Below are 54,423 nucleotides of genomic sequence, written 5' to 3'. Positions count from 1 at the left end.
GACCAATGTTGCGCCGAACCGGCCGTGACCCTCTACAGCCAGCTTCGCAAGGCCGGCGTGTCGGCCGAGCTGCACCTGTTCGCCGACATGGACCACGGCTTCAACATCGCCGCCCACTCCGAGAGCCTGTCGATCCTGCACTGGCCCGACCGCCTGGCCGACTGGCTGAGCGACGGCGGCTGGCTGCACGAACGGCCCTTGGTGGACGCCAAACCCCTCAAGCCCTGAAACCGCCGCCAATCACCGGAACCACGACCATGGACATCGGACGCCGCGACCTTCTCCTCGCCGCCGCCTCTCTCGCCGTCGCCTCGGTCGCGGGAGGGGCCCGCGCCGCCGGCGATCGCAAGATCGGCTACGCGATCGTCGGCCTGGGCTATTACGGCCTCAACGTCATCCTGCCCCAGTTCGTCAACTGCCAGCACAGCCGGGTCACGGCCCTGGTCAGCGGGGATCCGGCCAAGGCCCGCGCGACCGCGGCGCGTTATGGCGTGCCGGAGCGCTCGATCTATTCCTATGAGACCTTCGACCAGATCCGCGACAATCCCGACGTCGATGTCGTCTACGTCATCCTGCCCAACTCCATGCACGCCGAGTACACGATCCGCGCCGCCAAGGCGGGCAAGCATGTGATGTGCGAGAAACCGATGGCGACCTCGGTCGCCGAGTGCGAGGCGATGATCGCCGCGTGCAAGGCGGCGGGCCGCAAGCTGATGATCGGCTACCGCTGCCATTTCGAGGCCACCAATCTGGAAGCCATGCGCCTGGCCCGCTCGGGCGCGGCCGGCCGCGTCCGCTATGTCCGCTCCGAGCACGGCTTCGTGCAGCGCGACCCGTCGAAGTGGCGGCTGAAGAAGGCGATGGCGGGCGGCGGGTCGCTGATGGACATGGGCGTCTACAGCCTGCAAGCGGCGCGGTACATGACCGGCGAGGAGCCGGTCTCGGTCATGGCGCGCGAGTCCACGGACCGCGGCGATCCCCGGTTCGCCGAGGTGGAGGACATGATCGAGTGGCTGCTGAAGTTTCCGTCCGGCGCGATCGCCAGCTGCCTGTCGACCTACAGCGCCAACCAGAACCATGTCCTGCTGATGGGCGACAAGGGACGGATCGAGCTTGAGCCCGCCACCCGCTACGACGGCAACCGCCTGTGGACCGGCAAGGACGGCCGCGCGGAGGAAATCTCGCCGCCGCCCGGCCCGGCCAAGACCCAGTTCGCCGGCCAGCTGGATCACCTGGCCGATTGCATTCAAGCCGACCGCTCGCCGATCGTTTCGGGAGAAGAGGGCTTGCGCGACATGCGGATCATCGAGGCGATCTACCGGTCGGCGCGCGAGGGAAGAACGGTCAAGCTATAGCGGGCGGCCGGCACGGCCGACTCTGGGCCATCGTCATGCCCAAGGGCCGGCCGTACCACCGCGGATGCGGAATTGCGCCGGAAGCCGGCGTCTACTTCTTCCCGGGCGTGACGATGAACGGCGAGACCGAGGCCGGGGCCGTCTTCTTGTCCGCCTTGGGTTTGCGGACTTCCTTGTTGGACTTCTTCTGACCCTTGGCCATGGCGGCTCCTGCCTGGACGCTCGCGCGCCGGGGAGATCCAGCGGGCCGAGCCGCCCTTTCGGCGTGGGTCAAGTCTAGAGCTTCAGCGCGTCGAGACCTACGGATTTCGGGCGGCGCGGCCCACACCTCTCACACTCGTCTCCCCGGTCTGAACAACAGGGCCCGGGATGACGGGTGAAAATGGGATGGAGGAAGTCGCCCCCTAGGCCGCCTTCTTGGCCGCCTTTTCCTTCTTGGGCTTCTTGTCCTTCTTGCCGTGGGCCGGCTTCTCGGCCTTGGGGGCCTTGAGCTTCTTGGCCTTGGCCTCGGGCTCGGCGTGGACGTCGGTGACGGCCATGTCGGCCAACAGCTCCAGGAAGCCCTCGCGCTTGCTGGGCTTGAGCAGGGCCAGGATGCGGGCGTCGGCCATGGCCACCTTGGGCCGGCTCTCCGCCAGCACGGCGGCGCCGGCGGGGGTCAGGTTGACGGTGTTGGCGCGGGCGTCCTGGTCGGAGCGGTGGCGCTCCAGGTGGCCCTTGGTGATCATCCGGGCGACCATGTCGGCCAGGGTGGAGCGGTCGATGCCGGTGGCGCGGACCAGGCCCGTCTGGGTGACGCCCTCGTTCTCGGCCACCGCCGCCAGGACCGCGAACTGGCGCTGGGTGATCCCGCCCGATCCGCTTTCCTCGGCGTAGATGTCCAGGGCAAGCTGCAGGACCCGGTGCAGGAGATGACTGGGCGAACGGGCCAACGCCCCGCCGTGATCAGCCCCGTGGACGGCCTTGCCGTCCTTGTCCTTGGTCTTGGCCATGGTCCGTCGTCCCTCGTTTCCGCCGACGGACCTTTATGTACCACGGTTACGCGTCGTTTTGACGACAGATGGTCCGTGGGCTGTCGGTTGGCCTAGAATCCCGCGTCCGGCGGCTCGGGGGTCTTGGCCTCGTCGCCCTTGGCGATGTGCTTCATCATGAAGGGCACCTGGCTCAGCGAGAACAGCAGGGCCAGGGGCAGCAGGCCGATGCGGAACTTCACCCACATGTCGGTGGTCTGGGTCAGGCGGACCAGTTCGTTGGCGACGGCGGCGAAGGCGAAATAGCCGCCGTAGCGCAGGGTCAGGGTCCGCCAGGCCGCGTCGGGCAGATGCACGGCCTCGCCCATCAGGGCCTTGAGCGGCGCGCGGCCGGTGAGCACCCCGCCGATCATGAAGACCGCCAGGGCGGCGTTGACCACCGTGACCTTGACCTTCACGAACACGTCGCTGTGGAACACCAGGCCCAGGGTCCCGAAGATCAGGGCCATGACGCCGGAAAACAGCGGCAACAGCGCCACCCGGCGCTCGACCACATAGCCCAGCACCAGGGCCAGGGCCGAGGCGGCGACCAGCACCCAGGTGGCGGTCTGGAAATTCTTGGTGGCGAAGAACGCGACCCCGAAGGCGACCGGCGCGCCGTAGTCGATGGCGGTGCGCACCCAGGCGGCGTTCTTCTTGATCGCTTCGGAGGGGGCGGCTTCGGGAGGCGTGTCGGTCATGGTCAGTCTTCCAGGCCCACCAGAGAACGCGAGAAGGCCCGCGCGTCGAACGGCTGCAGATCATCGACGCCCTCGCCGACGCCGATCAGCTTGATCGGGCTGTCGGAGGCGCGGGCCACCGGCACCAGCACCCCGCCGCGCGCGGTGCCGTCCAGCTTGGTCATCACAATCCCGGACACCCCGACCTGGTTGCCGAAGATCTTTTCCTGGGCCAGGGCGTTGCGGCCGACCGTGGCGTCCAGCACCAGCAGGGTCTCGTGCGGGGCGTCGGGATCGACCTTCTTGAGCACGCGGATGATCTTCAGCAGCTCGTCCATCAGCCCCTGCTTGTTCTGCAGGCGGCCGGCGGTGTCGATCAGCACCACGTCGTGGCCTTCCAGCTTGGCGCGCTCGACGGCCTCGTAGGCCAGGGCGGCGGCGTCGGCGCCGGGCGGGCGGCTCATGAAGTCGGCCCCGGCCCGGTCGGCCCAGATCTTCAGCTGCTCGACGGCGGCGGCGCGGAAGGTGTCGCCGGCGGCGATCAGCACCTTGGCCTTGTGGTTGAGCGTCAGGTCCGAGGCGATCTTGCCCAGGGTGGTGGTCTTGCCCGAACCGTTGACGCCGATGAACAGCACCACATAGGGCTTGGGTCCCGACAGCGGGTCGAACACGCCCTCGCGGTCGGACAGCTCGGCGGCGACCAGCTCGGCCAGGGCCTCCTTGACCTCGGTCTCGGTCGACGACTTGCCGAACCGCGCCTTGCCGAAGGCGTCGGTGATGCGCGCGGCGATCTGGGGACCCAGATCCGCCTCGATCAGCATCTCCTCCAGCTGGTCCAGCTGCTCCTGGTCCAGCGGCTTCTTGGTGAAGGCGCCGGTGACCTGCTCGGTCATCGCCTGGGACGACCGGGCCAGGCCCGACGTCAGGCGCTGGAACCAGCCTTTTTTCTGCTCGGGCTTTTCGCTCATGGCGTTCCTTTAGAGCGTGGCAGCTGAAAGTGTGAGCGGTTTCAGCGCTCGCCACGCTCCAATTTTATAGAGATGGAGCCTGAGACAGGCTCTATCGGACGTGGCATGAAACGCCAATGGACGCGCTTTCGACCACCCTATTCTGGCTGGATTACGCCGCCGTCGCCGTGTTCGGCGCGACCGGCGCGCTGGCCGCCGCCCACCGCAAGCACGACATCATCACCTTCGGCTTCTTCGCGGCCATCACCGGGGTGGGCGGCGGGACGCTGCGCGACCTGCTGATCGACGCGCCGGTGTTCTGGATCCAGCGCCCCGGCTACGTCATGGTCTGTCTGCTGGCGGCCGTCGCCGTCTGGCTGCTGGGCAAGCGCGGCTGGCGGTTCCGGGCCCTGCTGTGGCTGGACGCCCTGGGCATGGCCGCCTACGCCGTGGTCGGCACGGCCAAGGCCCTGAACCTGGGCGTCCATCCGTTCACGGCGGTGATGATGGGCGTGCTGACCACCGCGTTCGGCGGGGTGATCCGCGACGTCCTGGCCGGTGAGCCGAACCTGCTGCTGCGCCGCGAGATCTACATCACCGCGGCCCTATTGGGCGCGGGGGTGTTCGCCGGACTGACCACTCTGTTCCATGTCGGCTTCTGGCCGGCCGGGATCGCCGGCTTCACGGCCGCCTTCGGCCTGCGGGCCTGCGCGCTGAAGTTCGGCTGGAGCCTGCCGGGATTCGCGGGCGGCGAGGAAGCGGATCAGGTGTCGTGATCGGGATGCTGGCGACTGACCACCGCGTCTGACGGCCCGATCGGCGGGCGCACGGGCATGTCGGCCAGGTGGTCCATCCAGGCGGGACGGCCCTCGACGGCCAGCTGCACCACCGGCTCGACCCGCGACGGGTCGTCGAAGGCGAACACCGCCAGGTCGATCTGGTCGGCGCTCCATTCGAAGGAGAGGGGCGTGCCGCAGGCGGCGCAGAAGCCCCGCCGGACGGCGTCCGAGCTCTGGAAACGCGACGGCGCGCCGCGCGTCCAGGTCAGGTCGGCGACGTTGACGGTGACCAGTGCTCCGAACGGCCCGGCGAAGGCCTTCTGGCACATGCGGCAATGGCAGATCGAGGCGCGGCCGACCTCGCCCTCGACCCGGAAACGCACCGCGCCGCATTGGCAGCCGCCGGTCAGGGCGCCAGTCGAATTGGGCGTCTCGGACATCGGAAACCTCAGTGCTTGGGGGGCGGAAACGACAGGATCGGAACCGGCGTCAGGCGGAAGGTCACTTCGTAGGCGTCGTGGTCGGACAGCACCGGACCGCCGGTGGCCGAGCCGTCGAACCGGGCCTCGACCTGGATCGGCCGGATCGCCACCTGGTCGCCCTGTTTGAAACCGATCAGGTCCTGGGTGTCCAGCCACGGCGCGTCGCCGTCGGCCGAGATCCTGGCGTCGCAGCTGTCGGGCGTCTGGAAGCAGACCTGGCTGACCACCTCGAACGGATAGCGCTGCATCACGTAGTCGTAGCGGTCGGGCGCGTGCATGACGTTGAAGTCGCCGCCGACGATCAGCGGCGCGCCGGGCGTGCGGTCGGTGCCCATGAACCGGCCCAGCTCGGCGGCCTGCAGGTGGTGGGCGATGCGGTTGCGATTGCGCGGCACGCCCGAGGCGCCCTTGGAATTGAGGTGGGTGTCGGCGATCTCGACCGGGACGGGCAGGCCGGGAACCTCCAGGCTGACCAGCATCACCCCCTTGTTGGCCAGGCAGTCCAGGCCCGCGCAATAGTGGTAGGCGTGCGACTTGACCCAGTTGATCGGGTGGTTGCTCAGCACCCACAGGCCGCTGGAGCCCCACTTGCCCCAGCCCTCGCCCTTGCGGCGGTATTTCACCCGCTTGTAGCGCGGCTTGTCCTCGCGGGTCAGCTGGCTGCCGTCGCGCTGCTTCTTGCGCGGCCCCTTGGCGACATAGGGATAGCCGCTGAGCTCGATCAGGTCGTCGACCTCGCCGCTGAAACCTTCCTGCAACAGGACGACATCGGGCTCGAGGCCCTTTTCGCGCAGGCCGGCCAGCTGGCGGCCGATGGCCCTGAGCTTGGAGCCGCGACCCGCCCGCACCGGCCAGGGCAGGCCCTCGACATTGTAGGTCATCACGCTGAGCTCGACCGACCGCATCGGGCCGATCGGATGGAAGGCGGCGGGCGGGGTGTCCTCGGTCTGGGGCTCCCGCGGGCGCGGCGCGTCTTGCGCGAGGGCCGCTTCCCCGGTCAGCAGGATGGCGGCGAGAACGGCCGTCAGGACGCGACGATCGATCATTCCTGGACGGCGAGCTCCGCGATCACCCGCGCGCCGTCGTGACCCACCACCCGGAAGGCGGCGATCTCGCCCTGCGGGGCGACGCCCCCCAAGGCGGGATCGAAGGCGATTTCGGTGAAGTCCTCGGCCCGGGCCACGCCCTCGCGTTCGATCAGGCCCGACAGGATGCGGCCGACCTGGCGCTGGAGGTGTCGCTCGAGCCCGGCCTGGCCCGCCTCGCGCAGGCGGCGGGCTCGGTCCTTGATCACAGGGCCTTTCACCGGCGGCATCCGCGCGGCCGGCGTGCCGGGGCGGGCGCTGTAGGGGAAGACGTGCAGGAACGCCAGACCCGCCTCCTCGACCAGCTTCAAGGTGTTGGCGAAGGCTTCCTCGGTCTCGGTGGGGAAGCCGGCGATCAGATCGGCGCCGAAGGCGGTGTCGGGACGCACGCGGCGGACCTCGGACACCAGCTTCAGGGCGTCGGCCCGGCTGTGGCGGCGCTTCATGCGCTTGAGGATCAGGTCGTCGCCGGCCTGCAGGCTCAGATGCAGGTAGGGCATCAGCCGCGGCTCGGTCTCGAGCAGCTTGAACAGGTCCGGATCGATCTCGGCGGCGTCGATCGACGACAGGCGCAGGCGCGGCAGGTCGGGGACCAGCTTCAGGATCCGGGCGACCAGCTGGCCCAGGGTCGGCTGGCCGGGCAGGTCCGTGCCCCACGACGTCACGTCGACGCCGGTCAGCACCACCTCGCGATAGCCCTCGGCCGACAGGCGGCGGACCTGTTCCACGACCTCGCCGGCCGGAGCCGAGCGCGAATTGCCCCGCCCATAGGGGATGATGCAGAAGGTGCAGCGGTGATCGCAGCCGTTCTGGACCTCGACATAGGCCCGGGCGCGGTCCTTGAGGCCGGCGATCAGGTGACCGGCGGTCTCCTTGATCGACATGATGTCGTTGACCCGCACGCGGGTGGAGGTGTCGAGCAGGGCGCCCGGGGCGGCCTTCTCGGCGTTGCCCAGCACCAGGTCGACTTCCGGCATGGCGGCGAAGGCGGCGGGGTCGATCTGGGCGGCGCAGCCGGTGACGATCAGCCGGGCGTCCGGCCGCTCGCGGCGGGCCTTGCGGATCGCCTGGCGGGCCTGGCGCACGGCCTCGTTGGTCACCGCGCAGGTGTTGAACACCACCGCGTCGGCCAGGCCGTCGGCCGACGCACGAGCCCGGATGGCCTCGGACTCATAGGCGTTCAGCCGGCAGCCGAAGGTGACGACGTCGACGCCGTCCGGACCGGACACGGTCGTCGCCGGTCCGCCCTCTTCGCCGACCGCGGGCGCGGGCTTCGGGGGCCTGGAGATGAGGGTGTAGGTCACGGGGCTTCGACCAACGCCGCGAAGGCGTCCTTCCAGTCGGGATGCCAGCGCGACAGGGCCGGACGGTTTTCGATGACGTCGCCCATGGCCCAGGCCATGCGCTTTTCGTCCAGCGAACGCGGCACGTCGTTGTCGGGGCACAGGATGTAGAAGTCGCCGCGCGCGATGCTGTCCAGCATGAACTGGACGGTCTGCTGCGGCGTCCAGGCGGCGGCCGGCTTGTCGCGGCCGCGCCGGGTCATGCCGGTATGGACGAAACCGGGGATCAGCAGGCGGGCGTCGACCTGGCAGTCGACCGTCTCGCGCAGGGTGTGGGCGAGCCCTTCCGTCAAGGCCTTCACCGCCGACTTCGACACGTTGTAGGCCGTATTGCCCGGCGGCTGGGTGATCCCTTGCTTGGAGCCGGTGTTGATGATCAGGCCAGGACGGCCGCTGGCCGCCATCTCCTCGCCCATCACCTGGACGCCGTTGATCACGCCCCACAGATTGACGTCGAGCACGCGCTTCCACGGGTCCTCGCCCGAAAAGACGTCGCCCCCGCCGCCGACCCCGGCGTTGTTCATCAGCACGTCGATCGCGCCGAACCTGTCGACGGCGACGTCGCGCAGGGCCTGGACGGCGGCGCGGTCGGCGACGTCGGTCTCCACGGCCAGGGCCTTGTCGCCGATGGCGTCGGCCGCCTTCTTCAGGGCCCGGCCCATGATGTCGGCCAGGACCACGTTCATGCCGAGGCCCGCGAAGGCTTGCGCGGCGGCCAGGCCGATGCCGTCGGCCGCGCCGGTGATCACGGCCGTCTTGCCGGGCCCGATCGCCGGATGAATGGGGGCGGGGTGGATCGTCATGCGACCGCGAGCTCCGGCAACTTGCCGACGAACTCCATGGTCACCGGGCCGGTCATGATCACGTGGCTGTCGCTGGCCCGCCATTCGATGGTCAGGACGCCGCTCTCGAACTCGACCTTGGCGACGCGGTTGGTCAGGCCGCGACGCACGGCGGCGACCTGGGCCGCGCAGGCGCCGGTGCCGCAGGCGGCGGTCAGGCCCGCGCCGCGTTCCCAGACCTTCAGCTTGATATGGTCGCGCGCCGCGATGTGGGCGAAGCCGACATTGACGCCTTCGGGGAACAGCGGGTGATGCTCGACCAGGCTGCCCGTGCCGCGCGCGAAGTCGTCGCTGACCGGGGCGTCGACAAAGAACACCACGTGCGGATTGCCCATCGAGACGCAGCCGGGGGTGTGGACCAGCGGCGCGTCGATCGGGCCGACCTGCAGCTCGATGCCGACGGTGTCCATCTCTTCCGCCAGCGGAATCTGGTCCCAGGCCAGACCGGGCCGGCCCATGTCGACGGTCACCAGCTTGTCGCCGGCCATCTGGCCCGTCAGGCGGCCGGCCACGGTGTCGAAGGCCACGGCGGTCTTGCCCGACGACTGCATCAGCAGCCAGGCCACGCAGCGCGTGCCGTTGCCGCAGGCCCCGGTCTCCTCGCCGTCCGAATTCCAGAACCGCACATAGGCGCTGGCGCCCTCGGCGCGCGGCGGGTCGATGGCGATCACCTGGTCACAGCCGATTCCGCCCTCGCCCCGTTTCGCGATCGCCCGGATCTCGTCCGGGGTCGGATTGAAGGGCTGGGTCAGGGTCTCGATCACGACGAAGTCGTTGCCGAGGCCGTTCATCTTGAGAAAGGTGCGGCTCATGGTGCGGGCTATATAGTGGAAAACCGCGCCGGAGTCAGAGGTCGGCCACAGCGGCGGCGTTTTGGTCGCGGCTTTTCGGGCGCCGCCCCTGGGGACATGCACTCACGGCGGAGCGCCGGCCAGGTTCGCGGGGCGTTTGAGATGAGTGCGTGTCCCCCAAGTCAGCCGTGGGCTTGCCGGAGGGGCTGGGGGCAACCGTGGGGACACGCACTCGCCCTGGCCGTCTGGACAAGATTTCACAGGCCTTGCCGTGAGAGCATGTCCCCGGCGGGGATCCAGCTGCCTCCATCCCCGCGAATTCGGCAAAGAAGTTCAACAACTTCAACGCTCTGAAAAAAAGCAGCGTCACCGACGCGCCAGTGTTCAAACCCCCCGCACAATAAACCCGTCTCCATCGCGGAGGAGGGCGCTTGGTACCGACCCGAAGCGGCGATGGAGGTGGAACCGAGCGGGGCCGGCTGGACCTGGCGATCGGATCGCGGCGGACGGCGGGGCTCAGAAGGCTCCAAGGTCCGGCGGGGACGATGGCCGGACGGGCGGGTCGACGGGGCCGGGAGGTTCAAACCGGCCTGTTCCAGGATCTGTCGGAGTCGCTGACGGCCCCTTCCGGGCGACTTTGATCCTGCCCGTCCGAGGGGGAACGTCGACCGGGATGAAACAGGCCCTCAGTCGCCGTCCCTTGAGAAGAACGGTTCCGCGGAGCGGTCTGTCCACGCCGAAACGCAAACACAACACTCACGGTCTCCGGGCCTGGCCCGGCCGCTCCGCGCCTCCTCACCCACTCGTCGCGAAAGCCCGAGGTCGGACAGTCGTGTCCGCCGCCAACCCTCCATGAGGAGACTGTCATGCCCAAGTCCAAGCCGCCCCGTCGTCGCAAGATCCGTCGAGGCAACGAGCTTCGCGTGTTGATGCTCGAGGGCGTCCGGGCCGCGTTGGCGCTGAACGACGCCACGTTGGCCAAGATCGACGAGGTTCTCAGCCGAACGCCGTCAGGTCCCCAGAGGACCCAGTTGCTGGCGCTTCGGGCGGAGATGAAGTCGCATCGGCCCGGCCTGCTGGAAAGCCGCGCCGACGCCATGACGCCGTGGTTCTTTGAATCGTAGGTCATCGACGCGCGCGGGCCCGGCTCGAATATCGAAAGGAGACAAAGATCAACCCGCATGGGTCTCGATCCTGTATCCTGTCGTTCTATGGGCGAACCCAATGCGTCGCCGTGGGATGGTCCGTTTGACAGCCGAAAACACCGACGGCCTGCGCCTCCGAGCCCGTCTCCGCGCCCTCTACCATGGCGCCTCGCCCACCGCGGTGCGGTTCCGCTATGGCGTCATCGTCATCGATCTGGCGATCATCGCCTTCTTCGTCGCCGCGCCGCTGATGCGCCGTCACGGCCTGACCTTCTACGCGATCGACTATCTCGTGGCGGCCTTCCTCGCGCTGGACCTGGCGGCCCGGGCCATCGCCCACGGCGAGATCAAGACCTGGCTCAAGAAGCCCATCACCTGGGTCGACCTGTTCGTGCTGGCCACCCTGCTGTTCCCGGCCTGGCTGTTCAATTTCGGCTTCCTGCGGGTGGTGCGGCTGTGGACCCTGATCCACAGCGAGTTCTTCTGGCGCACGATCGGCCGGCGCTACGACGACACCCGGGTCGAGCAGATCACCCGCGCGGCCTCCACCCTGGTGACCTTCGTCTTCGTGGTCACCGGCTTCGTCTATTCCAGCTTCGCCGGACGGCACGAAGGCATCGGCGGCTATGTCGACGCCCTCTATTTCACCGTCACCAGCCTGACCACCACCGGCTATGGCGACGTCACCCTGCCCGGCGCCTGGGGCAAGCTGCTGTCGATCGCGGTGATGCTGGGCGGAGTGTCGCTGTTCATCGGCCTGATCCAGTCGATCCTGCGGCCGCACAAGGTGACCTTCCCCTGTCCGTGCTGCGGCCTGCGCCGGCACGATCCCGACGCCGTGCACTGCAAGGCCTGCGGTCAGGTGCTGAACATCCCCAACGACGGCGACTGAGTCCTCTGGCGCGGGACATCTTTTGCGATACGGTCCGGGTCGAAGGCGCCGCTTTCCGAAGCCGCCGCCCTGTCACGACAGCCGCCGGATCCCCAGATGCGCAGACTGCTCCTCGCCCTCCTCGCCTCCACGAGCCTCATGACCACAGCCGCACAAGCCGCCGATCCCGTCCCCGCCGACACTGAAGCCCGCACGCCGCTGGCCGACCTGGGCAAGGACGATCCCTACAAGTGGATGGAGGAGATCGAGGGCGAGCGGCCGCTGGCCTGGGCCAAGGCGCAGAACACCCGCAGCCTGGCCGTGCTGCAGGGCGACAGCCGCTATGCCGGCCTGGAAAGCCAGGCCCTGGCCATCCTCAACGCCAAGGACCGCGTGCCGGGCGTGTCGTTCGCCGGCGACGGTTCGTTGCGCAACTTCTGGCAGGACGCCGAGCACGTGCGCGGCGTCTGGCGCCAGACGACGCTGGAGAGCTACCGCACCGCCGAACCCCAGTGGGAGACGATCCTCGACATCGACGCCCTGTCCAAGGCCGAGAACGCCAACTGGGTGTTCAAGGGCGCCGGCTGTCTGGCGCCTGACGACACCCGCTGCCTGGTCTCGCTGTCGAACGGCGGCAAGGACGCCATGGTCGTCCGCGAGTTCGACACCACCACCCGGACCTTCGTCGATCCCGCCAAAGGGGGCGGCTTCGTGCTGCCGGAGGGCAAGCAGAGCGTCGGCTGGCTCGACCGCGACACCCTGCTGGTCGCCCGCGAATGGGAGCCGGGCCAGGTGACCAAGTCGGGCTACGCCTATGTGGTCAAGGCCTGGAAGCGCGGAACGCCCCTGGCCTCGGCCAAGGAGGTGTTCCGGGGCACGCCGGACGACGTCTCGGCCTCGGCCTACACGCTGCTCGACGCCGACGGCAAGGTGGTGGCCACCCTGGTCAACCGCGCGGTCAGCTTCTTCGAGGCCGAGACCTATCTGCTGACCGACAAGGGCGCGGCGAAGCTGCCCCTGCCGCTGAAGAGCTCGGTGCAGGGCTATGTCGCCGGCCAGATGATCATGACCCTGGAGCAGGACTGGCCCGAACGCGGCTTCAAGACCGGCGACCTGATCAGCTTCGACCTGGCCGCCTTCAAGGCCGATCCGGCCAAGGCCGCCGCGACCCTGGTTCTGCGCCCGACCGCCAAGCAGTCGGTGGAAACGGTCACCACCACCCGCGACAGGCTGGTGGTCGGCCTGCTGGACAATGTCACCGGCGGGGCCCTGGTCTACAGGCACGGACCCGGGGGCTGGACCAGCCAGAAGCTGGCCCTGCCGACCAACTCGACGATCGGCCTGGGCTCGGCCTCGCAGAAGGACGACCGACTGTTCCTCAGCGTCACCGGCTATCTGACGCCCTCGACCTACTGGCTGGCCGACGCGGCCTCGCTGCAGCTGGAGCAGGTCAAGGCCTCGCCCGCCCGCTTCGACGCCTCCGCCCACGTGGTCGAGCAGTTCGAGGCGACCAGCACCGATGGGACCAGGATCCCCTATTTCGTGGTGCGGCCCAGGGGCGTGAAGTACGACGGGACGGCCCCGACCCTGCTCTACGCCTATGGCGGCTTCCAGGCCTCGATGACCCCGGCCTATTCGGGGGTGATGGGCAAGCTGTGGCTGGAGCGCGGCGGGACCTATGTGGTGGCCAACATCCGCGGCGGCGGCGAGTTCGGCCCGGCCTGGCACAACGCCGGCCTCAAGGAGAACCGCCAGAAGGTCTATGACGACTTCTTCGCCGTCTCCCAGGACCTGATCACCCGCAAGATCACCTCGCCGCGCCGCCTGGGGATCATGGGCGGCAGCAACGGCGGCCTGCTGATGGGCGTGGCCCTGACCCAAAGGCCAGAGCTCTACAACGCCGTCGTCGTGCAGGTGCCGCTGTTCGACATGATCCGCTACACCCAGATCGGGGCCGGCGCCTCGTGGGTGGGCGAATACGGCGACCCGGCCATCCCGTCCGAACGGGCGGTGATCGCCAAATACGACCCCTATTCCAACCTCAAGGCGGGCCAGAACTATCCCGAGGTGTTCATCGAGACCTCGACCAAGGACGACCGCGTCCATCCGGCCCACGCCCGCAAGGCGGCGGCGCGGCTGGAGGAACTGGGCTATCCGGTGCTGTATTACGAGAACATCGACGGCGGCCACGCGGCCAGCGCCAACCTGGCCGAGACCGCCCGCCGCCAGGCGCTGGAATACATCTATCTGTCGAAGAAGCTGATGGACTGACCGGGGGCCCGGAGAAGCCTGTTTTCCGGGCCGTAAACCCTAGTTCAATCTCTGCCCGTCATGATGGCGTCGATTGTCCGGCCGCTCTTCCGGCCGAGCCGGATCGAGGTTGCCTTGAAGATCGACGTCTTCCCCGCCCTGGAGCTGCCCGCGGAGGTCCACGCGGCCTGGTCGGCCGTCCAGGCCGGCGAGACGCGCCTCGACAGCCCGTTCCTGTCGCCGCTGTGGGCCCAGGCGGTCGCCCGCGCCCAGGGGCCGGCCGGCGGCGTGCGAATCGCGGTCCAGCGCGACCCGGCCGGCGACCCGGCGGCGTTCCTGGCCGTGCGCAAGCGCGGCTCCACCGCCATGCCGGTCGGCGCGCCGATGAGCGACTACCAGGCCCTGGTGGCCCGCGACGGCTTCAGGGCCGACCCGCGCGCCATGCTCCAGGCCCTGGGCGTTTCGCGCTACGATTTCTGCCACATGCTGGCCGAGGATCCGGCCTTCCAGGGTCACGCCCGCGGCCGGGACGTGTCCTGGGTGGTCGAGGTCGCCGACGGCTACGCCGCCTATGAGGCCGAGCGCAGGGCGGCCGGGATCGGCGCGCTGAAGGACATCGACAAGAAGCGCCGCAAGGTCGAGCGCGAGGTCGGGCCCGCCCGCTTCACGGCCCTGTCGGCGTCCCGCGCCGACTACGAACAGCTGATCGCCTGGAAACGCGCCCAGCTGGCCGCCACCGGCCAGACCGACCTGTTCAAGACCGCCTGGGTCATGCGGCTGATGGACGAGCTGCTGGAGACCCGTGACCCGGCGTTCGGCGGCGGGCTCTACACCCTGCACCTGGGCGACGACCTGGCGGCCGTGCATTTCCACCTGCGGGGCGGCGCCACGATCCACGGCTGGCTGATCGCCCACGATCCACGGTTCGAACGCTACTCGCCGGGCCTGCTGCTGTTCCAGGACATCCTCAGGAGCCTGGACGCCGGGCCCTACAGGCGCCTCGATCTTGGGGCCGGCGACTATCGCTTCAAGCGCGAGCTGTCGAACCGGCAACAGGGCGTGATGTTCGGGTTCCTGGGCGCGCCGTCGGTCTCGACCCTGGCCCGCACCGCGGTCTACGGCCTGCGCGAGGTCGCCGAGGCCCTGCCGCTGGGGCCGGTCTCGGCCCTGCCGGGCAAGGCGATGCGGCGGATCGACGTCCTGCGCGGGCTGCGCTGAGTCAGACGGTTCGACCTTAAGAGGCGCGCGCGATCAACGCGATCACGCAGCTCCAGAGCATGAGATTGACGGCGGAAATAAACAGAAGCCAGCCCAGACGACCCTGACGGCCGTCGTGCCGCCCGCGATACGCATCCCCGCGAACCACATGACCCATGGTTTCCTCCAAAGCTCTCTGGTGGAGCTTGAATCGGATGAAACTCCCGTTCCCGAGTAGGCGCAAGCAAGTTTGATCGGCTGTCCCACGACAATCCCGAAAATGTGACGATACTCCAGCTGGGCCGTGACGGGCATGACCCGGAGCCTGTCAGCTCTAGGGCGAAACGCCGTTGATCCGCAGGGCCGGCGGATCGATGCGGCCGGCCTCCCAGGCGCGCGTCCAGGCCAGGCGTTTGACCGGTTCCCGGAAGGCGAAGCGCAGCAGGTGATCGGCGACGACGTCCTCCAGTCGGGCCAGGCCCTCCAGGTCGGCGGCCTCGATCGTGACGTCGAGACCCTCCAGATCGGCCATCATGCTGCAGGTCCCGAGCGGCAGTGGGATCAGGGCCGAGATGTCGTCGTACGACACCTCGAACCTGTGGCCCCAGTGCTTGGCCAGCTGAGTCATGTAGCGCGCGGCCTTGTCGGTGGTCAGGCGGGCATGGCTCTGCATGAGGCTAGACCCCTTCGATGGCGGCGGCCGCGTCGTCCATGACCTTGGCGATCGCCGAGACCTGTTCGGGCGTCAGCGAGCCGGAGGTCAGCTTCAGGCGCAGGGCGGTCTTGAGGTTCTCGCGGGCCCGCATGATCTGAGGCGAGAAGGCGGCGCTCTGGGCGGCGGCTTCGGCCATGCGGGTGAACAGGCCGTGGACCGGCTGGCTGTTGCTTTCCAGGAAGGCCCGGCCCTCGTCGGTGATCGTGTAGAGCTTCTTGCCGCCGCCGGCGTCGGCCGCGGTGACGTAGCCCAGCTCTTCCAGCAGGGTCAGGGTCGGATAGATCACGCCCGGGCTGGGGGTGTAGGCGCCGCCGGCGGCGGTCTCGACGGCCTTGATCAGCTCGTAGCCGTGGCTGGGCTTGTCGGCGATCAGCTTCAGCACGACCAGACGCAGATCGCCGTGATCGAAGAACCGGCCCATGCGGCCGCCGCGGCGATGATGGCCCTCGTGGCCGTGGAAGCCGAACGGGTGGCGGCCGAAGGGCGCGCCGTGATGACCGCCGTGGCGGCCGTGGTGGGGATGACGTCCAAACATGTAGGTTTTAGATCCTGTTTCGTTATATCGAAGATACAGATATATCGGATTGGCGGAACGTCAAGAGTGTTTTTCGATATATCTAAAACCGACCTAAAAGAAAGGCGCGCGCCGCATCGACGCGCGCCTTCTTCGAACCCGCCCTAGGCGCCCGGCGGAACCGGGAAGCCGCGGTTGCGCATCAGCGCCCCTATCTTCACGTCGCGGCCGCGGAAGCGGCGGAAGGCCTCGCCCGCGTCGATCGTATTGCCCACGCTCATGATGTCGTCGTGCAGGCGCTTGGCCACGGCCTTGTCATAGAAGCCGCCGGGCGCCTCCTCGAAGGCCTCCGCGGCGTCGGCGGTCAGGGTGTCGGCCCAGATGTAGTCGTAATAGCCGGCCGAATAGCCGTCGCCCGAGAAGATGTGCCCGAACTGGGTGGGCCGGTGGCGCATGACGATCTCGGAAGGCAGGCCGATCTCGGCCATGGCCGATTTCTCGAAGACCGCCGGGTCGATGGCCTGGCCCTTGGCGGCCAGGTGGATCTTCATGTCGTAGATCGCCGAGGCCAGGTATTCGACCGTCGAGAAGCCCTGGTTGAAGGTCTTGGCCTTCTCGATCTTGGCCACCAGCTCGTCGGGGATCGGCTTGCCGGTCTGGTAGTGGACGGCGAACTGGCTCAGCACCGGCTTGGTCGGCAGCCAGTGCTCGTTCAGCTGGCTGGGGAACTCGACGAAGTCACGGGCCACATTGGTGCCGGCCAGGCCGGGATAGTTCACGTCCGAGTTCAGGCCGTGGAGGGCGTGGCCGAACTCATGGAACATAGTGACGGCGTCGTCCCACGAGATCAGTACCGGCTCGCCGGGCTTGCCCTTCACGAAGTTGCAGTTGTTGGAGACGATCGGGGTGACCACGCCCTTGAACTTCTCCTGGGTGCGGTACTCGCTCATCCAGGCGCCCGACTGCTTGCCGGCCCGGGCATAGGGATCGAAGTACCACAGGCCCACGCGCTGCCCGCCCCTGGTCACCTCCCAGACGCGCACGTCCGGATGGCAGACCGGCACGTCGGCGATCTGGGTGAAGGTGAAGCCGTAGAGCTGGCCCGCCGCCCAGTGGATGGCCTCGCGCAGCTTCTCCAGCTGCAGGTAGGGTTTGACCACGTTCTGGTCGAGGTCGTAGCGCGCCTTGCGCACCTTCTCGGCGTAGTGGCGGTAGTCCCAGGGGGCGATCTTGAAGGTCGCGCCTTCCGCGTCGGCCACCTTCTGCATGTCGGCCACTTCCTCGTGGACCCGGGCCACGGCCGGCTTCCAGACCTGCATCATCAGGTCCATGGCCGCGTCCGGGGTCTTGGACATCTGGTCGGCCGTGATCCAGTGGGCGTAGGTTTCGAAGCCCAGCAGCTGGGCCTTCTCGGCCCGCAGCTTGAGGATCTCGGTGATCACCGCCTTGTTGTCGCGGGCGTCGTTGTTGTCGCCGCGCGACACCCACATCCGCCAGCCCTTCTCGCGCAGGTCGCGGCGGTCGGAATAGACCAGGAACGGCTCCATCGACGAGCGGGTGTTGGTGATCAGCCACTTGCCCTTCAGGCCCTTTTCCTCGGCGGCGGCGGCCGCCCCGGCCTTCACCGAGTCCGGCAGGCCCGTCAGGTCGGCCTCGGCCAGCTCCAGGGTGTAGCTCTCCTCGTCGGCCAGCTCGTTCTGGCTGAACCTGGTGTAGAGGCTGGCCAGGGCCTGGTTGATCTGGCCCAGACGAGCCTTCTTGGCGGCGTCCAGCGCCGCGCCCTGACGGGCGAAAGAGTTGTAGACCACCCAGGCCAGGCGCTTCTGCTCGGGCGTCAGGTTCGAGGTTTCGCGGGCGTCGTAGACGGCCTTGATGCGAGCGAACAGCTGCTCGTTCTGGACGATCTCGTCGCCGAACGCCGCCAGCTTCGGCGTGGTCTCGGCCTCGACCTTCTGCATGGCCGCGTCGTTCATCGTCGAGGTGAACACCCCGAACAACGCGCCCACCCGGTTCATGGCGCGACCGGAATCCTGGTAGGCCGCCATCACGCCCTCGAAGGTCGGAGCCGAGCGCTTGGCGGTCAGGGCGAACAGTTCCCGGCGCTGCTCGGCCATGGCCGTCTCGAACGCCGAGGCGAACAGCTCGGGCTTGACCTTGTCCAGCGGCGGCAGGCCGCCGTGCGGACCCGTCCAGGGGGCCAGAAGGGGATTGGGTGAAGCGGCGGCGGGGGTGGCGGCTTTGGCGATCATGGGCATCAGGGCGGTCGCGCTGGCGGCGGCGAGGAAGGAACGACGCTTCACGGGCGGGTCTCCGGAAAAAGGGAGCTGAACCCTAGAGCGCCGCGCGGCTGGTCGTTAAGCGCTTTCGCGCGGAATTCGTGCCGCCAGCCATGAATTCGACGACAGAAACGCTCGCACGGCGCATTCGGCCGGGGCCGGTTCGTGCGCGATAGGCGCCTGCACGGGATCTGCGTCAGAATCTCAAGCCGGCCGCGTGGACGACCGGGCGGCGGCGGGGTAAGCCAAACGCATGTCAATCGGCGTCTTCGACTCCGGCGTGGGCGGCCTCACGGTCCACCGCGCCCTCGTGAACCGTCTGCCCCAGGCGGACTTCATCTATCTCGCCGACCAGGCCAACGCCCCCTATGGCGGCCGGCCGGGCGAGGAGATCGTCGACCTGACCCGGGCCGGCTGCGAGCGCCTGTTCGACGCCGGCGCCAGCCTGGTGGTCCTGGCCTGCAACACCGCCTCGGCCATCGCGCTGCGTCGCCTGCAGCAGACCTGGCTGCCGGGTTATCGCAGGCAGCTGGGCCGGCCGATCAACGTGCTGGGCATCATCGTGCCGACCATCGAGGCGGCCACCGGCCTGCCCTGGGAGCACGAGGCCGAGCGGCGCGGCGACAAGGTCGAGCAGCTCGATGTCCTCGGCGTCTTCTCGACGCAGGGCACGACCAATTCGCGCGTCTACGAGATCGAGATCGACAAGCGCAAGCAGGACATCGCGGTGTTCTCGCAGGCCTGCCCGGACCTGGTGCCGATGATCGAGGCCGACGCCGGGGCCGTGGACCTGGCCAAGGCCGTCGAGGGTTATGTCCAGGCGCTGAAGACCCGCATCGGCCGCTATCCCGACCGGGCGGTGCTGGGCTGCACCCACTACGAGATCATCGCCGACATCTTCCGCGCCGCCCTGCCGGCCGGCACGCCGGTCATCCACCAGCCGGCCTCGACCGCCGACGCCCTGGAGCTTTATCTGCAGCGCCATCCGGAGCTCGACCCCGGGACCGGCGGCTCGCGCCAGTTCCTGACCACCGGCGCGCCGGGCCCCCAGAACGGTCTGGTGGAGAGCTTCTGGGGCGGCCCGCTGCGGTTCGAGGCGGCTTAGGGCGGCCAGCTTCAAGCGGCTTGGAGGCGACCACTTGCCCCCTACGGGTCGCTTCGCGACCGTCTTCCCCCACAGGGGGAAGAGGACGCTCTGCGTCGGAGCCTCCGCCCCCTATGGGGGCGGACAGACCGCGTAGCGGTCAGGTGGGGGCAAGCGTGGACTTGACGCGAGCGTGGCCTGCATCACCCTTCTCCCTACCGGAGGGCCTCACCCCATGAAACACCTGCTGATCGCCGTCGCGCTCGCCCTCACCGCCACCACGGCCCATGCCGAGGTCGTCGACGCCCAGCCGGGCGGCTTCGAGGTCAAGCGCACGGCGGTGCTGAACGCCCCGGCCGACAGGGTCTACGCCGCCCTCGCCCAGCCCTCGCAATGGTGGAGCAAGGACCACACCTGGTCGGGCTCCTCGGCCGGCCTGTCCCTGGCCCCGATGGCCGGCGGCTGTTTCTGCGAGAAGCTGCTGAACGGCGGCTCGGTGATGCACATGACCGTGGTCTACGCCCAGCCCGGTCGGGGCCTGCGGCTGTTCGGCGCCCTGGGGCCGCTGCAGATGTCCGGCGCCGCCGGCCACCTGGGTTGGACCCTGTCGGAGACGGACGGCAAGACCACCCTGATCCAGACCTACGATGTCGGCGGCTACATGAAGGGCGGGCTCGACAAGATCGCCCCGGCTGTTGATCAGGTGCTAAGCGAGCAGTTCGACCGCCTGACGGCCTATGTCGAAACGGGCAAGGCGCCGTAGGGGCGATCGATCTTCAAGCCAAGTGCATGGTCCTCGTCCTTCGACAAAGCTCAGGATGAGGACCATTGTGCGGGCCGTGCGATAGAAAACCTCATCCTGAGCTTGTCGAAGGACGAGGTTTTCGCTTTCGAAGCCGAACCTCGATCAGCCCTAGCGAACGCCGTAATCCCGGGCGCAAGGCCCGGGATGCTTGGAACTACTTCTCCCAGCTGGCCTTCTGGCTCATCAGCCAGGAGAAGTCCGCCGTCAGCTGGCCTGACTGGTTCCCCTTGCCGGTCTTGGGATCGTACGACGTCCAGACCCCGGCCGACGAATGGCAGCCCATGCAGCTTTCCGTCTGGAAGGTCAGGGTGTTGATCCCCGGCGTCACCGGCTTGCCTTGGTTGTTGAGCACCGAGTTCCAGACCGGCGGCTGGGCGGAGCCCGAGGCGGGACAGTCCTGGCCGTTGGGCAGCTCCTCGCCGTTGCACGCCACCTGGTTGCCCTTCTGGAAGTAGGTTTCCATGGTGACGTTGGTCAGGAACACCGGGGTGGGATTGCCGCCCGGCTTGTTGACGATCGCGTTGGGCAGCCCGCCGTTCCACGGAGCGGGCGGCGCCGTCGGATCGGTCGGCCATTGGGTGTCGATCAGCTGATAGTACTGCCAGACCGAGCCCTGGGCCTTCAGGGCCGCCTGGGCCTGACGGTTCAGGGCGACCTTGTCGCCGGGGATGGGGATGCCGCGCCAGGCCTGGGTCGGGATGCGCGGATAGACGCCCTTGACCTTCTGCGGCAGTTGGTCGACCGCGCAGATCGGGCAGTTGGGATCGACGAACGACGGGTTCAGCTTGGGATGGGCGACCGCGTCGACATCCAGGTTGTCGACCTGCTCGAAGGTGGACCAGATCCACTGCGGCGAGGTCGTGCTCTTGTGGCCGATGTGCATGCCGACCAGGCCGACCGTCACCTTGCGCTCCAGCTGCTTGCCGTCCGGTCCCTGATCGATGACCACGGCCGGGCTGGTGTAGAAGCGGCTGAAGTCATCCTTGCCGGACTTGAGGATCCGCCAGGCGAACTTCAGTTCGAACGAACCGCTCCAGTCCTTGCCGGGCGTACCGATCGGCATGGCCACCTTGGAGCCCGCCTTGGAGAAGGCGACCTGGCCGTTGATGTTGTAGAGGCTGTTGTCGCAGAGATAGCCGACCTCGTTGGGGTCGATCATGATCTCGTAATAAACGAACTCGCCGTTCTGATCGATCATCGGGCCCGAGAAGGCCTGCTGGATGTCGTCCAGGTCGCCGAGATTGGCCGCGTTCAGTTCGCCCACCGCCGACAGCACGCCCAGGAACCGGGTCGCGCGCGGGTCGGCGTTGGCGGTGGCCTGGGCCGAGAACGGCGCCAGCCCCTTGCTGACCGGCTTGGCCAGGTCGCCGCGGAACAGCGTCAGGGTCCGGGCCTTGGGCGACACGCGGCAGGCGGCCGGCCGCTCCCCGTCGGTCTGGAAGATCGCGCTGGAATTGTGCCACAGCGTCCAGTGCGGCTGGCCGAACCGGGTGTCGGTCAGCTTGGGCGCGGCCTGGCCCTGGCTGTTGGTCGGCCAGTTCAGCGCCAGGAACATCTGCCAGGAATAGAGGTCGAACTCGCGCTGGACCTCGGAAAACTTCTGGGCCTTCTCCAGCTGGGTCTTCAGCGCGATATCGACGTCGCCCGGCAGCTGGGGCGTCAGCTTGGGGGCGAAATTGGGGAAGGCGGCCAGATAGGCCGGCTTGGCCGGCGGCGCGGCGTTGATCGCCTTGGCCGCGAACAGCCCGCCGCCGCCCGCCAGACACACCAGGGTCGCGGCCAGCGTCCGCCAGCCGATCTTCCGCGCCGTCTTCGAGATTTTCATCGCGCCCTCCGCCGAGTTCCGACCAGGGTCCGCGCAAGGCTGCGCCATGCGCCGCGGGCCCGAGCTTCGCCACAGGCTGCTCACTCACAGGAAGAGTCGTCAATATATAAACGCTATAGTAGATAGGTCCGGTCCTGCACGGGGGTCGAAAATCCGGACGAAGAACCAGCCGCACCCGGGATTCGCCCCATGGCGGATCGCGGTCCCGCGTCGAAAGATCGCCCCGAGATTTCGATCCGGCGAGAGGTCCAGGATGGATAGCGGACGACAGGCCGACCCCAAGGCGTTCGCGCGATGACCGGCGGCTTCGCCACCTGGCTGGAGACCACGCCCGCCTGGCTGATCGGCCTGATCCTGCTGGCGGCCATGTTCGCGGCCTCGCTGCTCGGCGAATGGCTGAGCCGGCGCACGGGCAAGACCAAGGGCGAAGGCGGGGACGACGGCGGGAAGGAAGGCTACATCGTCTCGGCCACCCTGGGGCTGCTGGCCCTGCTGATGGGCTTCACCTTTTCGCTGGCCGTCGACCGTTTCGAGTCGCGGCGGATGCTGGTGCTCGAAGAAGCCAACGCCATCGGCACCACCTATCTGCGCACCCAGATGCTGGAGCCGGTCGATCGGGCCCGGATCAGCCGGATGCTCGTCGACTACACCGACAATCGGATCACCCTGGCCAAGGCGCCGCCCGACCAGGTCCCGACGCTGCTGGCCAGGAACGACCAGATGCTGACCGACCTGTGGACCGCGACCCTGGCCGCCTGGCCCTCGATCAAGGGCCTGGATTTCTCCAGCTCGTACCTGGACACCATGAACACCATGATCGACCTGGACTCCGCGCGGAAGGCCGCCCGGCTGGCCCGGGTGCCCAGCACGGTGTTCTTCGTGTTGTTCGTCTATGTGGTCACCTCGGCCGGCGTGCTGGGCTATGCCGGCGCGAACAAGGAAGGGCGCGGCGCGACCGCCTTCCTGTTCCTGCTGCTGACGATCTCGCTGCTGCTGACGCTGGACATCGACCGGCCCAGGACCGGCCGGGTCACGGAAAGCCAGGCGCCCATGGAGCGGCTGAGGGCCACCATGGCGACCCAGCCGCCGGAAGTGTTCGACAGGATGTCGGCCCCGAAGGCCGCGCCGACCCCCGCCGCTCCGCCCAAGGGCGCAACGACGGGGCCGGGTCGATAGGCCTTAGCCGGCGGCCTGGACGTCGTCGCTGGTGGCGCCCAGCAGGGCCATCTGCAGGCGCGAGCGGTCGCGGCGGGCCGATTCCAGGGCGCCTTCGGCCAGGGCGGCCTCCGAGCGGATCCGTTCGATCTCGGTCTGCATCTCGGTGACCTTTTCGTCGTGAGCGCGACGGGTCTCGTCTTCCGAGGCCTGCAGGGCCTCGAAGCGGGTGCGCAGCTGGGCGGCGCGTTCCTCGGCGCGCTTGAGCGCCTTCTCGTGGGCCACGACCGTCTTGGCCAGCTGGTCGGCGCGCTCGATCGCCGCGGCGCGGGCGGTGTCGACGCCGGCATGTCGGCCGCGCAGGTCCTCGACCTCGTCCTCGAGGTTGCGGACCCGTTCCAGGGCGCGTTCCAGGGCGACGTTGAGATCGCCGGCCCGGCGCTCGACGGCCTGCTGCTGGGCGCTGCTTTCGTTGAGGCGGGCCGAGATCTGGGCGTTCATCTCTTCCAGCTTGTCGGCGCGGCCGGTGGCGGTCTCCAGGCGGGTCTGCAGGGCCAGCACCTCGGCGCGGCCGGACTCGACCTGGGCTTCGAGGCCGCGGATCGTGCGGGCGCTGTCGGCCTGGACGGTGGTCAGGGCGTTGTCGGCGGCCAGGACGCGGGCGCGCTCGGTGGCGATCTGGGCTTCCAGCTCGGTCTCGACGCGCGACAGGCGGGCGATGTCGGCGCCGGCCTGCTCCAGGCGCTTCTTCAGGGTGCCCAGCTCCTCGACCTGCAGGGCCGATTGCTGCTTGGCGGCGGCCAGGGCGGCCTCGGACTCGCCGCGACGGGCGTCGATGTCCTGGGTCTGGAAGCGCAGGGTCTCGACGTCCTGGGTCAGGTGCTCGGCGCGGGCGGTGGCGTCGCGCAGCGCGGCCTCCAGGCCGCCGACCTTGAGCTCGGACTGCTGCAGGCCGTTGCGCAGGCGGTCGATCTCCAGGGCGCCGTCCTCGAGGGCGACGTCCAGGGACTGGCGGCGGGCGTCGGATTCGGTCAGGGCGGCGTCGGCGGTCGCCAGCTTGGCGGACAGCTCGCGTTCCTCGGCCTGGGCGGCGGCCAGCTGGCGCGAAGCCTGTTCGAAATTGGCGCGCAGCGAGATCAGCTCGGCGTGCTCGGCGCGACGGGCCTCGAACTCCTCGGCGACCGGGCCGCGGATTTCGGAGAGCAGGGGCTCGATGGCCCGCAGGTGCTCGACCACGCGGCTGATGCTGTCCAGTCCGCCGTGGATGGTCTCATAGCGGACGCCGATGGCCTGGGTGGCCTCGACCAGGCGGTCGCTGTCCGCTTCGAGACGATCGTTCTCGGCGGCCAGCATCACGGGTTTGACGCCGCCTTTGGTGTTGCGATCGCCCTTCGACAGCAGCCTCATCTTGCCCACCCTTTACGATTCCCGGGACGACGCCCATCGCGCCGATTCGGTCGTGCCGACCCGCAGAATCATTTTGCCCATTCGTTAACAAGATAGCCCGGCCCCGAGATTGCTGTCGAGGTCAAGATCGCGCATTCGGCGAGAGGCGCATTGACGCATCGCCAGAAACACGAAAGCCGCCGCGACGGCCCGGAAAGGGCGGCCGCGGCGGCTCCATGGCGATTCGTTCCGCCCCCGGGCCCGCCCGGAGGCTTCAAGCCTGGAACGTCAGGCGGCCTCCTGCTCGGCGGGAACGTCCGGCTCCAGGCGGATCATGTAGTCGAAGGCCGACAGAGCCGCCTTCGAACCCTCGCCCATGGCGATGATGATCTGCTTGTAGGGCGTGGTCGTGGCGTCGCCGGCGGCGAACACGCCGGGCAGCGAGGTCTCGCCGCGATGGTCGACCTCGATCTCGCCGCGCGGGGAGAGCGCCACGCCCGCATCCTTCAGCCATTCGGTGTTGGGCACCAGGCCGATCTGCACGAACACGCCTTCCAGGTCGACCTGGTGGACCTGGTCGTGGTTGCGGTCCTTGTAGGTCAGGCCGGTGACCTTGTTTCCGTCGCCCAGGACCTGGGTGGTCAGGGCCGAGGTGACGATGCGGACGTTCGGCAGGCTGGCCAGCTTGCGCTGCAGCACCGCGTCGGCGCGAAGCTGGCTGTCGAACTCGATCAGGGTCACGTGGGCCACGAGGCCGGCCAGGTCGATGGCCGCCTCGACGCCGCTGTTGCCGCCGCCGATCACCGCCACGCGCTTGCCCTTGAACAGCGGGCCGTCGCAGTGCGGGCAATAGGCCACGCCCTTGTTCTTGTACTCGGCCTCGCCGGGCACGTTGATGTTCCGCCAGCGGGCGCCGGTGGCCAGGATCACGCTGCGCGACTTCAGGCTGGCGCCGTTCTCGAGCTTGACCTCGATCAGGCCGCCCGGAGTCTGGGCGGGGACCAGGCCCACGGCCTTCTGCAGGTTCATGATGTCGACGTCGTAGTCCTTGACGTGCTGCTCGAGATTGGCGGCCAGGCGCGGACCCTCGGTGTGCGACACCGAGATGAAGTTCTCGATGGCCATGGTGTCCAGCACCTGGCCGCCGAAGCGCTCGGCCGCCACGCCGGTGCGGATGCCCTTGCGGGCGGCGTAGATCGCCGCGGCGGCGCCGGCGGGGCCCCCACCGACAACAAGAACGTCGAAGGCGTCCTTGGCCTTGATCTTCTCGGCCTCGCGGGCCGCGACGCCGGTGTCCAGCTTGGCCAGGATCTGCTCCAGGCCCATGCGGCCCTGGCCGAACGGCTGGCCGTTCAGCAGGACGGTCGGCACGGCCATGACCTGGCGTTCCTCGACTTCCTGCTGAAACAGCGCGCCGTCGATGGCGACGTGGGTGATGTTGGGGTTCAGGGCCGCCATGGTGTTGAGCGCCTGGACCACGTCCGGGCAGTTCTGGCAGCTCTGCGAGAAATAGGTCTCGAAGCGGAACTCGCCCTCCAGGGCGCGGACCTGGTCCAGGACCTCGGCGTCGAACTTCGGCGGGTGGCCGCCGACGTGCAGCAGGGCCAGCACCAGCGAGGTGAACTCGTGGCCCAGGGGCAGGCCGGCGAAGCGGACGCCAACCTTGTCCTGGGGGGCGTCCTTACTGGCGCGTTCGATGGCGAAGGACGGGGTGCGGGCATCGGCGCGACGCGACAGGCTGACCTTGTCCGAGGCGGCGACGATGTCTTCCAGCAGGTCCAGCATCTCGCGGGACTTGGGGCCGTCGTCGAGGGCGGCGACCAGCTCGATCGGCTGACGCAGATGGCCCAGATAGGCCTTCAGTTGATCCTTCAGACCGGCGTCCAGCATGACGTGCTCCTGGTTTGCCGCCCAGGGGGAGGAGGCGGCGACGTGAATTCGAAGAAGGGGTGCGTCGCCGCCCGTCCGCAGGCTGGCGGAGGGGCGGCGACGCGGGCCGGAACCTTAGATCTTGCCGACCAGGTCCAGCGACGGCTTCAGGGTGGCTTCGCCCTCTTCCCACTTGGCGGGGCAGACTTCGCCCGGGTGGGCGGCGACGTACTGGGCGGCCTTGACCTTGCGCAGCAGCTCCAGGGCGTCGCGGCCGATGCCGCCGGCGGTGATCTCGACGATCTGGATCTTGCCTTCCGGGTCGATCACGAAGGTGCCGCGATCGGCCAGGCCGGCTTCCTCGATCATCACGCCGAAGTTGCGGGTGATCGTGCCGGTCGGGTCGCCGACCATGGTGTATTCGATCTTGCGCACGGCGTCGGAGGTGTCGTGCCAGGCCTTGTGGGCGAAGTGGGTGTCGGTCGACACCGAGTAGATTTCGACGCCCAGCTTGCGGAACTCGCCGTAGTTGTCGGCCAGGTCTTCCAGTTCGGTCGGGCAGACGAACGTGAAGTCGGCCGGGTAGAAGAACACGACGGACCAATTGCCCTTCAGATCGGCTTCGCTGATCGTGATGAACTTGCCGCCCTTGAGGGCCTGGGCGGTGAAGGGTTTGATCTCGGTGTTGATCAAGGACATGAAGTTCTCCTGCAGGAATTGCAAAGGCCTTGTAGGCAACGAAAACCGATAGGGCCAATCGATTGTTTCATGCTTGTCGATAGGGCGCCTCTATGCGCCGCGACGGGTCGTTTTCGCAGGTGCAGCAAAGATATCGTCGATTGTCTTTTGATTTCCGATAGATCACGCCTATTTATCAGCCATGCTTCCGACCCTGCGCCAGCTGCAATATCTGAAGCTCCTGTCCGAGCACGGCTCGTTCAGCCGCGCGGCCGAGGCCTGCCACGTCACCCAGCCGACCCTGTCTGCCGGAATCCAGGAGCTGGAGAAGATCCTGGGCGCGCCGGTCGTCGATCGGGCCCGCTCGGGCGTGATCCTGACGGCCGCCGGCCAGGAGGCCGTGCGCCGGGCCGAGGCGATCCTGGCCCAGGCCGAGGACCTGGTGCAGGCCGCGCGCGGGGCGGGCCAGCCGCTGGCGGGCCGGTTCCGCCTGGGCGTGATCCCGACCGTCGCTCCCTACCTGTTGCCGCGCGCCCTGCCGGTCCTGCGCGCGCAGTTCCCCAAGCTGAAGCTCTATCTGCGCGAGGATCTGACCCATAGGCTGATCGCCGCCCTGAAGTCCGGCGCCCTGGACGCGGCCCTGATCGCCCTGCCCTACGACATGACCGGCCTGGACTGGGCCCATGTCGAGGACGACGAGCTGTTGGCCGCCGCCCCGGCCAACCACCGCATGGCGGCCTTCGAACGGGTCGATCCCGAAAGCCTGCGCGGCGACGACATGATCCTGCTCGAGGACGGCCACTGCCTGCGCGACCACGCCCTGGCCGCCTGCGGGCTCGAACCGCCGCGCGGCGGTCCCGGCGAGGAGGAGAGCTTCGCGGCCACCTCCCTGCCCACCTTGGTGCAGATGATCGGGTCGGGGCTGGGCGTGTCGTTCCTGCCGTCGATGGCGGTCGCGGCGGGCCTGGCCGAGAACGCGCCGGTCACCATCCGGCCGCTGAACACCGACCATTCCAGCCGCGAGATCGTCGTGGCCTGGCGGGCGGGCTCCAGCCGGAGCGCCGAGGGGCGGCTGTTGGCCCAGACCCTGCGCGACCTACCGCCCGCCGCGGTTTCGCCACGGCATTCCGATACCCATCTGCCTCACTGAACTCACGAGACGGGGACGCCCATGGTTCGAGTCCTATCGGCGCTGATCGGCGGAACGGTCCTGGCGTTCGCCGCGGGCCTGGCCTGGGCCCAGACCCCGCCGCCCCAGTCCGTCGAGCTGTTCCCGCAGGATCCCGGCAGCGCCGTGGTCGAGGAGCTGCTGGTGGTCGCCCGGCCGCCCGGTCCGGCCCTGTGGCTGGTCGAGAAGGGCGGCGCCAAGCTTTATGTCGTCGGATCCGCCCCGCCGCTACCGCATCAGCTGAAGTGGGACAGCCCGCGCCTGAACCGGGCCATGGACCAGGCCAGCCTGGTGCTGGTTCCGCCCGAGGCCTCGGTCGGGCCGCTGCAGATCACCAAGTTCTTCCTGACCGGCGGCGGCGGCGTGCGCCAGCCGTTCGGCAAGAAGCTGGAGAACCGCCTGCCCCCCGACCTGCTGGCCCGGTTCGTCAGCGCCCGCGAGCGGGCGCAGCGCACCGCCGTGCCTTACAAGGACTGGAAGCCGGCCGTGGCGGGCTTCATCCTGCTGTCGGACTTCCGTCAGGCGGCCGGGCTGTCCGAGGCCAAGCCGGTCAGCACCATCGAACGCATGGCCAAGGCCAAGGGCGTCAAGGTCAAGGCGATGAGCCAGTACCGCCTGGGCCCCATTCTCGCCAGCGCCGGCAAGCTGTCGGACGAGGCCAATCTGGCCTGCCTGAACGACGCCCTGACTGAACTGGAATTCGAAGGCTCCCACCCGACCAGCATCGGGACCGACTGGGCCAACGGCGATCTGGCCAGCGTGCGGGCCCGCTATTCGGCCTCGGCGGCCCAGCGCTGCGTGATGCGCGCCCCCGGCGGCGCCGGCCTGCTGGCCCAGCAGATCGGCCAGTCGGCCGACGCCCTGAACGAGGCCCTGACCCGCCCGGGCGTGACCGTCGCCGTCGTCGACCTGGCCTTCCTGCTGCCCGCCAACGGCGTGCTCGACCGTCTGAAAACCTCGGGCGCGACCATCACCTCGCCGGCCAACTGAGCTCGCGTTCGGTCGACTTTGCGACACACATAGGTTTTGTAAGCTTCACAATACACGTTACACTTGCATACCGCTGATTTCCTCGCGAAGGTGCTCGGGTCGAAGACGCCCGATACCGACCAGCAACGGGAAATCCATGTCGCTAATCCGACAATTCATGGCATGGGCCTGCGCCCTTTCCCCGATCGGGGCCATGACTTGCGGGGCGATGCTTTATGGCGCTCCAGCGACGGCCTCGACCCCGGTCCTGGCCTGGGAGGGCGCCAGGCGTCTGGGCGTCCAGTGCCTGGTCGATCCCGATCGGCTGCCTGACCGCCGCCGGCTCCAGGCCGCGCTCTGTAACCGCGTCGTGGCCCTGGCCGCCGACAAGGCGCCGATCCCGGTCGTCCTGCTGGCGCCGGGCGACCCCGGTCTGATCGCCGCCGACACCGCCGTCCTGCTGTTCCACGCCAATGTCCAGTCGGGCGGCGAAGCCACGGGCGGTCCTTTGCTGGTCTTCAGCCTGCGCGCCTTCCGCGCCACGGCCGCGCCGTCCGAGCTGTTCGGCGCCGCGCCGCGCGCGACCGCCCTGCCCCCAGGCCTGCCTTCGGGCGGCGGCCCCACCGCGCAATTCGACGCGGCCCTGAACGCCGCGCTCGCCGAAACCCTGCCGTGGCGATCACGGCCGGCCCCCTGACCTCACACGGAACAACCTCAAGAAACGGGAAGAACCGATGCGCCTTCACGACGAAAACCTGGACCAGGACCTCCATCGCGAAACCAGCTTCCCGGTGTTCCAGGGACCGACGAACGCGGTCGCCCCCGCGCTGGACGTCTCGGTCGAGCCGGTCGACGCCTCGGTCGACGGCCAGGGCGGCGAGATCCGCGGCAAGCCGGTGTTCACGATCGAACAGGTGGTCGAGCAGCTCAATCGCGGCGGCGCCGGCTGGACGCCGGGCAACATCGACCACGCCGTGCCGCGCGACGGCGATGTCTCGGTTCTGAACTTCGGCTTCCACACCGCCGAGAGCATGTTCGCCGAGCCTTATGTCTATGAGGAGGATGGGGAGCTCTACGGCCGCACCGAATATTTCGGCTTCGCGCCGTTCACCGAAGCCCAGAAGGCCGCCGCGCGCGAGGCCATGGCCAGCTGGGACGACCTGATCGCCCCGACCTTGGTCGAGAGCGCCCCCGAGGTGGCCGACATCACCTTCGCCAACTACACCAACCGGCCCGGCACCCAGGCCTACGCCTACCTGCCGTACGACTACACGCCCGACAACGCCGACCTGATCGCCGGCGACATCTGGGTCAGCGCCAACCAGCCCAGCAACTTCCAGCTGGACGAGGGCCTCTACGGCATCCACACCCTGACCCACGAGAGCGGCCACGCCCTGGGCCTGGAACACCCCGGCGACTACAACGCCGCCCCCGGGGTCAGCATCACCTACGCCGCCAACGCCGAATATTATCAGGACAGCCGCGCCTACAGCATCATGTCCTACTTCGCCGGCTCCGAGACCGGCGCGCGGCACTTCGACTTCAACATCTCGACCACGGTCTACGCCTCCACGCCCCTGGTGCATGACATCGCCGCCATCCAGGCGATCTACGGCGCCGACATGACCACCCGCACGGGGGACACGACCTACGGCTTCAACAGCAACGCCGGGCGCGATTCCTACGACTTCACCAAGACCCCGGCCCCGGTCATGGCCATCTGGGACGCCGGCGGGATCGACACCCTGGACGCCTCGGGCTACGCGACCGACCAGATCATCGACCTGACGCCCGGCTCGCTGAGCAGCATCGGCGGGGTGACCTACGACACCGCCCCGTCGTTCGAGCAGGTCAACGCCAACCGGGCGGCGGCCGGCTACGCCCCGGTGCCCTTGGCGACCTACAATTCCAACATGGCCGTGCTGGCCTCCAACCCGGTGGTCGGCAGGCTGATCGACAACGTGGCCATCGCCTATGGCGCGACGATCGAGAACGGGGTGGGCGGCAGCGGCTCGGACCGCCTGATCGGCAACACCGCGGCCAACACCCTGACTGGCAACGCGGGCAACGACACCCTGGAGGGCCGCGACGGCGCCGACATCCTGATCGGCGGGCTGGGGAACGACATCCTCGACGGCGGAACGGGCGTCGACAAGATGACCGGCGGGGCCGGCGACGACCGCTACGTGGTCGACAACTGGCGCGACACGGTGACCGAGCTGGCCGGCGGCGGGACCGACACCGTCTGGAGCTCGATCAGCTACAACCTCTCCACCAACCTGGAGAACCTGAAGCTGACCGGCGACGCCGCGCTCGGCGCGGGCAACGGGTCGGCCAATGTCATCGAGGGCAACGACGCCTTCAACCTGCTGAGCGGCGAGGCCGGGAACGACAGCCTGTTCGGGGCCGGCGGCAACGACATCCTGTTGGGCGGGGCGGGCAACGACCGGCTGAACGGCGGGGCGGGCTTCGACATCCTGGTCGGCGGTGCCGGCAATGACGTCTTCGTCTACAACAGCGCCTCGTTCGAAGACGACGATTTGTCGATCGACTTCATCAGCGATTTCAGCCGCGGCGACCTGTTCGACTTCAGCGCCCTGGACGGCAACGCCGCCCTCGACGGCGACCAGGCCTTCTCGCTGGTGTCGCACTGGACGTCCAGCGGGGTCGGGCAGCTGATGGTCAGCACCTATTCGAACGTGCTGAAGGCCGTCGGAGCCCTGGGCGGCGTGGACCTGGGCGCCTATGGCTGGGGCCTTGGCGGCCGGGTTTCGATCGTCTGGGGCGACATCGACGGCGACGGCGTGTCGGACTTCGGTGTTCTGGTCGCCGACAACTCGGTGTCGACCAGCGGCTGGCTGCTCTGATCCGCCGCCGGCCTTGTCTCCGGCGCGGGCGATGAATACCTCGGGCGGGAACGCTTCCCGTCCGAGGATTTCGTCATGCGCCTGCTCGGCATCGACCACGTGGTGATCCGCGCCCGCGACCCGGTCGCCATGGAACGGTTCTATGTCGACGTCCTGGGCTGCGCGGTCGAGCGCCGGCAGGACAATGTCGGCCTCGTCCAGCTGCGGGCCGGCGCCCAGCTGATCGACCTGGTCGACGTCGCCGGCCGCCTGGGCCGGACGGGCGGCGCCGCGCCGGGCGCCGAGGCCCACAACATGGACCACCTGTGCCTGCGGGTGGTCGACTTCGACGTCGACGAAGTTCGCGCCCACCTGGAGGCCCACGGCCTGGCGATCGGCGACATCGGCGAGCGCTACGGCTCGACCGGCGAGGCGACCTCGCTCTATCTGTCCGACCCCGAGGGCAACGGACTGGAGCTGCGGGGCTGAGCGTTTTGACTCCCCGCCCCCTTTCGTGCATAAGCGCGCGCTTCCGGCGCTTCATCAGCAGCGCCTCCACCGTCACGACCCCGGCCTGTTAGCGCAGGATCCATCCGGACGAGGACGGCGAGGACCCCCATCGACGTGATCGTCCATGGGGGCTGATCGCGTTTGGACGCTGGCTGTTCTCCGAACAGACAGCAAACGAAGAGTTGGAGCGTGGCGTCACGCTCCGGTGTTTTGACGTGGGTTCCGCATGTTCGACGGCCTTACAGAGCGACTTTCAGGGGTGTTCGACCGCCTCGGCGGCCGCGGCGTGCTGTCCGAGAAGGACGTCGACGAGGCGCTGCGCGAGGTCCGCGTCGCCCTGCTGGAAGCCGACGTCGCCCTGCCGGTGGTCAAGGACTTCATCAGCAAGGCCAAGGAAGCCGCTTCGGGCGAAGCCGTCATCCGCTCGGTCAAGCCGGCCGACCAGGTGGTCAAGATCGTCTATGACGGCCTGGTCGACATGCTGGGCGGCGAGGTCCCCACCGGCCTGAACCTGGCCCTGAACCCGCCGTCGGTGATCCTGATGGCCGGCCTGCAGGGCTCGGGCAAGACCACCACCACCGGCAAGCTGGCCCTGCGACTGAGCAAGATCGAGCGCAAGAAGGTGCTGGTCGCCTCGCTCGACACCCGCCGTCCAGCCGCCATGGAACAGCTGGCCATACTGGCCAAGCAGGTCGAGGTCGAGAGCCTGCCGATCGTCGCCGGCCAGAGCGCCGCCGACATCGCCAAGCGCGCCCTGACCGCCGCCAAGCTGGGCGGCTACGACGTCCTGATCCTCGACACCGCCGGCCGCACCACGCTGGACGAGGCGATGATGAGCGAGGCGGCGGAAATCGCCCGCATCGCCCAGCCGTCCGAGACCCTCCTGGTCGCCGACAGCCTGACCGGCCAGGACGCCGTGCGCACGGCCAAGGCCTTCCACGAGCGCCTGCCGCTGACCGGCCTGATCCTGACCCGCGCCGACGGCGACGGCCGAGGCGGCGCCGCGCTGTCGATGCGCCACGTCACCGGCCTGCCGATCAAGTTCCTCGGCGCCGGCGAGAAGATCGACGCCCTGGACGTGTTCGACGCCCGCCGCGTGGCCGGCCGGATCCTCGGGCAAGGCGACGTCGTCGCCCTGGTCGAGAAGGCCGCGCAGGACCTCGACGTGGCCGAAGCCGAGCGCATGGCCAAGAAGCTGGCCAAGGGCCAGTTCGACCTGAACGACCTGGCAGCCCAGCTGAACCAGATGCAGAAGATGGGCGGCATGCAGGGCATCATGGGCCTGCTGCCGGGCGTCCAGAAGGTCAAGAAGCAGATCGCCGAGAGCGGCGTCGACGACAGCGTCTTCCGCCGCCAGCAGGCGATCATCGGCTCGATGACCAAGCTGGAGCGCAAGAAGCCCGACATCCTGGCCGCCTCGCGCAAGCGCCGCATCGCGGCCGGGGCCGGCGTCGACGTCGCCGAGGTCAACCGCCTGCTCAAGCAGCACCGCCAGATGGCCGACATGTTCAAGGCCATGAGCAAGGACGGCGGCAAGGGCATGGCCCGCATGGCCCAGATGATGGGCGGCGGCGACATGTCCCGGCTCAAAGCGATGGGCGGCGGCAAGATGGCCGCGCCTGATCAGAATTCCGCGGGGGGCCTTGGCGGCCTTCCGGGGCTCCCCGGTCTTCCGGGATCCGGGGGCGGCGGCGACGCCAAGCCCAACCTTCTATCCGGTTTGGGCGGCCTGCCCCCCGGTTTCAACCCGTTCAAGAAATAGAACTTTAGACCAAGGACTAAGACTATGCTGAAGATCCGTCTCGCCCGTGGCGGCGCCAAGAAGCGTCCCTACTACTCGATCGTCGTCGCCGACAGCCACTCGCCCCGCGACGGCCGCTTCATCGAGAAGGTCGGCACCTACAACCCGCTGCTCAAGAAGGACGACGCCGCGCGCGTGACCCTGAAGGTCGAGTCCATCCAGGGCTGGCTCGCCAAGGGCGCCCAGCCGACCGACCGCGTCGCCCGCTTCCTGGCCGCCCAGGGCCTGGTCCAATGGACCCACGGCAACAACCCCGAGAAGGCCAAGCCGGGCAAGAAGGCCCAAGAGCGTGACGCCGAGCGCGTCCAGCGCGACGCCGACCGCGCCGCCGCCGAAGTCCAAGCCAAGGAAGACGCCAAGGCCGCCGCCGAAGCCGCTGCTGAAGCCGCCGCCGCCGCGGCCGCCGAAGCCGCCGCCGCTCCGGCTCCGGAACCGGAAGTCGTCGCCGAAGAAGCTCCGGCTGAAGAAGCCGCCGCTGAAGAGGCCCCGGCCGCCGAAGCCGCCGCCGAAGAGGCTCCGGCCGCTGAAGAAGCCCCGGCTTCGGAAGAAACCACCGAAGGCTAAGGCCTTCGAAAAGCGCCGCCGCCGGGGTCCGCCTGGCGGCGGCGTTTTCTTTTGCGCGATCCCTTCATGACCCAGTCGCCCCCGCAGAACCTGATCCTGGTCGGCCGCGTCGCCGGCGGCTTCGGCGTGCGTGGCGAGGTGCGGATCGCGACCTACACCGAAGATCCGCTGACCCTGACCCGATTCAAGGCGCTGACCCGCCAGGACGGCTCGCCCGCCCTGACCCTGACCACCGCCCGGGTGGTCAAGGACGGCGTCGTCGCCCGCTGCGTCGGGATCGAGACCAAGGAAGCCGCCGACGCCCTGCGCGGCCTGCGTCTCTACGTCCCGCGCGCGGCCCTGCCCGAGCCCGAGGAAGACGAATTCTACCTGGCCGACCTGATCGGCCTGACCGTGCGCCACGTGGCGACCAACGACCTGATCGGCAAGATCAAGAGCGTCCAGAACTTCGGCGCCGACGATCTGCTCGAGATCACCCCCGCCCTGGGCGGCCAGACCTGGTACCTGCCCTTCACGCGCGCCGCCGTGCCCGAGGTGAAGATCGCCGAGGGCCTGGTCCTGGCCGATCCGCCGGTGATGGTGGGCGAGCCGGAAGGCCCTGTCGAAGAGCCCGACGAAGGCGAAGATCAGATCTAGGAGCTCGGCCATGGCGTCGGACGGCAAATGGCGGGTGACGGCTTCGCGCTACATCCACAAGGACCGCTGGATCGCCCTGCGCGCCGACGACTGCCTGACCGACGACGGCGTGCCGGTCGCGCCCTATTACGTGCTGGAATATCCGGACTGGGTCGAGGTCGTGGCCCTGGACACCGAGGACAACGTGCTTCTGGTGCGGCAGTACCGGCACGCCATGGGCGGGTTCACGATCGAGCTGCCGGCCGGCGGCATGGATCCAGGCGACACCGATCCCTGCGTCACCGGAGCCCGCGAACTGCTGGAGGAGACCGGCTGCGTCGGCGTCCTCAGCTATGTGGGCGAGGCCCGCCCCAACGCCGGCACCCATACCAACCGCGTCCACACCCTGCTGGCGCGTGACGTGGTCCGGGCGGCCGACCCCAAGGATGACCCGGCCGAGCGCATCGAGCACTTCTGGGTCCCCGCCGCCGAGGCGGTGCGCATGGCCCTGGCCGGCGAGATGGTGGTGGCCATGCACGTGGGCTCGCTGCTGCGCGGCCTGACCCAGGCCGGGGTGGCGACGGTCGCGGTTCGCTGACGAACCGCGACCCGAAGCTACTTCCGAACCCGCATCAGGCATTCCTGGGCCACCGAGGCCACCAGCTTGCCGTCCCGGGTGAACATCTGGCCGCGCACCAGGCCGCGGCCCTGCGAGGCCGACGGGCTGTCCTGCGAGAACAGGGTCCAGTCGTTGAAGTTGAACGGGTGGTGGAACCACATGGCGTGGTCGAGGCTGGCGGCCTGCAGGCCGGGCGTCGTCCAGATCAGGCCGTGCGGGCGCAGGGCGCTTTCCATGAAGGCCATGTCCGAGGCGTAGGCCAGGGCGCACTGCTGCAGGCGGACGTCGTCGCCGATCGGCGCCTTGGCCCGCATCCACACCTGCTTGGTCGACGACTTGGGCGTCGGCTTGGTCGGGTGCTGGGGATCGACCCAGCGCAGGTCCACCGGCCGCGGGAAGTCGGCCAGCTTGATGAAGCGCGGATGCAGTTCGTCGCCCAGCGAGCGCAGATAGTCGCCCTCGGTCGGCAGGCTTTCGGGGTCCGGCGCGTCGGGCATCTGGCTCTGGTGCTCCAGCCCCTCCTCGGGGGTCTGGAACGAGGCGGCCAGGTTGAAGATCTGCTCGCCGTGCTGGATCGCCGCCACCCGGCGGGTGGTGAAAGTGCCGCCGTCGCGGGCCCGCTCGACCTCGTAGAGAACCGGGGCGTTCACGTCGCCGGGGCGGATGAAATAGGCGTGCAGCGAATGGCAGATGCGGTCGGGCACGGTGCGATAGGCCGCGGTCAGGGCCTGGGCGATCACCAGCCCGCCGAAGATCCTGGGGAAGCCGTCATTGGGGCTGACGCCCCGGAACAGGTTCACCTCGATGGTTTCGAGGGCGAGGATTTCGGCGAGGTTCTCGGGCGTGCGCATGGGGGTTGGTTAGGCGCGCAAGCCGGACGGGGCAAGTGCGTGGTTGCACCAAATCCTCGCCATCCCCATCGTCGAGCGATGGTCCCGTCCTTCCCGCCGATCATCCACCACCCCGCCTTCCGCGCCGAGATGCCGCCGGGCCACCGCTTTCCCATGGACAAGTTCGCGCGGCTGGCGGCGGTGCTGCAGGCCGAGGGCGTAGCGGGGCCGGCCGGCTTCGTGCGGCCCGAGCCGATCGATCTGGAGAGCCTGCTGTTGGTCCATGACGCGGCCTATGTGCGCGGGGTGATCGACCTGACTTTGCCGGCCGACGTGGCCCGGCGGGTCGGCCTGCCCAATACGGAGTCGGTGGCGATCCGGGCCCGGGCGGCGGTCGGTGGCACCCTGGCGGCGGCGCGTCTGGCGCTGGAGCACGGGATCGCCTGCAACACCGCCGGCGGCAGCCACCACGCCCAGGCCGACACGGGCGCGGGCTTCTGCGTGTTCAACGACGTGGCGGTGGCGGCGCGGCGGCTGTTGGCGGAGGGCAAGGTCGGCCAGGTGCTGGTCGTCGACCTCGACGTCCACCAGGGCGACGGCACCGCGAGGATCTTCGAGAACGATCCCAGCGTCTTCACCTTCTCGATGCACGCCGAGAAGAACTTCCCGGCCCGCAAGGCGGCCAGCGACCTGGACGTCGACCTGCCGGACGGCACGGGCGACGAGGCTTATCTGGGAAGGTTGGGAGAGATCCTGCCGGACCTGCTGGCGCGCGTGGCGCCGGACCTGGTGTTCTTCAACGCCGGGGTCGATCCGCACGCGGACGACAAGCTGGGGCGTCTGAGTCTGAGCGACGAGGGGCTCGCGCGGCGCGAGGCGTTCGTCCTGGGCTCATGTCTGGAAAGGGGGGTCCCCGTGGCCGGGGTGATCGGCGGCGGATACGACGCCGACATCGATCGGTTGGCGCATCGTCACGCCCTTCTCCACCGGGCGGCCCGCGAGGCCCTGAGGGCCTGAGGGGTCGCGCTCCGGTGGAGCTACGCGGCGATCACTTAGAAGCTCGAGACGAGCGAGCCGGCGATCACGACGAGGGGCAGCATGGCCAGAACGATGCTGGCGAAACCGGAAAAAGCATTGTTCGAGAAGGTCATTGTCTTGGTTCCCTGAGTGTCCGGCGCGACGACCGCGTCCGGTGATCAGGGGTATAGGCCCGCGGGATGGTGAACACCCGTTACCTTTGCTTCATGAAGCGTTTTTAAGAAACGTTGACGCCGGTAATCGGCATTACAGAGGTGTAATGTTGTCGATTCATACCGTTGCAATGGAAACTTTTACCTTTGAGACCATTGTTCGTCGTCCGGATCAGTCCTCCGCGGAGGTCAACAGGAAATGGCCGCGCAAGGCGGCGATGGGGGCGGCGCGCTGTTCCTGCCAGGCCTCGACATGGACATTGGCGATCCGCCGGCCGACCTTCTTGATCTGGGCGCGGGCGAAGGTGGTCAGCGGCCGGCCCGTGCGCAGATATTCGATCGAGACGTCGATGGTCCGGGGCTGGCGCTTGAGCGGCTCGGCCACCGACAACTGGGCCAGGGCCGTCATCTCCATGAAGGCGCCCAGCACCCCGCCGTGGATGGCCGGCAGCATCGGATTGCCGACGATGTGGTCGGAGAACGGCAGGATGGCGGTCATCTCGTCGCCGGCCAGCTCGGCGCGCATGCCGATGAACTTGGCGTAGGGGATCGAGCCCAGCACGGCGATCAGGCGGGTGTCGGCGTCGCTCATGCGGCGTCTCCCTTTTCGCCTGACTTGGACCTAGGCGGCTTGAAGTTGGCGCCGGGCTTCTTGCCGGCGCTGGAGTCGAGCATGAAGGCGGCCTGGGCGGCGGCGACGGGGTCGTCGGGGTCGTCCTCGTAGGCCACGGCGCGCACGAAGGCCACCGAGCGGGTGACCTTGTAGCAATGGGCGCGGGCCAGCACGTCGCGGCCCGGCTGGGCCGGCCGCATGTAGTCGATGCGCAGGTCGAGGGTGGCGATCGAGGTCCATTCGCTGAGCGCGGCGTGCACCGCCTGGCCGCTGGCGTGGTCCAGCAAGGTGGTCACGACTCCGCCGGCGATCACCCCGGTCTCGGGGTCGCCGACGATCTCGGGCCGGTACGGGACCTTGAGGATGGCGACGGCGTCACCGATCTCCAGCGTCTGGAAGCCCAGGGCCCGGGCCTGAGGACTGCCCTCGTTCATGGTGTTGGCGATCAGCCGATGCTGTTCGCCGGCGCTCAAATCGGTGCTCATGGGATAGGTTTATAGCCGCGCGCGTTGCCATATCCATCGTGATGAAGCCTCAGGACCTGATCTGTCCGAAGCCCGACGGGCTGTATTGCCCGCCCGGGGACTTCTACATCGACCCCGTCCGCCCGGTGGACCGGGCGGTGATCACCCATGGCCACGCCGACCACGCCCGGGCCGGTCATGGCGTCGTGGCCGCCACCCCCGAGACCCTGGCGATCATGGCCGAGCGCTACGGCGAGGATTTCGCCGGCCGCCGCCAGCCGCTGACCTATGGCCAGAGCTTCACCCACAACGGCGTCGAGGTCTCCCTGGTCCCGGCCGGCCACGTGCTGGGCTCGGCCCAGGCCGTGGTGCGCTGGAAGGGCATGACCATCGTCGTCTCCGGCGACTACAAGCGCCGGCGCGACCCCACCTGCCCGGCCTTCGAGCCCGTGCCCTGCGACGTGTTCGTGACCGAGGCGACCTTCGGCCTGCCGGTGTTCCGCCATCCCGACGACAAGGGCGAGATCGCCGCCCTGCTGAAATCGGTCGAGCAGTTTCCCGAGCGCTCGCACATCGTCGGGGCCTACGCCCTGGGCAAGGCCCAGCGGGTGATCAGCCTGCTGCGCGAGGCCGGCTGGGACAGGACCATCCACGTGCACGGGGCCATGGAGCGGCTGAACCGGCTCTACGAGCGCCACGGCGTCGCGCTGGGCCCGCTGGCTCCGGCCACGACGGGAACCAAGAAGGACTTCGAGGGCGCGATCATCGTCGCCCCGCCCTCGGCCCTGGCCGACCGCTGGTCGCGGCGCTTCCCCGACCCGGTCGACTGCTTCGCCAGCGGCTGGATGCGGGTGCGGGCCCGGGCCCGCCAGCGCGGGGTCGAACTGCCGCTGATCATCTCCGACCACGCCGACTGGGACGAGCTGACCGCCACCCTCGACGAACTGCGCCCCGGCGAGGTGTGGATCACCCATGGCCGCGAAGAGGCGCTGGAACGCTGGTGCGAGCTGGAAGGCATACCGGCGCGGGCCTTGCGGCTGGTGGGGTATGACGAGGAGGAGGGGGAGTAGGGCGCGCCTTCTGGGCGGGCATCAGCGCCAAGACCTGGCCTTCGCGGCGTTCGCCCAACCCGCGACCAAAAGCGCCGCGAGCAACGCCGGCCAGCCATTTTCAACGACGAACAGCGCCATGGCTGGGGCGAGGCCCACCGCCTTCTCCAGCGTGCCGGCGGACGCCATGACGTCGATGATGAACCTGGGCAAACCGCCGAAGCCGGATGACGTGACGATCAGGACGGCGCTCAGCAACACGCGTCGCGGGAAGACTAGGCCTACGCCCAGTGTAGCCCCGACGATCGCCACCTGCTGAGCCACCGTGACCCAAGCCAGGTCGAGCGGCGGCGGCGTCAGCCACCACCAGACGAGGTAGCCGATCGTGCTGGCGGCGCTGGCGAGGACGGCGGCGGCCGCATAGGGCAGCTCCGCCCAAAGCCGCCACCCCGTCGCCGCGGCCAGGCACCCGCCGGCCCAGCTCAGGGCCGCTCCAGGCGAGCCGATCTCGCCAAGCTCGCCGACCATGGCGGCCAGCCATTCAGACCGCTCTCGCGGAGCGATCCAGCCCGCCGTCCGCATCAAGGCTCGAGCGACAAGAAGGGGAACGCTCATCCGGGAACCACCTTCAGGTCTTTGAGTGTCGAAAGCGACCTCGCGTCGCGGAGCGCGGTCTTGCCCCGCGCGGTGATGCGATAGGCGTGTCGTGGCGGGCGGCCGGCCTTCTCCGGCTCCAGCCACCGGCTCTCGAGCAGCCCTCGATCCGCCAGACGCACCAGGATCGGGTAGAGGCTTCCGGACTTGAGTCCGCTGGCCCGGGACAGCTCGAGCCCATAGAGCCAGTGCTCCGGATTGTCGGCCAGCAGGCCGAGGACCGCCGTCGTCTGCGGCGAAAGCTGTCGATTGCGCGTGACCATGTCATAAGTCTACCTATGTAGACTTATCCGTCAAGCGGTCAAAAGCGCGCTCACACCACCTTGAACGTCGCCCGGGCCCGCGCCACCGGCTTGTCGTCGGCCCGCACGGTGGCCTCGGCGTAGCACAGGCTCTTGCCAGGCTTGATGAAGTCGGTGTCGAAGGCCAGCCATTGGCCGATCTGGGCGGCGGCGATGTAGTCCAGTCCCAGCGAGACGGTGATCAGACCTTTGCTAGGGATCTTCAGCCGGGTCAGCATCACCCCGCACGACAGGCCCATGGCGTTGTCGGCCAGGGCGGCGATCAGGCCGCCGTGCGGGCCGCCGCGCGAATTGGTGTGCGGCTCGCGCACCTCCACGGCCAGCACCCAGCGGTCGTCGCGGATGTCGGCGAAGATCGGCTCCCACGGCGTGGTCAGCGGACTCTTGCGGGGATGCGGGACGAAGGGCTCGGGCGGGGTCATGGTCGCCTCCTGGTCCGGGCTCTGGACCGTGCAATTCAAACAGATGTTCGAATTGACTTCAAGCCTCGCCCCCCGTTCTGGGCGCCGTGCTAGCGTCGCCCCGTCCCGATGGGGACCGGATCGGGGGACCCGCATGGCCGTTCGCAACAGCGCGCTGAAGCTGGACGCCGACAAGGTGGTCCAGACGCTCGACCACCTGCAGGCTCGGGTGGCGGAACGCTTTCCGGCGTCGGGCCTGTCGGAGGTCTGCGGCCAGCTGACGGCGGTGGCCCGGGTCACGGCCCAGCGGGCCCGGCGGCTGTCGCGGCCCTATCTGGGCCTGCGGACCCTGGTGGCGGTGATCGCGGTCGCGGCGATCGGGGCCGAGGCGGCTCTGATCGGCCGCCTGGACTGGCTGGCGAACCTGCGCGACGCCGGTGCCCTGACCCTGGCCACCAGCCTGGAGCCGGCCGTCAACCTGCTGCTGCTGTCGGGCGCGGCGATCTGGTTCCTGGTGTCGCTGGAGTCGCGCTGGAAACGCTCGCGGGTCCAGAAGGCCCTGCACGAGCTGCGATCCTTCGCCCACGTGATCGACATGCACCAGCTGACCAAGGACCCCACCCTGGTCCTGGGCCCGCGCACCGCCTCGTCGCCCGCCCGCGAGATGAACCGCTTCCAGCTGGCCCGCTATCTGGACTACAGCGCCGAAATGCTGGCCCTGACCGCCAAGCTGGCGGCGCTCTACGCCGGCGAAAGCAACGACCCGGTGGTGGTCGCCGCCGTCAACGACATCGAAACCCTGAGCTCCGACCTGGGCCGCAAGATCTGGCAGAAGATCATGATCCTGGGCCAGCTGGACGAGACGCGGGCGACTTGAACCCCGCGACTTGAACCTAAGCCTGGGGCGCGACATTTCATTGCCATGCGCGCCTTCGCCCATCTTCTCGACCGGCTGTCCCTGACCAGCTCGCGCAACGCCAAGCTCACCCTGATCAAGGACTTCCTGCGCGAGACGCCCGATCCCGAGCGCGGCTGGGTGCTGGCGGCCCTGACCGGGGCGCTGTCGTTCAACGCGGCCAAGCCGGCCTTCATCCGCAAGGCGGTGGAGAGCCGGATGGACGCCCAGTTGTTCGCCTGGTCCTACGACTATGTCGGCGACCTGGCCGAGACCGTCGCCCTGGTCTGGCCGGAGAAGCCCGGGGCCAACCGCGAGCCGGACCTGTCGGAGGTGGTCGAAAGCCTGCGCACGGCCTCGCGCATCGAGGTCCAGCGACTGATCGAGGGGTGGCTCGACGCCCTGGACGCCGACGGGCGCTGGGCGTTGCTGAAGCTGATGACCGGCGGCCTGCGGGTCGGCGTCTCGGCGCGGCTGGCCAAACAGGCCTGCGCCGATTTCGGCCAGGTCGAGATCGGCCAGGTCGAGGAGGTCTGGCACGCCATGACCCCGCCCTACGGCGACCTGTTCGCCTGGCTGGAAGGTCGCTCGGAACAGCCCTCGCCCGACGCCCCGGGGCGGTTCCGGCCCGTGATGCTGGCCCAGGCCATCGACGAGGCGGTCGACTTCGCCAAGCTCGATCCCGCCGACTACGCCGCCGAGTGGAAGTGGGACGGCATCCGCGTCCAGGCCGTCAGCGAGCGTGGCGAAAGGCGCCTCTACACCCGCACCGGCGACGACATTTCGGCGACCTTTCCCGACGTGGTCGAGGCCCTGACCTTCGAGGGAGCGATCGACGGCGAGCTGCTGGTGATGCGGGGCGGCGCGGTGGCCAGCTTCGGCGACCTGCAGCAGCGGCTGAACCGCAAGACGGTCGACGCCAAGCAGCTCGCGACCTATCCGGCCAGCATCCGCGCCTACGACCTGCTGCTGGACGGCGAGACCGACCTGCGCGGCCTGCCGTTCGCTGAGCGGCGCCGGCGGCTGGAAGCCTTCGTGACGGCCGCGGCCAGTCCCCGCATCGACCTGTCGCCGATCCAGCCGTTCGACACCTGGGAAGCGCTGGCCGCCCAGCGCGCCCAGCCGCCGGAAGGCGACCCGGCGATCGCCGAGGGCCTGATGCTCAAGCGCTGGGACAGCGTCTACGAACCCGGCCGGCCCAAGGGTCCGTGGTTCAAGTGGAAGCGCGACCCCCGCCTGATCGACGCGGTGCTGATGTACGCCCAGCGCGGCCACGGCAAGCGGTCCAGCTTCTATTCCGACTACACCTTCGGGGTCTGGCGCGAGGACGAGACCGGGACACGCCACCTGACCCCGGTCGGCAAGGCCTATTTCGGCTTCACGGATGAAGAGCTGAAACGGATCGACAAGTTCGTGCGCGACCACACCGTCGAGCGGTTCGGACCCGTGCGTTCGGTGCGCGCCGACCTGGAGTTCGGCCTGGTGTTCGAGGTGGCGTTCGAGGGGCTGCAACGTTCGACCCGCCACAAATCGGGCGTGGCCATGCGCTTCCCGCGCATCAACCGCATCCGCTGGGACAAGCCGTCGCGCGAGGCCGACGAACTGGAGACCCTGGAGCGGATGCTGGATTGATCTTCAAATTCCGCTCATGCTGGCGCTTGTTCGAATAAGCCAAGCTTGAAGATCCCGGTTCGCCGGATCTTCAAGTTTCGCTCATCTCGACACGGTCAAGCTCAAGCGAAACTTGACAATAGGTCCTAGTGGCCCGCTCCGACGCCTTCGACGGCCGGCGCGCCGGCGCCGGCGTGGAACATCCGGCCCTTCTCGGTGATCAGCACGGCCAGCAGGCCGGCGATCCCGAAGCCGGCGAATCCGAGGGTCAGGGGCACGGTGGTGCCGTCGAACCGCTGGCCGATCCAGAAGCCGAACAGCGCCCCGCCGATGGTGGTGACGAAACCCTGGACCGACGCCGCCGTGCCGGCCAGGTGGCCCAGCGGCTCCATGGCGATCGCGCCGAAGTTCGACATCACCATGCCGAAGCAGAACATCATCCCCGCCTGCAGCAGCGAGAAGGTCCAGAGGGTCTCGTGGCCGCTCAGCGCCACCAGGGCGTGGACCACCGCGAAGGCGATGTAGCCGAGCAGCGAGACGTGCGAGACCAGCCGCATGCCCAGGCGGCCGACGATGCGGGAATTGAGCAGGGACGAGACGGCGATGCCGCCGGCGATCGCGGCGAAGATCAAGGGGAACGCCTGGCCCGCCCCCAGCACGTCGACGAACACCTGCTGGGCCGAGTTGAGGAAGCCGAACAGCCCGCCCAGCACCAGGGTGGCGGCCAGGGTGTAGCCGACGGCGACGCGGTTGGTCAGGCACGCCTTGAACGCCGCCAGCACCGGCGTGACCTCCAGGGGCACGCGATCCTCCGGATGCAGGGTCTCGGGCAGCTTGATCCACGACCAGGCGATCACCGCCAGGCCGAAGATCGACAGCACGCCGAACACCCACGGCCAGGGCGCGACCAGCAGGATGGCCTGGCCGACGGAGGGGGCGATGATCGGCACGCCCAGGAAGACGATGAACGACAACGACATCACCCGCGCCATCTGCCGGCCGCTGTAGCAGTCGCGGACGATCGACACCGACAGCACCCGGGTGGCGGCCGCCCCGACGCCGCACAGGGCGCGGGCGGTCAGCAGCATCTCGAACGAGGCGGCGAAGGCGCAGGCCGCGGCGAACACGACATAGAGCGACAGGCCCACCAGCAGCACCGGCTTGCGCCCGAAACGATCGGCCAGCGGGCCGTAGACGATCTGAGCCGCGCCGAAGCCCAGCAGGTAGGCGGTCAGGATCCACTGGCGCTCGTTGTCGGTCGCCACGCCCAGGGCGCGGCCGATCTGCGGCATGGCCGGCAGCATCGAGTCGATGGCCAGGGCGTTGGTGGCCATCATCGCCGCGATCAGGGCGACGAACTGGCCAAAGCCCATGCCGGGGTGGGGGCCGGGACGAGCGCGCGCCTGGGCGGCGATGGGATTAGACGACATGACGCTCTTTCACGGGCCGGGACGCCGAAGCGCCGGCGGGCGCGAGACGCGACAGCCGCGATATAGGACAGGCCTGGCTGTCCGCCAAATGGGCGCGGGCTTACGAGCCCATTTGGAACTGGATGCTCACCGTCTGGTCGTCGCCGACCTTGGAGGCGCCTTCCTGCGATTGGCCCACGCTGGCCACCCGCAAAAGGGGCTGCGACCCGGCCTGGCCGGTCGGCGCGTTGCGCAAGGACGCCAGACCGGGCTGAGCGGCGGTCAGGGCCTGGTGGAGGGCGACGGCGCGCTGCAGGGCCAGGGTCGCCGCCTGCTGCCCCTCGGTGCTGAAAATGTCGAGATTTGTCTGGCTGACGACGTTGGCGACGGCCAGCTTGGGGCCCGCCTCGCAATCGGCTTCCGCCGCCACGCCGTAACCGAGACAAGGCAGACGCCGCATCAGGATCTGGGCCACATCGCCGGCGATCCGTTGACCGTCGGGCGAAAGCGCGGCCGTTCCCGCCACGAAGAGCTGATCGGCCCGGAAGTTCAGCGAACCGCCCGACGGATCGCCGGTGATCGGCACGCGGGCGTCGCGCAGGTCGGCGTCCAGCGCCTGCATGAGGAGCTTTTGCGCGTCGATCGCCGAGGCGGTCAGGGCTGAAGGCTTCGGCGGCGAATACGCGAAACAGCGACGCTCTCCCGCCGCGCCCTGCCCGCTTTCCGACAAGGTCGCCTCCGGCACGCACAGCACCTGCGCGCCGTAGTCGATCTCGATGTCGGCGGTCTTGGGCTGAAGGTTCGCGGCGGTCTGCAGCAGCGCGGCCGTTTCCGGATGCTTGGCGGTCGCCAGCTTGGCGGTGCTCGAGCGGAACTCGAACGCGAAATAGCTGAGCATGATGATGAAGATGAAGATCACCCCCACCATCATGTCGGTCATCGAGACGTAGTAGCTCTCGCCCTCCTCGACATCGATCGTCCGACTGCGCTTGCGCCGCATCAGGCGACGCCCACGCGGGCGGTCCTGCCGGCCAGGGCCGCTTCGATGCGGCCCAGCACCGCCAACTGCTCCAGCATCACCTTTTCCGGCGGGGCGAAGCGGACGCAGGCGTCGAGCAAGGCAAAGAAGTGGGCTTCCTGCATTTCGATGGCCTGACGCCGACGGCGCGCGGCCAGGCGAAGGATGATCGAGGCCAGAACGCCGGCGATCGAGGTCCAGAACTTGGTGGCGGCGATGGTCAGCAGATTGATCAGGGCGCCCTGCATCGCTGCGGCGCCGCCGCTCATGGCCGAGGTCGCCTCGGTCAGCGCCGCGACGATGCCCATGAAGGTGATGACCAGGCCGATGGCGACCATGATGTTGGCCCACCATTCCAGAGTGCGGGCTGGGGTGTCGGCCAGGTCGAAGGCGTCGGACGCGTGGATCGAGGCGGCCAGGCGGCCGTCCTCGGTCGGGGTCAGCTGGCTGCGATAATGGGCCCAGCCCAGTTCGAGGACGGGATGAGCCACGCCGCTCAGGCGCTTGTCGACCGCTTCGAAGGCCTCGGCGAAGGCCTTCTGGCGATCACCGCGCAGGTCGTCGAGCAGGTCGGCGCGGCGACGCAGGTCGTCCATCAACGGCGCATATTCGAAATGGCCGGACTGGAAGATCAGTCCGACGGCGAACACCAGCAACGCGCCGGCCATCAGCAAGGCGGCGCCGGGCATGCTGAACACCGCGACGACGAACGAGGTCACTGGATCGTGCATCTGAACCTTCGAATCAACTTCCGGCCACAATACCCCAGGGTGAGGCGTGAATGGGGCGCAGCTTAGCCGTTAAAGGCGCGGATCGCCTCGATGATCCGCTGCTGGTCGGCCTTCGACAGATACGGATGCATCGGCAGGGCCAGCACCGTCTCGGCCTTGGCCTCGGTCACCGGCAGGCCGCCGGCCCCGCGCGGGAAGTCGGCATAGGGGGCCTGCACGTGCATCGGCACGGGGTAGTAGACGGCCGTGGGAATCCCTTGGGTCTTCAGATGGGCGGCGAGGCCGTCGCGGTCGGCGTGCTCGATCACGTACTGGGCCCAGACCGAGACGCCCCCGTCGATGACCTTCGGCGTGGCGAGCGCGAAACCCTTCAGGCCCTCGGCGTAGCGGTCGGCCACGACCTGGCGCAGGTCGATCTCCTCCTGGAAGATCGCCAGCTTCTCGATCAGGATCGCCGCCTGGATGGTGTCCAGCCGCGAGTTCATGCCGATGCGGGTGTTCAGGTACTTGGTGTCGTGGTCGAACGTGCGGCCGACCAGGTCGGGGGCCACGGCCTTGCCGTGCACCCGGAAGCTGTCCATCAGGTCCCACAGGTCCTGGTCGTTGGTCAGCACCGCCCCGCCGTCGCCGTAGCAGCCCAGGGGTTTGGCGGGGAAGAAGCTGGTGGTGGCCACGTCGGCCCAGTGCAGCGGGTGCTTGCCGCCCAGGGTGCAGCCGAAGCCCTGGGCGCTGTCGGAGATCAGCTTCAGGCCTTCGCGGTCGCAGATGGCCTTGATGGCCGGATAGTCGGCGGGCTGGCCGAACAGGTCGACGGCGATCACCACCCTGGGGGTCAGCTCTCCCTTGGCCTTCACGCCGGCGATGGCCGCTTCCAGCTTGGCCTGGTCGAGGTTGAAGGTGTCGGCGAGCACGTCGACGAACACCGGCGTCGCACCGACCCACGGCACGACTTCGGGCGTGGCGGCGAAGGTGAAGGACGGGCAGAACACCGCGTCGCCCGGGCCCACGCCCCAGGCCATCAGCGGCAGGGCGATGGCGTCGGTGCCGTTGGCGCAGGACAGGGCCAGCTTGGCCTGGCCGAACGCCGCCAGCTTGGCCTCGAACTCCCGCACCTGCGGACCCATCACATAGGCCCCGCTGTCGAGAACGGCGGCGATCGCCGCGTCGATCTTGGCGCGGATCCGGCGCTGCTGCGCGGCGAGGTCGATGAAGGACATGCTCATGGGCGGCGCTCTTAGAGGCGGATCGGCTCGGATTCGAGCCAATTGATGTAACCAAGTGTTTCCAAAGGGCGAAGCGATACCGGGACGGGAACGGGCCTTGTGCTGCTTCGTTGACGGCTCGGCGCGGGGGCGCCATCGAGAGATCCATGCAGACCAAGCCCAGCCTGATCCCCGCCGACGCTTCCCTGCCGTCCATCGCCAACATCAAGGTCGATGAGACCATGTTCGGTCATTTCCTCGATTGGCTGGGCAGGCTGGCGGTGAACCTGGTGGCCGCCACCCTGATCCTGGTCGTCACCTTCTGGGTGGCCGGCTGGCTGGCGGGCGTGGCCCGTCGCGCCCTGGGCCGGGTGCATCGCAAGAACCCCGACCCGACCCTGGAGAGCTTCATCGCCTCGCTGGTGCGTTACGCGGTGGTGGCCGTGGGCCTGGTGGCGGTGCTGCAGAAGGTGGGCGTGCAGGCCACCTCGATCATCGCCGTGCTCGGCGCGGCCTCCCTGGCCATCGGCCTGGCCCTGCAGGGCGCGCTGTCGAACGTGGCGGCCGGAGTGATGATCCTGCTGTTCCGTCCCTACAAGGTGGGCGACGTGATCGAGACCTCGACGCGCAACGGCACCGTCAAGGCGCTGGACCTGCTGTTCACCGAGATCGCCACCCCCGACAACGTCAAGGTGATGATCCCCAACAGCAAGGTGTTCGGCGACGTCATCCTCAACTACTCCACCCACCGCACCCGACGGGCCGACGTGGTGTTCAAGGTTCCGTTGAAGACCGACCTGGTGGCCGTGCTGCAGAAGATGCGCGAACGGGCCGAGGGCGATCCGCGGGTGCGCAAGGACCCGGCGGTGATGGTCGAGGTCGTCGATCTCAGCGAAGCCTTCGCCCAGGCCGCGATCCGCGTCTGGACGGCCAAGGAGGACTACGGCCCGGTCAGGACCGACCTGATGCTGGCCGCCCACCTGTGGGCCGAGGACCCGACGCGGATCCTGCCGCCGCCCCGCCCGTCCAAGGCCCCGGACCCGTCGCCGGCCATGCCCGGCGACGCCGAGCATCACCTGTTCAGACTGCCAAGGCCGCGGAAAGGTCCGCGATCAGGTCCTCGCAGTCCTCGATCCCCACCGAAAGCCTGATCAGGGTGTCGGAGATGCCCAGGGCGGCGCGCTGATCGGCCGGGATCGAGGCGTGGGTCATGATGGCCGGATGCTCGATCAGGCTCTCGACCCCGCCCAGGCTTTCCGCGAGCGTGAACAGGCGCGTGCGCTCCAACATCCGCCTGGCGGTGTTCACGTCGCCCTTCAGCTCCACCGAGATGATCCCGCCGAACCCGCCCAGCATCTGGCGCTTGGCCAGGTCGTGCTGCGGGTGGCTGGGCAGGCCGGGATAGATCACCCGTTCCACGTCCTTGCGGGTCGACAGCCATTTGGCGATGGCCAGGGCGCTGTCGCAGGCGCGCTGCATGCGCAGGGCCAGGGTCTTGACCCCGCGCAAGGCGAGAAAGCTGTCGAAGGGCCCCAGCACCGCCCCGACGGCGTTCTGCAGGAACTTCAGCTTCTCGGCGATCTCGGCGTTGTCGCCGACCACCGCCACGCCCGCCACCACGTCGGAGTGGCCGTTCAGGTACTTGGTGGCCGAGTGCATGACGATGTCGAAGCCCAGCTCCAGCGGCCGCTGGACGAACGGGCTGGCGAAGGTGTTGTCGGCCACGGTGATCAGGCCGTGCGTCTTGGCCAGGGCCGCGATGGCCGACAGATCCGCCAGGCGCAGCATCGGATTGGTCGGGGTCTCGACCCAGATCATCTTCGTCTCAGGCGTGATCGCCGCCTCGATGGCCGCCAGATCCCCCATGTCCACGAAGCTGAACGCCAGGCCGGCTGAGCGCTTGCGCACCTTGTCGAACAGCCGGAACGAACCGCCGTAGAGGTCGTCGCTGGCGATCACGTGGGCCCCGCTGTCGAGGATCTCCAGGATCGTGGAGGCGGCCGCCAGGCCAGAGGCGAAGGCGAAACCGGCCGTGCCGCTCTCCAGATCCGCGACGCAGCGCTCGAAGGCGAACCGGGTCGGGTTGTGGCTGCGGCTGTACTCGAAGCCCTTGTGCTCGCCCGGGCTGGACTGGACGTAGGTCGAGGTCGCGTAGATGGGCACCATCACCGCCCCGGTCGTCGGATCGGGGAACTGGCCGCCGTGGATCGTGCGGGTGGCGAAGGCCAGGCGGTTCTTGCCGGGGATGTCGTTGCTCATTTGTCGTTCCTAGACGCCCTGCGTCCCTCGAGGCCCTCCTGCGGAGGGCGCCTCAGGATGAGGATCTTTGCACTGAGTTCCTCATCCCGAGGAGCCCGCTTGCGGGCCTCGCAGGACGCAAAACCGTTCAGGCGCTCATGCGCAGGTGGTTGATCAGGTCGACGCGGGTGATCACCCCGACGAACTCGTCGCCGTCGCAGACCAGCGCCACCTCGTCGCGGTCGAACACCTCGGGCAGGGCGTCGACGCCCTGGGTGGACTGCAGGGTGTTGACCGCCTTGGTCATGGCCGCCCCGACCTTGGTCTTGAACTTGGGGCCGCGATCGTCGTCCACGCCCTCGACGGCGGCCAGGATGTCGCTCTCGTCGAGAATGCCGACCAGCCTGCCGTGGTCGACCACCGGCAGCTGGCTGATGTCGCCGCTGCGCATGCGGTTGTAGGCGGTCAGCAGGGTGTCGTCGGGCCCGATCGCCACCACCCCGCCGTCGGCGTAGCGCTTGGCGATCAGGTCGCGCAGGTCGCCGTGCAGCTCGCGCTGATCGAACCCGTGGGCGGCCAGCCACATGTCGTTGAACATCTTGGTCAGGTACTTGGAGCCCGTGTCGCAGACCAGGGTCACCACCCGCTTGGGCTCGGTCTGCGCCTGACAGTAGCGCAGGGCGGCCGCCAGCAGCGTGCCCGAGGACGAACCGGCCAGCACGCCCTCCTTGCGCAGCAGCAGGCGGGCGGTCTCGACGCTTTCGCGGTCGCTGATCGAATAGGCGTGCTTGACCAGGCTCATGTCGGCCACGGCCGGGATGAAGTCCTCGCCGATGCCCTCGACGATCCACGAGCCGGCCTCGCCGTAGCTGCCGGTCGCCACGTACTCGCAGAGGATCGATCCCACCGGGTCGGCCAGCACCATCTCCGTCTTCGGCGAGTGCTTGGCCATGAACCGGCCGACGCCCGTCAGCGTGCCGCCCGAGCCGACGCCGACCACCACCGCGTCGATGTCGCCGCCCATCTGTTCGAAGATCTCCGGCGCCGTCGTGGTCTCGTGGGCCAGCGGATTGGCGGGATTTTCGAACTGATTGACGTAGATCGAACCCGGAATCGACTGGGCCAGGGTCTGGGCCATGTCCTGGTAGTATTCTGGGTGACCCTTGCCGACGTCGCTGCGGGTCAGGCGGACGTCCACGCCCATGGCCCGCAGGTGCAGGATCTTCTCGCGGGCCATCTTGTCGGGCACCACCAGGATCAGCTTGTAGCCCTTCAGGGTCGCTACCTGGGCCAGGCCCAGGCCGGTATTGCCGGCCGTCGCCTCGATGATCGTTCCGCCGGGCTTCAGGCTGCCGTCGGCCTCGGCCGCCTCGATCATCGAGCGGGCCACCCGGTCCTTGATCGAGCCGCCGGGGTTCTGGTTCTCCAGCTTCAGGAACAGCCGGCAGGGGCCGGTGTCGAGGTTGCGAACCTCGATCATCGGCGTATGGCCGATCAGATCAAGCGCGGAACCGACGACCGGAGGAAGGGCGAATTTGGGGTCGTTCATGGCGCAACTCGGCGATAGAGAGAAACGATCTCCCTATCTAGGCCGGTTTCGCGAAAGCGCAAACAGCGTTACGCCAGCTTCGCCGCAAGCCTAGGCGCTGCAAGCCGCCAGGCGGTCGCGCCGCCACTCGGTCGCGAACTTGCGGCCCACCACGGCGTCTTCGAACACCACCTTGCGGCGTTCGCCCGAAAGGTCCGGAGCGTTGTGGATCATCACGAACGGAAAGCCGTTGCGCGACAGGAACGCCTGGACGAATCCCGAAAAGCGCAGGGCCTCCTCGGCGGAGGCGATGCAGATGTCGACGGCGAGGTCTGCGGCGTTCATGGGCGCGCTCCCGAGAAGTTACCCGGACCCTAACGCATGAACTCGCAAATGCGAACAATCTTCGCAGTTGCAAAATGAAACGGCCCCGGATCAATCCGGGACCGTTCAGGATCGAGGCGTTTGACGCCGCTCTAGAGGATGGACTGACCCGTTCCCGCCCAATCCTTCAGGAACTGCTCCAGCCCCTTGTCGGTCAGCGGGTGCTTGAACAGGTCGCCGAACACGGCCGGCGGGATGGTCACCACGTCGGCGCCGACGATGGCCGCGTCCTTGACGTGGGCGACGTTGCGCACCGAGGCGGCCAGGATCTCGGTCTCGTAGCCGTAGTTGTCGTAGATCGCGCGGATGTCGCGGATCAGGTCCATGCCGTCGAAGCCGTAGTCGTCCAGGCGGCCGATGAACGGCGAGATGTAGGTCGCGCCGGCCTTGGCGGCCAGCAAGGCCTGGGTCGGCGAGAAGCACAGGGTGACATTGGTCGAGATGCCCTCGCCGGCGAAGGCGGCGCAGGCGATCAGACCGTCGCGGGTCAGCGGGATCTTCACGACCACGTTGGGAGCGATGGCGGCCAGCTTCTTGCCCTCGGCGATCATCGCCTCGTGGGTGGTGGCGGCGACCTCGGCGCTGATCGGACCGGGCACCAGGTCGCAGATCTCGGCGATCACCTCGAGCATCGGACGGCCCGCCTTGGCGATCAGGGTCGGGTTGGTGGTCACTCCGTCCACCAGGCCGGTGGAGGCCAGGTCGGCGATGACCTTGGTGTCGGTGCTGTCGAGGAAGATCTGCATGGGTCTGCGCTTTATGTTTTCTGAGGTTTCAGGCTCGTTTATCCGCCCTGGGGCCCCGCGCCAAGCCGGGAAAGCCTCTAGGAACCGATCGACGGAAGCCGCTCGCCGAGGCTTTCGCGCAGGAAGGCCAGCAGGTCGCCGCCCCGGAACCGCAGCCCCACGACCCCCGCCCGCCGCGCCGCCTCGACGTCCGAGCCCTTGTCGCCGACCAGCACCGTCTCCTCCGGCGCCAGCGACCAGTCGGCCAGACCGCGCAGGATCATGCCGGGATTGGGCTTGCGGTCGGGGTGGTCGGCATGGCGATAGCGGTCCTCGACGGCGTCCTGGTGGTGAGGCGCGACATAGAAGGCGTCGATCCGGCCGCCGAATGGAGCCAGACCCGCCTGCAAGGCGGCATGAAACACGTCGACCTGGGCCTCGGTGAAGTAGCCGCGCGCCACGCCCGACTGGTTGGTGACGACCAGCACCTTCACGCCCGCCGCGTTCAACGCCGCGACCGCCTCACGGGCGCCGTCGATCCAGTCCAGCCGATCGGGCTCGCAGACATAGCCGTGGTCGAGGTTCAGCACCCCGTCGCGGTCGAAGAAGACGGCTTTCAGCGGCGCTTTTTTAGACATGCCCCCGCTTACGCCAGGCCTCGCGGCGCGACAAGACGGGCGAGCCCTCCTGGGGTTGGCGAACCCAGTCGCGACAGCCTAGAACGGCCTGACGTTCCGGAAGCCATCCAAGGACCGCAGATGACCGACGACTTCGCCCGCCTTGTCCGCCTGCGAGACGACCTCAAGGCCTGGGCCCTGGAGCACGCCTTTCCGGTCTGGTGGGACGTCGGCGCCGACAAGGTCCAGGGCGGCTTCTTCGAGAAGATCGCCCTGGACGGGACGCCGGTCGAGGCCCCGCGCCGGGCGCGGGTGCAGCCGCGGCAGATCTATTCCTACGCCGTGGCCGGACTGCTGGGCTGGGAGGGCCCCTGGAAGCAGGCCCT

The 54,423-nt window shown here is 68.6% G+C and carries 56 protein-coding genes (2 of these 56 cut by a window edge); 25 read left to right on the top strand and 31 right to left on the bottom strand.

From position 1 onward, the window contains the following. Both ASD38_RS01870 and ASD38_RS01865 read left to right on the top strand, forming a co-directional pair. A protein-coding gene (locus ASD38_RS01870) for an alpha/beta hydrolase (protein WP_056457075.1) crosses the window boundary here: on the top strand, nt 1–228 show its 3' portion. 681 nt of this gene lie to the left of the window's left edge; the window shows 228 of its 909 coding nt (coding positions 682–909); its start codon lies off the left edge, out of view; its stop codon occupies nt 226–228. A gap of 29 nt (nt 229–257) precedes the next feature. Then, nucleotides 258–1,355 carry a Gfo/Idh/MocA family protein gene (locus ASD38_RS01865; RefSeq protein WP_056457072.1) on the top strand — a complete coding sequence of 366 codons (1,098 nt, stop codon included), beginning with the start codon at nt 258–260 and terminating at the stop codon, nt 1,353–1,355. Nucleotides 1,356–1,446: 91 nt separating this feature from the next. Here ASD38_RS01865 and ASD38_RS23650 read toward each other — a convergent pair whose 3' ends face one another. The 4 genes from ASD38_RS23650 to ftsY form a co-directional block, all read right to left on the bottom strand. Continuing rightward, entirely contained in the window at nt 1,447–1,557 is a 111-nt protein-coding gene (locus ASD38_RS23650) for a hypothetical protein (RefSeq protein WP_018061233.1), read from the bottom strand. Between the two features lie 202 nt (nt 1,558–1,759). Then, nucleotides 1,760–2,347, bottom strand: coding sequence for a MarR family winged helix-turn-helix transcriptional regulator (locus ASD38_RS01860; RefSeq protein ID WP_056443631.1), 588 nt, complete (start codon nt 2,345–2,347; stop codon nt 1,760–1,762). 92 nt (nt 2,348–2,439) lie between these two features. Beyond that, complete coding sequence (locus ASD38_RS01855) at nt 2,440–3,066, bottom strand: septation protein IspZ (protein ID WP_056443628.1); 627 nt, start codon at nt 3,064–3,066, stop codon at nt 2,440–2,442. A gap of 2 nt (nt 3,067–3,068) precedes the next feature. Further along, entirely contained in the window at nt 3,069–4,013 is a 945-nt protein-coding gene (gene ftsY / locus ASD38_RS01850) for a signal recognition particle-docking protein FtsY (protein ID WP_056443627.1), read from the bottom strand. A 116-nt stretch (nt 4,014–4,129) separates the two neighbouring features. On the opposite strand from ftsY, the gene ASD38_RS01845 reads away from it, so the two are divergent. Next, nucleotides 4,130–4,768, top strand: a complete 639-nt coding sequence (locus ASD38_RS01845) for a trimeric intracellular cation channel family protein (RefSeq protein WP_056443626.1) — start codon at nt 4,130–4,132, stop codon at nt 4,766–4,768. On the opposite strand, the gene ASD38_RS01840 is transcribed toward ASD38_RS01845, so the two are convergent. Genes ASD38_RS01840 through dapF form a run of 5 tightly spaced genes read right to left on the bottom strand, consistent with a single transcriptional unit; the run spans nt 4,756 to nt 9,335 of the window. After that, nucleotides 4,756–5,211, bottom strand: a complete 456-nt coding sequence (locus ASD38_RS01840) for a GFA family protein (protein WP_056443623.1) — start codon at nt 5,209–5,211, stop codon at nt 4,756–4,758. The two genes, ASD38_RS01845 and ASD38_RS01840, sit on opposite strands and share 13 nt — an antisense overlap. Before the next feature lie 8 nt (nt 5,212–5,219). Continuing rightward, complete coding sequence (locus ASD38_RS01835) at nt 5,220–6,299, bottom strand: endonuclease/exonuclease/phosphatase family protein (RefSeq protein WP_056457069.1); 1,080 nt, start codon at nt 6,297–6,299, stop codon at nt 5,220–5,222. Beyond that, nucleotides 6,296–7,642, bottom strand: coding sequence for a tRNA (N(6)-L-threonylcarbamoyladenosine(37)-C(2))-methylthiotransferase MtaB (mtaB, locus tag ASD38_RS01830; protein ID WP_056457067.1), 1,347 nt, complete (start codon nt 7,640–7,642; stop codon nt 6,296–6,298). The genes ASD38_RS01835 and mtaB overlap by 4 nt, the downstream gene beginning before the upstream one ends. Further along, nucleotides 7,639–8,568 (bottom strand): SDR family NAD(P)-dependent oxidoreductase, encoded by a 930-nt coding sequence (locus tag ASD38_RS01825; protein WP_156390523.1) that lies wholly within the window; start codon nt 8,566–8,568, stop codon nt 7,639–7,641. Before ASD38_RS01825 ends, mtaB begins: the two co-directional genes overlap by 4 nt. Beyond that, a complete protein-coding gene (gene dapF / locus ASD38_RS01820) occupies nt 8,481–9,335 on the bottom strand; it encodes a diaminopimelate epimerase (protein WP_056457064.1) in 855 nt (284 codons plus the stop codon). Before dapF ends, ASD38_RS01825 begins: the two co-directional genes overlap by 88 nt. 845 nt (nt 9,336–10,180) lie before the next feature. Here dapF and ASD38_RS01815 point away from each other — a divergent pair. The 4 genes from ASD38_RS01815 to ASD38_RS01800 all read left to right on the top strand — a co-directional run bounded on the left by ASD38_RS01815 (nt 10,181) and on the right by ASD38_RS01800 (nt 14,798). After that, nucleotides 10,181–10,438 (top strand): hypothetical protein, encoded by a 258-nt coding sequence (locus ASD38_RS01815; protein ID WP_056443613.1) that lies wholly within the window; start codon nt 10,181–10,183, stop codon nt 10,436–10,438. 115 nt (nt 10,439–10,553) lie between these two features. Further along, nucleotides 10,554–11,351: a potassium channel family protein gene (locus ASD38_RS01810; RefSeq protein WP_056443609.1), complete on the top strand. Its 798-nt coding sequence runs from the start codon at nt 10,554–10,556 to the stop codon at nt 11,349–11,351. A 96-nt stretch (nt 11,352–11,447) separates the two neighbouring features. Continuing rightward, a complete protein-coding gene (locus ASD38_RS01805; protein WP_056457063.1) occupies nt 11,448–13,601 on the top strand; it encodes a prolyl oligopeptidase family serine peptidase in 2,154 nt (717 codons plus the stop codon). Nucleotides 13,602–13,715: 114 nt separating this feature from the next. Then, nucleotides 13,716–14,798: a GNAT family N-acetyltransferase gene (locus tag ASD38_RS01800; protein WP_056457060.1), complete on the top strand. Its 1,083-nt coding sequence runs from the start codon at nt 13,716–13,718 to the stop codon at nt 14,796–14,798. A 313-nt stretch (nt 14,799–15,111) separates the two neighbouring features. On the opposite strand, the gene ASD38_RS01790 is transcribed toward ASD38_RS01800, so the two are convergent. From ASD38_RS01790 to ASD38_RS01780, 3 genes are all read right to left on the bottom strand, one after another. After that, nucleotides 15,112–15,450 (bottom strand): DUF2218 domain-containing protein, encoded by a 339-nt coding sequence (locus ASD38_RS01790; RefSeq protein WP_056457058.1) that lies wholly within the window; start codon nt 15,448–15,450, stop codon nt 15,112–15,114. 4 nt (nt 15,451–15,454) lie between these two features. Next, complete coding sequence (locus ASD38_RS01785; RefSeq protein ID WP_056443594.1) at nt 15,455–16,027, bottom strand: PadR family transcriptional regulator; 573 nt, start codon at nt 16,025–16,027, stop codon at nt 15,455–15,457. A gap of 143 nt (nt 16,028–16,170) precedes the next feature. Next, nucleotides 16,171–18,306 (bottom strand): M3 family metallopeptidase, encoded by a 2,136-nt coding sequence (locus ASD38_RS01780; RefSeq protein ID WP_056457057.1) that lies wholly within the window; start codon nt 18,304–18,306, stop codon nt 16,171–16,173. Nucleotides 18,307–18,535: 229 nt separating this feature from the next. On the opposite strand from ASD38_RS01780, the gene ASD38_RS01775 reads away from it, so the two are divergent. Together ASD38_RS01775 and ASD38_RS01770 are read left to right on the top strand one after the other, a co-directional pair. Beyond that, complete coding sequence (locus ASD38_RS01775) at nt 18,536–19,387, top strand: glutamate racemase (RefSeq protein WP_056443588.1); 852 nt, start codon at nt 18,536–18,538, stop codon at nt 19,385–19,387. Between the two features lie 214 nt (nt 19,388–19,601). Continuing rightward, nucleotides 19,602–20,129, top strand: a complete 528-nt coding sequence (locus ASD38_RS01770; RefSeq protein WP_056457052.1) for an SRPBCC family protein — start codon at nt 19,602–19,604, stop codon at nt 20,127–20,129. Nucleotides 20,130–20,325: 196 nt separating this feature from the next. On the opposite strand, the gene ASD38_RS01765 is transcribed toward ASD38_RS01770, so the two are convergent. After that, complete coding sequence (locus ASD38_RS01765) at nt 20,326–21,996, bottom strand: hypothetical protein (RefSeq protein ID WP_056457048.1); 1,671 nt, start codon at nt 21,994–21,996, stop codon at nt 20,326–20,328. Between the two features lie 294 nt (nt 21,997–22,290). Here ASD38_RS01765 and ASD38_RS01760 point away from each other — a divergent pair, with 294 nt between their 5' ends. Next, complete coding sequence (locus ASD38_RS01760) at nt 22,291–23,172, top strand: bestrophin-like domain (RefSeq protein ID WP_200941448.1); 882 nt, start codon at nt 22,291–22,293, stop codon at nt 23,170–23,172. A 3-nt stretch (nt 23,173–23,175) separates the two neighbouring features. Here the strand turns inward: ASD38_RS01760 and ASD38_RS01755 are convergent, their stop codons facing one another. From ASD38_RS01755 to ahpC, 3 genes are all read right to left on the bottom strand, one after another. Continuing rightward, nucleotides 23,176–24,558 carry a hypothetical protein gene (locus ASD38_RS01755; RefSeq protein ID WP_056443578.1) on the bottom strand — a complete coding sequence of 461 codons (1,383 nt, stop codon included), beginning with the start codon at nt 24,556–24,558 and terminating at the stop codon, nt 23,176–23,178. Between the two features lie 267 nt (nt 24,559–24,825). Then, a complete protein-coding gene (gene ahpF, locus ASD38_RS01750) occupies nt 24,826–26,427 on the bottom strand; it encodes an alkyl hydroperoxide reductase subunit F (RefSeq protein WP_056443577.1) in 1,602 nt (533 codons plus the stop codon). Between the two features lie 114 nt (nt 26,428–26,541). Next, nucleotides 26,542–27,105, bottom strand: a complete 564-nt coding sequence (gene ahpC, locus ASD38_RS01745) for an alkyl hydroperoxide reductase subunit C (RefSeq protein ID WP_056444167.1) — start codon at nt 27,103–27,105, stop codon at nt 26,542–26,544. Between the two features lie 181 nt (nt 27,106–27,286). On the opposite strand from ahpC, the gene ASD38_RS01740 reads away from it, so the two are divergent. The 9 genes from ASD38_RS01740 to ASD38_RS01700 all read left to right on the top strand — a co-directional run bounded on the left by ASD38_RS01740 (nt 27,287) and on the right by ASD38_RS01700 (nt 36,155). Beyond that, on the top strand, nt 27,287–28,234 hold the full coding sequence (locus ASD38_RS01740; protein WP_056457046.1) for a hydrogen peroxide-inducible genes activator: 948 nt from the start codon (nt 27,287–27,289) through the stop codon (nt 28,232–28,234). A gap of 21 nt (nt 28,235–28,255) precedes the next feature. Continuing rightward, the gene (locus ASD38_RS01735) at nt 28,256–29,242 is read left to right on the top strand and encodes a TraB/GumN family protein (protein ID WP_056457043.1); all 987 of its coding nucleotides are present in this window, start codon (nt 28,256–28,258) and stop codon (nt 29,240–29,242) included. A 193-nt stretch (nt 29,243–29,435) separates the two neighbouring features. Then, nucleotides 29,436–29,918: a hypothetical protein gene (locus ASD38_RS01730; RefSeq protein WP_162252116.1), complete on the top strand. Its 483-nt coding sequence runs from the start codon at nt 29,436–29,438 to the stop codon at nt 29,916–29,918. A 37-nt stretch (nt 29,919–29,955) separates the two neighbouring features. Next, nucleotides 29,956–32,088, top strand: coding sequence for a M10 family metallopeptidase C-terminal domain-containing protein (locus tag ASD38_RS01725; protein WP_056457039.1), 2,133 nt, complete (start codon nt 29,956–29,958; stop codon nt 32,086–32,088). Between the two features lie 75 nt (nt 32,089–32,163). After that, a complete protein-coding gene (locus ASD38_RS01720) occupies nt 32,164–32,556 on the top strand; it encodes a VOC family protein (protein ID WP_056443561.1) in 393 nt (130 codons plus the stop codon). 247 nt (nt 32,557–32,803) lie between these two features. After that, a complete protein-coding gene (gene ffh / locus ASD38_RS01715) occupies nt 32,804–34,339 on the top strand; it encodes a signal recognition particle protein (RefSeq protein WP_056457036.1) in 1,536 nt (511 codons plus the stop codon). A gap of 24 nt (nt 34,340–34,363) precedes the next feature. Then, the gene (rpsP, locus tag ASD38_RS01710) at nt 34,364–34,942 is read left to right on the top strand and encodes a 30S ribosomal protein S16 (protein WP_056457034.1); all 579 of its coding nucleotides are present in this window, start codon (nt 34,364–34,366) and stop codon (nt 34,940–34,942) included. Between the two features lie 66 nt (nt 34,943–35,008). Then, on the top strand, nt 35,009–35,578 hold the full coding sequence (rimM, locus tag ASD38_RS01705) for a ribosome maturation factor RimM (RefSeq protein WP_056443554.1): 570 nt from the start codon (nt 35,009–35,011) through the stop codon (nt 35,576–35,578). Between the two features lie 10 nt (nt 35,579–35,588). After that, complete coding sequence (locus ASD38_RS01700; RefSeq protein WP_056443553.1) at nt 35,589–36,155, top strand: NUDIX hydrolase; 567 nt, start codon at nt 35,589–35,591, stop codon at nt 36,153–36,155. A gap of 17 nt (nt 36,156–36,172) precedes the next feature. On the opposite strand, the gene ASD38_RS01695 is transcribed toward ASD38_RS01700, so the two are convergent. After that, the gene (locus ASD38_RS01695) at nt 36,173–37,027 is read right to left on the bottom strand and encodes an acyl-CoA thioesterase (protein ID WP_056443552.1); all 855 of its coding nucleotides are present in this window, start codon (nt 37,025–37,027) and stop codon (nt 36,173–36,175) included. 78 nt (nt 37,028–37,105) lie between these two features. Here ASD38_RS01695 and ASD38_RS01690 point away from each other — a divergent pair, with 78 nt between their 5' ends. Next, on the top strand, nt 37,106–38,023 hold the full coding sequence (locus tag ASD38_RS01690) for a histone deacetylase family protein (RefSeq protein ID WP_056457031.1): 918 nt from the start codon (nt 37,106–37,108) through the stop codon (nt 38,021–38,023). A gap of 345 nt (nt 38,024–38,368) precedes the next feature. On the opposite strand, the gene ASD38_RS01685 is transcribed toward ASD38_RS01690, so the two are convergent. Both ASD38_RS01685 and ASD38_RS01680 read right to left on the bottom strand, forming a co-directional pair. Further along, nucleotides 38,369–38,788, bottom strand: coding sequence for a PaaI family thioesterase (locus tag ASD38_RS01685; RefSeq protein ID WP_056443546.1), 420 nt, complete (start codon nt 38,786–38,788; stop codon nt 38,369–38,371). Next, nucleotides 38,785–39,282 carry a PaaI family thioesterase gene (locus tag ASD38_RS01680; protein WP_082554828.1) on the bottom strand — a complete coding sequence of 166 codons (498 nt, stop codon included), beginning with the start codon at nt 39,280–39,282 and terminating at the stop codon, nt 38,785–38,787. Before ASD38_RS01680 ends, ASD38_RS01685 begins: the two co-directional genes overlap by 4 nt. A gap of 53 nt (nt 39,283–39,335) precedes the next feature. Here ASD38_RS01680 and ASD38_RS01675 point away from each other — a divergent pair, with 53 nt between their 5' ends. Beyond that, nucleotides 39,336–40,343, top strand: coding sequence for a ligase-associated DNA damage response exonuclease (locus ASD38_RS01675; RefSeq protein WP_156390522.1), 1,008 nt, complete (start codon nt 39,336–39,338; stop codon nt 40,341–40,343). Nucleotides 40,344–40,364: 21 nt separating this feature from the next. Here ASD38_RS01675 and ASD38_RS01670 read toward each other — a convergent pair whose 3' ends face one another. From ASD38_RS01670 to ASD38_RS01660, 3 genes are read right to left on the bottom strand one after another with little or no spacing between them, the layout of a single operon-like run. Then, a complete protein-coding gene (locus ASD38_RS01670; protein WP_056457028.1) occupies nt 40,365–40,937 on the bottom strand; it encodes a hypothetical protein in 573 nt (190 codons plus the stop codon). Beyond that, nucleotides 40,934–41,239 carry a PadR family transcriptional regulator gene (locus ASD38_RS01665; RefSeq protein WP_082554812.1) on the bottom strand — a complete coding sequence of 102 codons (306 nt, stop codon included), beginning with the start codon at nt 41,237–41,239 and terminating at the stop codon, nt 40,934–40,936. Before ASD38_RS01665 ends, ASD38_RS01670 begins: the two co-directional genes overlap by 4 nt. Before the next feature lie 50 nt (nt 41,240–41,289). After that, entirely contained in the window at nt 41,290–41,700 is a 411-nt protein-coding gene (locus ASD38_RS01660; RefSeq protein ID WP_056444161.1) for a PaaI family thioesterase, read from the bottom strand. 133 nt (nt 41,701–41,833) lie between these two features. Between ASD38_RS01660 and ASD38_RS01655 the strand changes: the two genes are divergently transcribed. Continuing rightward, nucleotides 41,834–42,556, top strand: coding sequence for a hypothetical protein (locus ASD38_RS01655; protein WP_056457025.1), 723 nt, complete (start codon nt 41,834–41,836; stop codon nt 42,554–42,556). Between the two features lie 39 nt (nt 42,557–42,595). Beyond that, a complete protein-coding gene (locus tag ASD38_RS01650; protein WP_056457022.1) occupies nt 42,596–44,206 on the top strand; it encodes a cisplatin damage response ATP-dependent DNA ligase in 1,611 nt (536 codons plus the stop codon). 125 nt (nt 44,207–44,331) lie between these two features. Here the strand turns inward: ASD38_RS01650 and ASD38_RS01645 are convergent, their stop codons facing one another. From ASD38_RS01645 to ASD38_RS01630, 4 genes are all read right to left on the bottom strand, one after another. Beyond that, complete coding sequence (locus ASD38_RS01645; protein ID WP_056444158.1) at nt 44,332–45,558, bottom strand: multidrug effflux MFS transporter; 1,227 nt, start codon at nt 45,556–45,558, stop codon at nt 44,332–44,334. 157 nt (nt 45,559–45,715) lie between these two features. Beyond that, complete coding sequence (locus ASD38_RS01640) at nt 45,716–46,594, bottom strand: hypothetical protein (protein ID WP_056443527.1); 879 nt, start codon at nt 46,592–46,594, stop codon at nt 45,716–45,718. Further along, nucleotides 46,594–47,343 (bottom strand): hypothetical protein, encoded by a 750-nt coding sequence (locus tag ASD38_RS01635; RefSeq protein ID WP_056443524.1) that lies wholly within the window; start codon nt 47,341–47,343, stop codon nt 46,594–46,596. The genes ASD38_RS01640 and ASD38_RS01635 overlap by 1 nt, the downstream gene beginning before the upstream one ends. 62 nt (nt 47,344–47,405) lie before the next feature. After that, nucleotides 47,406–48,566 carry a DegT/DnrJ/EryC1/StrS family aminotransferase gene (locus tag ASD38_RS01630; RefSeq protein WP_056457019.1) on the bottom strand — a complete coding sequence of 387 codons (1,161 nt, stop codon included), beginning with the start codon at nt 48,564–48,566 and terminating at the stop codon, nt 47,406–47,408. Nucleotides 48,567–48,712: 146 nt separating this feature from the next. Here ASD38_RS01630 and ASD38_RS01625 point away from each other — a divergent pair, with 146 nt between their 5' ends. Next, nucleotides 48,713–49,696, top strand: a complete 984-nt coding sequence (locus ASD38_RS01625) for a mechanosensitive ion channel family protein (protein WP_056443511.1) — start codon at nt 48,713–48,715, stop codon at nt 49,694–49,696. On the opposite strand, the gene ASD38_RS01620 is transcribed toward ASD38_RS01625, so the two are convergent. The 5 genes from ASD38_RS01620 to ASD38_RS01600 form a co-directional block, all read right to left on the bottom strand. Further along, complete coding sequence (locus tag ASD38_RS01620; protein ID WP_056457016.1) at nt 49,626–50,804, bottom strand: trans-sulfuration enzyme family protein; 1,179 nt, start codon at nt 50,802–50,804, stop codon at nt 49,626–49,628. The genes ASD38_RS01625 and ASD38_RS01620 overlap by 71 nt on opposite strands. A gap of 127 nt (nt 50,805–50,931) precedes the next feature. Next, nucleotides 50,932–52,332 carry a pyridoxal-phosphate dependent enzyme gene (locus tag ASD38_RS01615; protein ID WP_056457013.1) on the bottom strand — a complete coding sequence of 467 codons (1,401 nt, stop codon included), beginning with the start codon at nt 52,330–52,332 and terminating at the stop codon, nt 50,932–50,934. A gap of 90 nt (nt 52,333–52,422) precedes the next feature. Further along, the gene (locus ASD38_RS01610) at nt 52,423–52,656 is read right to left on the bottom strand and encodes a hypothetical protein (protein ID WP_056457012.1); all 234 of its coding nucleotides are present in this window, start codon (nt 52,654–52,656) and stop codon (nt 52,423–52,425) included. A gap of 131 nt (nt 52,657–52,787) precedes the next feature. Continuing rightward, nucleotides 52,788–53,441 (bottom strand): fructose-6-phosphate aldolase, encoded by a 654-nt coding sequence (fsa, locus tag ASD38_RS01605; protein ID WP_056443498.1) that lies wholly within the window; start codon nt 53,439–53,441, stop codon nt 52,788–52,790. Nucleotides 53,442–53,518: 77 nt separating this feature from the next. Beyond that, complete coding sequence (locus tag ASD38_RS01600; RefSeq protein WP_056457010.1) at nt 53,519–54,058, bottom strand: D-glycero-alpha-D-manno-heptose-1,7-bisphosphate 7-phosphatase; 540 nt, start codon at nt 54,056–54,058, stop codon at nt 53,519–53,521. Nucleotides 54,059–54,178: 120 nt separating this feature from the next. On the opposite strand from ASD38_RS01600, the gene ASD38_RS01595 reads away from it, so the two are divergent. Further along, nucleotides 54,179–54,423 carry the 5' portion of an AGE family epimerase/isomerase gene (locus ASD38_RS01595; protein WP_056457007.1) on the top strand. It continues 913 nt past the right edge of the window, so 245 of the gene's 1,158 nt are visible here — the first part of the coding sequence; it begins with the start codon at nt 54,179–54,181; its stop codon lies off the right edge, out of view.

It is taken from the genome of Caulobacter sp. Root487D2Y (genome assembly GCF_001427165.1).
Classification (GTDB): Bacteria; Pseudomonadota; Alphaproteobacteria; order Caulobacterales; family Caulobacteraceae; genus Caulobacter.
Note: the sequence above shows the minus strand (reverse complement) of the source record. Positions and strands in the feature narration are given on the sequence as shown.

What these genes read in the sequence shown, in the direction of transcription:
- ASD38_RS01675 (WP_156390522.1), top strand. Translation starts at nt 39,336, where the DNA reads ATGAAGCCTCAGGACCTGATCTGTCCGAAGCCCGACGGGCTGTATTGC.
- ffh (WP_056457036.1), top strand. Translation starts at nt 32,804, where the DNA reads ATGTTCGACGGCCTTACAGAGCGACTTTCAGGGGTGTTCGACCGCCTC.
- ASD38_RS01835 (WP_056457069.1), bottom strand. Translation starts at nt 6,299, where the DNA reads ATGATCGATCGTCGCGTCCTGACGGCCGTTCTCGCCGCCATCCTGCTG.
- ahpC (WP_056444167.1), bottom strand. Translation starts at nt 27,105, where the DNA reads ATGTCCTTGATCAACACCGAGATCAAACCCTTCACCGCCCAGGCCCTC.
- ASD38_RS01760 (WP_200941448.1), top strand. Translation starts at nt 22,291, where the DNA reads ATGACCGGCGGCTTCGCCACCTGGCTGGAGACCACGCCCGCCTGGCTG.
- ASD38_RS01840 (WP_056443623.1), bottom strand. Translation starts at nt 5,211, where the DNA reads ATGTCCGAGACGCCCAATTCGACTGGCGCCCTGACCGGCGGCTGCCAA.
- ASD38_RS01685 (WP_056443546.1), bottom strand. Translation starts at nt 38,788, where the DNA reads ATGAGCGACGCCGACACCCGCCTGATCGCCGTGCTGGGCTCGATCCCC.
- ASD38_RS01620 (WP_056457016.1), bottom strand. Translation starts at nt 50,804, where the DNA reads ATGAGCAACGACATCCCCGGCAAGAACCGCCTGGCCTTCGCCACCCGC.
- ASD38_RS01615 (WP_056457013.1), bottom strand. Translation starts at nt 52,332, where the DNA reads ATGAACGACCCCAAATTCGCCCTTCCTCCGGTCGTCGGTTCCGCGCTT.
- ASD38_RS01765 (WP_056457048.1), bottom strand. Translation starts at nt 21,996, where the DNA reads ATGAAAATCTCGAAGACGGCGCGGAAGATCGGCTGGCGGACGCTGGCC.
- ASD38_RS01660 (WP_056444161.1), bottom strand. Translation starts at nt 41,700, where the DNA reads ATGACCCCGCCCGAGCCCTTCGTCCCGCATCCCCGCAAGAGTCCGCTG.
- ASD38_RS23650 (WP_018061233.1), bottom strand. Translation starts at nt 1,557, where the DNA reads ATGGCCAAGGGTCAGAAGAAGTCCAACAAGGAAGTCCGCAAACCCAAG.
- ASD38_RS01640 (WP_056443527.1), bottom strand. Translation starts at nt 46,594, where the DNA reads ATGCGGCGCAAGCGCAGTCGGACGATCGATGTCGAGGAGGGCGAGAGC.
- ASD38_RS01690 (WP_056457031.1), top strand. Translation starts at nt 37,106, where the DNA reads ATGGTCCCGTCCTTCCCGCCGATCATCCACCACCCCGCCTTCCGCGCC.
- rimM (WP_056443554.1), top strand. Translation starts at nt 35,009, where the DNA reads ATGACCCAGTCGCCCCCGCAGAACCTGATCCTGGTCGGCCGCGTCGCC.
- ASD38_RS01790 (WP_056457058.1), bottom strand. Translation starts at nt 15,450, where the DNA reads ATGCAGAGCCATGCCCGCCTGACCACCGACAAGGCCGCGCGCTACATG.
- ASD38_RS01860 (WP_056443631.1), bottom strand. Translation starts at nt 2,347, where the DNA reads ATGGCCAAGACCAAGGACAAGGACGGCAAGGCCGTCCACGGGGCTGAT.
- ASD38_RS01700 (WP_056443553.1), top strand. Translation starts at nt 35,589, where the DNA reads ATGGCGTCGGACGGCAAATGGCGGGTGACGGCTTCGCGCTACATCCAC.
- ASD38_RS01825 (WP_156390523.1), bottom strand. Translation starts at nt 8,568, where the DNA reads ATGGCGGGCCAGCGACAGCCACGTGATCATGACCGGCCCGGTGACCAT.
- ASD38_RS01775 (WP_056443588.1), top strand. Translation starts at nt 18,536, where the DNA reads ATGTCAATCGGCGTCTTCGACTCCGGCGTGGGCGGCCTCACGGTCCAC.
- ASD38_RS01695 (WP_056443552.1), bottom strand. Translation starts at nt 37,027, where the DNA reads ATGCGCACGCCCGAGAACCTCGCCGAAATCCTCGCCCTCGAAACCATC.
- dapF (WP_056457064.1), bottom strand. Translation starts at nt 9,335, where the DNA reads ATGAGCCGCACCTTTCTCAAGATGAACGGCCTCGGCAACGACTTCGTC.
- ASD38_RS01600 (WP_056457010.1), bottom strand. Translation starts at nt 54,058, where the DNA reads ATGTCTAAAAAAGCGCCGCTGAAAGCCGTCTTCTTCGACCGCGACGGG.
- ASD38_RS01630 (WP_056457019.1), bottom strand. Translation starts at nt 48,566, where the DNA reads ATGAGCATGTCCTTCATCGACCTCGCCGCGCAGCAGCGCCGGATCCGC.
- ASD38_RS01635 (WP_056443524.1), bottom strand. Translation starts at nt 47,343, where the DNA reads ATGCACGATCCAGTGACCTCGTTCGTCGTCGCGGTGTTCAGCATGCCC.
- ASD38_RS01755 (WP_056443578.1), bottom strand. Translation starts at nt 24,558, where the DNA reads ATGAGGCTGCTGTCGAAGGGCGATCGCAACACCAAAGGCGGCGTCAAA.
- ASD38_RS01845 (WP_056443626.1), top strand. Translation starts at nt 4,130, where the DNA reads ATGGACGCGCTTTCGACCACCCTATTCTGGCTGGATTACGCCGCCGTC.
- rpsP (WP_056457034.1), top strand. Translation starts at nt 34,364, where the DNA reads ATGCTGAAGATCCGTCTCGCCCGTGGCGGCGCCAAGAAGCGTCCCTAC.
- ASD38_RS01740 (WP_056457046.1), top strand. Translation starts at nt 27,287, where the DNA reads ATGCTTCCGACCCTGCGCCAGCTGCAATATCTGAAGCTCCTGTCCGAG.
- ASD38_RS01730 (WP_162252116.1), top strand. Translation starts at nt 29,436, where the DNA reads ATGACTTGCGGGGCGATGCTTTATGGCGCTCCAGCGACGGCCTCGACC.
- ahpF (WP_056443577.1), bottom strand. Translation starts at nt 26,427, where the DNA reads ATGCTGGACGCCGGTCTGAAGGATCAACTGAAGGCCTATCTGGGCCAT.
- ASD38_RS01625 (WP_056443511.1), top strand. Translation starts at nt 48,713, where the DNA reads ATGCAGACCAAGCCCAGCCTGATCCCCGCCGACGCTTCCCTGCCGTCC.
- ASD38_RS01645 (WP_056444158.1), bottom strand. Translation starts at nt 45,558, where the DNA reads ATGGGCTTTGGCCAGTTCGTCGCCCTGATCGCGGCGATGATGGCCACC.
- fsa (WP_056443498.1), bottom strand. Translation starts at nt 53,441, where the DNA reads ATGCAGATCTTCCTCGACAGCACCGACACCAAGGTCATCGCCGACCTG.
- ASD38_RS01720 (WP_056443561.1), top strand. Translation starts at nt 32,164, where the DNA reads ATGCGCCTGCTCGGCATCGACCACGTGGTGATCCGCGCCCGCGACCCG.
- ASD38_RS01810 (WP_056443609.1), top strand. Translation starts at nt 10,554, where the DNA reads ATGGTCCGTTTGACAGCCGAAAACACCGACGGCCTGCGCCTCCGAGCC.
- ASD38_RS01670 (WP_056457028.1), bottom strand. Translation starts at nt 40,937, where the DNA reads ATGAGCGTTCCCCTTCTTGTCGCTCGAGCCTTGATGCGGACGGCGGGC.
- ASD38_RS01815 (WP_056443613.1), top strand. Translation starts at nt 10,181, where the DNA reads ATGCCCAAGTCCAAGCCGCCCCGTCGTCGCAAGATCCGTCGAGGCAAC.
- ASD38_RS01665 (WP_082554812.1), bottom strand. Translation starts at nt 41,239, where the DNA reads ATGGTCACGCGCAATCGACAGCTTTCGCCGCAGACGACGGCGGTCCTC.
- ASD38_RS01725 (WP_056457039.1), top strand. Translation starts at nt 29,956, where the DNA reads ATGCGCCTTCACGACGAAAACCTGGACCAGGACCTCCATCGCGAAACC.
- ASD38_RS01655 (WP_056457025.1), top strand. Translation starts at nt 41,834, where the DNA reads ATGGCCGTTCGCAACAGCGCGCTGAAGCTGGACGCCGACAAGGTGGTC.
- ASD38_RS01855 (WP_056443628.1), bottom strand. Translation starts at nt 3,066, where the DNA reads ATGACCGACACGCCTCCCGAAGCCGCCCCCTCCGAAGCGATCAAGAAG.
- ASD38_RS01805 (WP_056457063.1), top strand. Translation starts at nt 11,448, where the DNA reads ATGCGCAGACTGCTCCTCGCCCTCCTCGCCTCCACGAGCCTCATGACC.
- ASD38_RS01865 (WP_056457072.1), top strand. Translation starts at nt 258, where the DNA reads ATGGACATCGGACGCCGCGACCTTCTCCTCGCCGCCGCCTCTCTCGCC.
- ASD38_RS01735 (WP_056457043.1), top strand. Translation starts at nt 28,256, where the DNA reads ATGGTTCGAGTCCTATCGGCGCTGATCGGCGGAACGGTCCTGGCGTTC.
- ASD38_RS01770 (WP_056457052.1), top strand. Translation starts at nt 19,602, where the DNA reads ATGAAACACCTGCTGATCGCCGTCGCGCTCGCCCTCACCGCCACCACG.
- ftsY (WP_056443627.1), bottom strand. Translation starts at nt 4,013, where the DNA reads ATGAGCGAAAAGCCCGAGCAGAAAAAAGGCTGGTTCCAGCGCCTGACG.
- ASD38_RS01610 (WP_056457012.1), bottom strand. Translation starts at nt 52,656, where the DNA reads ATGAACGCCGCAGACCTCGCCGTCGACATCTGCATCGCCTCCGCCGAG.
- ASD38_RS01785 (WP_056443594.1), bottom strand. Translation starts at nt 16,027, where the DNA reads ATGTTTGGACGTCATCCCCACCACGGCCGCCACGGCGGTCATCACGGC.